This is a genomic window from Pantoea sp. X-Soil-TKNS-1207 (assembly GCF_059730485.1).
The window spans coordinates 3383270-3440940 of the sequence record NZ_AP035958.1; the positions used below are offsets into that span (position 1 = coordinate 3383270).

Genomic DNA, 57671 nt, shown 5'->3' on the forward strand with positions numbered 1-57671 from the left:
GCATCGCGACCCTTTCCAAATGGTAGCCCGCTGACAGTAATGTCTGACTGTCGCGTGCAAGTGTCGTAGGGTTACAGGAAACATAGACCACGCGTTCCGGCGCAAGTTTAACAATATGCGACATCACGCCTGCCGCCCCGGCGCGCGCCGGGTCCAGTAACACCTTATTAAATCCCTGCGCGGCCCACGATTGCCGCGCCACATCTTCCTCCAGGTTGTGCTGGAAAAAGTGGACATTTTTAAGATTATTCAGGTCTGCATTATACGCTGCCTGCCGTACTAAAGCTGCAACACCCTCCACACCAACGGCATTTTGTACGAATTTTCCTACAGGAAGCGTGAAGTTTCCCATGCCGCAAAACAGATCCAGCACCCGGTCTTCGGGTTGCAGGTCGAGCCAGTCGATGGCTTTCGCCACCATTTGCTGATTCACCTGGTCGTTCACCTGGATAAAATCCTGCGGGCTGAAGCTGAGTTGCAGCTGGAACGACTGATAAAACGGCGTTTTATCGCTCAGAGCCGTCAAAGTGTCGCTGCCGTCGGCGAGGAACAGCATCAAATCATGCTCATGCGAAAAACGTTCCAGTTTTGCGTAATCCTCCCCGGACAATGCATCAAGATGGCGCAACACCATCAGCGGGCCGTTATCCGCCAGCACCAGTTCAACATGCCCCAGACGCTTCGCCGCTTTCAATTCGCTGAGGCAGTGGTGCAACGGCAGCAGCAACGCTTCAAGGTCGGGCGCCAGAATGGGGCATTGCGTCATCTCCACCAGATCGTTGCTGGCCGCTTTGCGAAAACCCATCTGCAAACGCTGCTGTTTCGGTTGCCACTGCAAGCCTAAACGCGCACGACGACGATAGCCCCAGCTCTGGCCGCTAATGATCTCATCAACCCGCACCGGCAATGGCGCGTCGCGGCTGAGCATCCGTCCGAGCGCTTTGGCTTTACTCTGCTCCTGCAACGCCACGGAGACATGCTGTTGCTGGCATCCGCCGCAAACGCCAAAGTGCGGACAGCGCGGCTTAACCCGCTCCGCGCTGGGATTGGCAATGCGCGTCGCCTTCGCCCGCGTGAACTGGCGCTTATCTTCCAGCACGGTGACGTCGGCCTGTTCGCCGGGCAGCGCACCGCTAACGAACATCGCTTTGCCATTATGACGCGCAACACCCTGTCCAAAGGGATCAAGGTCTTCAATGGTGACGGTAATGCGCTGCTTTGTCGTCACACGCTGTTTTGCGGAGTAAAATTGCGCCATAGTGTTGTGAATTCTCTATTCTGATTGGGTTGTGCAGCGATAACTCGCCATTTGCACAGGGATAAACTTGCCAGGAGTCGTATGACCAAATACAGCCTGCGGGCGCGCATGATGATTTTAATACTGGCGCCAACGCTTATGATTGGCCTGTTGCTCAGCACTTTCTTCGTGGTCCACCGCTATAACGAGTTGCAGCATCAGGTGCGCGATGCGGGTGCGAATATTATCGAACCGCTGGCGGTCTCCGCTGAATATGGCATGACGTGGCACAACCGCGATGCGATTCGCGAACTGGTCAGCCTGCTGCATCGTCGGCATTCCGATATTGTCCGTGCGATTACGGTTTTCGACAACAATAATCACATCTACGTCACCTCGAATAGCAACCAGAACCTCAGCCTGCTGCAAAAGGAAGATATCTCCACGCTGGAGGATGGCGTCTCGGTGGAGCGCCGCGACAACCTGATGGTGCTGCGCACCCCAATCGTCGCGGAACGCTACTCGGTGGATGAACTGCCGGGGGAAGATGCCAAACCGGCGGGCAATCCGCTGGGTTACGTGGCGATTGAGCTGGATCTGCAATCCGTGCGGCTGGAGCAGTACAAAGAGGTATTTGTCGCCACCCTGCTGCTGCTGTTCTGCCTGTGCATCGCCATGCTGTTTGCCTATCGTCTGATGCGTGACGTCACCGGTCCGATTCGCAATATGGTCTCCACCGTGGACCGTATCCGCCGCGGCCAGCTCGATAGCCGTGTGGAAGGTTACATGCTGGGCGAGCTGAGCATTCTGAAGAACGGCATCAACGCGATGGCGATGTCGCTGACCGCCTACCATGAAGAGATGCAGCAGAATATCGACCAGGCGACCTACGATCTGCGTGAAACGCTGGAGCAGCTGGAGATCCAGAACGTGGAGCTGGATCTGGCGAAGAAGCGCGCCCAGGAAGCGGCGCGCATCAAATCCGAGTTCCTCGCCAATATGTCGCACGAGCTGCGTACGCCGCTGAACGGCGTAATTGGCTTTACCCGCCAGATGCTGAAAACCGGGCTGAGCACCAACCAGCGCGACTATATGAGCACCATCGAACGTTCCGCGGCCAACCTGCTGAGCATCATCAATGACGTGCTCGACTTCTCCAAGCTGGAAGCGGGCAAACTGGTGCTGGAGTCGATTCCGTTTCCGCTGCGCGCCACGCTGGATGAAACGCTGGTGCTGCTGGCTCCGTCGGCGCATGAGAAAGGTCTGGAGATTACCGTCTGTCTGGAGAAACGCGTGCCGGACAACGTCATCGGCGATCCGCTGCGCCTGCAACAGATCCTGATTAACCTGATCGGCAATGCCATCAAATTTACCGAGCAGGGCCATATCGATCTGCGCGTGGAAATGCGCAATATCAACGCCACCCGCGTGGGCCTGGAAATTCAGGTGCATGACACCGGGATTGGCATCTCCGAACAGCAGCAAACCCAGCTGTTCCAGGCATTTCGTCAGGCAGATGCCAGCATTTCACGCCGCCATGGCGGCACCGGGCTGGGGCTGGTGATTACTCAGAAGCTGGTGGGTGAGATGGGGGGAGAAATTGCCTTCCACAGCCGTCATGGTCAGGGCTCCACCTTTTGGGTGCATATCCATCTCGATCTCAATCCGAATGCGCCCCCCCTGCCGCGCGCGCTGGACGATTTGCGCCAGTCGCAGCTGGCCTATGTCGAACCCCATCCGGCGGTAGCGAAAGCGGTGCTGGAGATGCTGAGCGGCACGCCGTTGCAGGTCCATCATGTCGATAGCCTGCAAGCGCTGGGAGATGAACACTACCCGCTGTTGCTGATGGGGCTGCCGGTAGCGGGCCATGAAACCCCGTGTCTGTCAGATGAGATGATCGCCCGGTTGCTGAGCCGTGCCGATTCGGTGCTGCTGGCGCTGCCCAGCGAAATGATGCTCCATGCCGATGAGCTGCGCGCCCGCGGCATTGCCGGTTGTCTGGCGAAACCGGTGTCGCTGACGCGACTGTTGCCGATGCTGCTCGATTTTCACAGCCGCCAGCGCGAGGCCCTGCCGCGCGGCGCACGCCAGCCGCTGACGGTGATGGCCGTCGATGACAATCCGGCGAACCTGAAGCTGATCGGCGCGCTGCTGGAGGAACAGGTTGAACATATCATTCTGTGCGACAACGCGGAGCAGGCCATTCGCCAGGCGCGTTTGCATCAGCTGGATGTGATCCTGATGGATATTCAGATGCCGGAGATTGACGGTATCCGCGCCAGCGAAATTATCCGTGGCCTGCCGTTACATGCGGCCACGCCGATTGTGGCGGTCACCGCCCATGCGCTGGATGGCGAACGTGAACAGTTGATCAATGCCGGGATGAACGACTATCTGGCGAAGCCGATTGATGAGGACAAACTCAATCAATTGCTGCAACGTTACACGCCGAGCCGCGTGGCGTCCGGCCCGCCGACGCCAAACGTCGCGCCGTCGCTCGACTGGGTGCTGGCGTTACGTCAGGCGGCGAATAAGGAAGATCTGGCGCGCGATCTGTTGCAGATGCTGCTGGATTTCCTGCCCGAGGTGACAGCACGCGTGAACGCCTGCATGGAGAGTAATGATGTCACCGGCCTGCGCGAGATTATTCATAAGCTGCACGGCAGCGCCAGCTACAGCGGCGTGCCGCGCCTGAAGGAGTTGTGTCAGCAGCTGGAGAAGAGTTTGCATCAGGAAAGCGATATCGCCGCGCTGGAGCCGGAGCTGCTGGAGCTGAGCGATGAAATGGAGAATGTGGCGCGTGAGGCGCGTGAGGTGTTACAGACAACGTAGGGTGCGCATAAATGCGCACCTTATTGATATTACGTTATTTTTCATCAAGGTCGGCATCACTGCCGACCCTACAGGTGTTGCCCGGCTTTGAGCGTCGCGGCCACATTCCTCGCCGTCAGGCGCACGTTCTGCGCGGCATTCTCCAGCGCTTCCTCCAGCGAGCAGACAGTGAACAGCACGCTGAACACCGCATCCAGCCCATGCTCATGAACCACGCCGACATCCGCCGTCAGGCTGCCGGCAATGCCAATCACCGGCTTGTTAAACTGCTTCGCCACCTGCGCCACGCCAATCGGCACTTTGCCGTTGATGGTCTGGCTATCGATGCGCCCCTCCCCGGTAATCACCAGATCGGCATCTTTAACCTGCTCCGCTAAACCCAGCGCTTCGGTGACAATCTCAATGCCGCGTCGCAGCTCCGCCTGACAAAACGCATGTAGCGCCGCGCCCATGCCGCCCGCCGCGCCGCCGCCCGCGATATGCAGCACATCAATATCCAGATCGCGGTGAATAATGTCGGCATAGTGCGCCAGCGCCTGATCCAGCTGCTGCACCCGTTCCGGCGTCGCCCCTTTCTGCGGGCCAAAAATCGCGGAGGCCCCCTCTTCACCGGTAAGGGGATTGCTGACATCACAGGCCACTTCAAAACGACACTGCCTGATGCGCGCATCTAAAGCATCGATCTCAATCCGCGCCAGCTGCGGTAACGCACCGCCGCCGTAAGCAATCTCATTGCCCTGTCGATCCAGCAAACGTGCGCCAAGCGCCTGCATCATGCCGGAGCCGCCGTCATTGGTGGCGCTGCCGCCAATACCGATGATGATATGGTCAACGCCCTGATCCAGCGCGTGTTTAATCAGCTCGCCGGTACCATAGGAGGTGGTGATTAGCGGGTCGCGTCGCGCGGCGGGCACCCGTTCAAGACCACTGGCGGCGGCCATCTCAATAAAGGCGGTGCGCGTGTCACCTGACAAACCGTAAAACGCATCAACAGGCTCTCCCAGCGGTCCGGTGACCGTCAGCCTGACAATGCTTCCCTGCGTTGCCGCCACCATCGCTTCTACCGTGCCTTCACCACCGTCGGCGACCGGTATTTTCACGTAGTCGGCTTCAGGGAAGATGTCGCGGAATCCCGCTTCAATCGCTGAAGCCACCTCCAGGGCGGATAAACTCTCTTTATATGAATCCGGTGCGATAACGATTTTCATAGGCAATCCGAGCGCGGTTGATGACGGAGATCCGTCCAGCTAAGGCAACCTGGCCGTCCGGCATCTTCAGATACCGGACGCGCGAGCTACCGGGTAATCTCAACTTTCGCTAACTTCTCATAATAGCAGGCCAGCGCGCTGTGGTCGGCGGTGCCCAGACCGTCTACCTTCAGCGCCTGCATCATCTCCATCACCGCAGCGGTGAGCGGCAGATGCGCGCCAATCCCATGCGAGGTATCCAGCGCATTCGCCAGATCTTTGATATGCAGATCGATGCGGAAGCCCGGCTTGAAGTTACGATCCAGCACCATCGGCGCTTTGGCATCCAGCACCGTGCTGCCCGCCAGACCGCCGCGAATCGCCTGATACACCAGCTCCGGATTCACCCCGGCTTTGGTCGCCAGCGACAGCGCTTCCGACATCGCCGCAATGTTCAGCGCCACAATCACCTGGTTCGCCAGCTTGGTGACGTTGCCCGCGCCGATCTCACCGGTGTGCACCACCGAACCCGCCATCGCTTTCATGATGTCGTAGCAGTGATCGAACACCGCTTTATCGCCGCCCACCATCACCGACAGCGTGCCTTCAATCGCTTTCGGCTCGCCGCCGCTAACCGGCGCATCGAGCATTTTGATGCCTTTTTCCGCCAGCGCATCATGCACTTCACGGCTGGCCAGCGGAGCGATGGAACTCATGTCGATAACGATCAGGCCCGGTTTCGCGCCATCAATGATGCCGTTCTCACCCAGACACACCTCTTTCACCTGCGGCGAGTTCGGCACCATGGTGATCACCACGTCAACCTGCTGCGCCACCTCTTTGGCGGTTTTCGCCACCGTGGCGCCCAGCTCCACCAGCTCCGCTTCGTTAACCGCGTTGTTGTCACGCACCACCAGCGAATATCCGGCTTTCACCAGGTTTTTACACATCGGTTTGCCCATGATACCCAGGCCGATAAATCCAATTTTCATTGCGTTGCCCCTTGGTCTGTCACTGCTTAAATTTGTCACACAGCGCCTGTGTGGCGTGGCGGAAAACACCCAGATCGCTGCCGACGGCAACAAAGCTGGCTCCCCATTCCAGATAACGACGCGCATCGGCTTCCACCGGAGCCAGAATGCCGCTCGGCTTACCTGCCGCTTTGGCGCGCTCAAAAATATGTTTGATAACTTTCAGCACTTCGGGATGGGCTGGCTGACCGAGATAACCCAGCGCTGCCGACAGATCGCCCGGTCCGACAAAGATGCCGTCGACACCCGCAACCGCTGCGATGGCGTCAATGTTGTCGACCGCCTGCTGGGTTTCGATTTGCACCAGCACGGTGATGTTGTCGTTGATGGTGGCGTTGTAATCCGGCAGCGTGCCGTACATGTTGCTGCGGTGCGAAACCGACACGCCGCGAATACCGGCAGACGGGTAACGGGTGGAGGCCACCGCGCGTTCCGCCTCTGCGGCGGTTTCCACAAACGGAACCAGGAAGTTGTAGAAACCAATATCCAGCAGGCGCTTAATAATGATCGGTTCATTGCATGGCGGGCGCACCACCGGCGCGCTGTGGCTGCCTTTCAGCGCCATCAGTTGCGGGATAAAGGTGGTGATATCGTTCGGCGCGTGCTCACCATCCAGCACCAGCCAGTCAAAACCGGCCAGGCCCAGCACTTCGGTGGTGATCGGATTGGCCAGTGCGCACCAGCTACCAATCAGGGTCTCCCCTGCCAGCAAACGGCGACGAAAAGCATTCGGCCAGGCTGCATTGCTCATTGTGTTCACTCCTGTAGAAAAAGTTAGCGCACCAGGCACGGACGTTTGTTATCAAAGGTCCAGTTCGGCACAAGGAATTGCATCGCCTGAGCGTCATCGCGCGCGCCCAGCCCGTGTTTCTGATACAGCGCATTGGCCTGCATCACCTGATCCATATCCAGCTCAACACCCAGTCCCGGTTTCTGCGGCACCTGCACCATGCCGCCTTTAATTTGCAGCGGTTCTCTGGTCAGGCGCTGATTGCCTTCCTGCCAAATCCAGTGGGTATCGATGGCGGTAATGGCGCCCGGCGCAGCGGCGGCCACATGGGTGAACATCGCCAGGGAGATGTCAAAATGGTTGTTGGAGTGGGAACCCCAGGTGAGGCCGAAGTCGTGGCACATCTGCGCCACGCGCACTGAACCCTGCATGGTCCAGAAGTGGGGATCGGCCAGCGGAATGTCCACCGACTGCAACGACAGGGTATGGCCCATCTGACGCCAGTCGGTGGCGATCATATTGGTGGCGGTAGGCATACCGGTGGCGCGGCGGAATTCCGCCATCACTTCGCGGCCGGAGTAGCCCTGCTCCGCCCCGCAGGGATCTTCCGCATAGGCCAGCACGCCTTTCAGCTGCTTACCGAGCAGGATCGCCTCATTCAGCGACCAGGCCCCGTTGGGATCGAGGGTGATACGGGCCTGCGGGAAACGCTTCGCCAGCGCCGTTACCGCCTCGGCCTCTTCTCCGCCGCGCAGCACGCCGCCTTTCAGTTTGAAATCATTGAAGCCATATTTTTCATAGGCCGCTTCCGCCAGACGCACCACGGTTTCCGGCGTCAGCGCCTCTTCATGGCGCAGACGATACCAGTCGCATTTCTCATCCGGCTGACTCTGGTACGGCAGCGCGGTTTTCCTGCGGTCGCCGACGTAGAACAGATAACCGAGCATTTCGACGCGATCGCGTTGCTGTCCATCGCCCAGCAGCGACGCCACATTGACGCCCAGATGCTGGCCCAGCAGGTCGAGCAGCGCTGCTTCAATGCCAGTGACCACATGGATGGTCGTGCGCAGGTCAAACGTCTGCGCGCCGCGCCCGCTGGAATCACGATCGGCAAAGGTGCTGCGTACCAGGTTAAGAATGTTTTTGTATTCGCCGACCGTTTTCTGCACCACCAGCGCCGCCGCGTCTTCCAGCGTCTGGCGAATCTTCTCGCCGCCCGGAATCTCGCCAACGCCGGTATGGCCGGCATTGTCCCTGATGATGACGATATTACGGGTGAAGAAAGGCGCATGTGCCCCGCTCAGGTTGAGCAACATGCTGTCGTAACCGGCCACCGGAATGACCTGCATTGACGTGATTTTCGGTGTCTGACTCATTTCCTGCTCCTTATGCTTTGCTGCGACCGAAGGCCGGACGCTTACGGTCGAACGACCAACCGGGAACCAGATACTGCATTGCCGCGGCGTCATTACGCGCGCCAGCCGGCAGGGATTGATACAGCGCATTGGCCTGATGCAGACGATCCCAGTCCAGCTCAATGCCGAGGCCAGGCTTGTCCGGCACGGCGATTTTGCCGTTGCGGATTTGCAGCGGTTCTTTGGTCAGGCGCTGATCGCCCTCCTGCCAGATCCAGTGGGTATCAATGGCGGTCGGTTTACCCGGTGCCGCCGCCCCCACATGGGTGAACATCGCCAGCGAAATGTCGAAGTGGTTGTTGGAGTGACAGCCCCAGGTCAGGCCCCAGTCGTCACAGAGTTGCGCCACACGTACCGCGCCGCTCAGCGTCCAGAAATGTGGATCGGCGAGCGGAATATCGACGGCGTTGAGCATCACCGCATGGTTCATCTCGCGCCAGTTGGTGGCAATCATATTGGTGGCGACCGGCAACCCGGTGGCGCGGCGAAACTCCGCCATCACTTCACGCCCGGAGTAGCCCTGTTCGGCGCCGCAGGGATCTTCGGCGTAACTCAGCACGTCACCCATGCCTTTACACAGGCCTATCGCCTCATCGAGCAGCCAGGCGCCGTTGGGATCGACGGTGATGCGCGCATCCGGGAAGCGTTTTTTCAGCGCTACCGCCGCATCAATCTCCTGTTCGCCCGGCAGCACGCCGCCCTTCAGTTTGAAATCTTTGAAGCCGTATTTGTCCTGCGCCGCTTCCGCCAGGCGTACCACGGCCTCCGGCGTCAGCGCCTGCTGGTGGCGCAGGTGATACCAGTCGTGATCGGCCCCTTCGCCGCTCAGATACGGCAAATCGGTTTTACGCCGGTCGCCGATATAAAACAGATAACCGAGTACCCTCACCTCATCGCGCTGCTGGCCAGGACCGAGCAGTTCCGCCACCGGCACGCCAAGGCACTGGCCGAGCAGATCGAGCAGCGCCGCCTCCAGCGCCGCCACCGCATTGACGCGCAGCTCAAAGGTCCAGGCCCCTTTACCGAAGGTATCGAAATCCGCCGTCTGGTTCCCTTTGTGCACCTGCTGCACCAGACGGTTCATGCGCGCCACCTGCTGGCCTTTTACCTGCGGAATGGCCTCCACCAGCGTCTGATAGATGATTTCGCCGCCCGGCGCCTCTCCGACCCCAGTGTGCCCGGCGCTGTCTGTCAGCACCACGATATTGCGGGTGAAGCAGGCGCTGTGCGCGCCACCGATGTTGAGCAACATGCTGTCGTAACCGGCAACCGGAATCACCTGCATATCAGTAATCACCGGCGTACTTTGCGTATTCATGCTCTGTCCTTATGCCAGATGTTTCAGTTCGATACGTTTGATATCCCCGGCGATAACCAGGAAGCTGAAGGCGGCGACGAAAGCGTGGATACCGACAAAGACCAGCGCGCCAGCAAAAGATCCGGTGGTAGCGATGATGTAGCCAATGGCAATCGGCGTCACAATGCCGGAGAAGTTACCGAACATATTGAACAGCCCGCCGCTCAGGCCACTGATCTCTTTCGGCGCGGTATCGGCCATCACCGCCCAGCCGAGCGCGCCAATGCCTTTACCAAAGAACGCCAGCGCCATCACGAACACCACCACCCATTCGGTATCGACGTAGTTACACATCACCATGCTGATGGACATCAACATGCCGAGCACAATCGGCGTTTTACGCGCGATATTCAGCGAGCCGGTCTTACGCATCAGGTAATCGGAAATCACCCCGCCCAATACGCCGCCGAGGAAACCGCACACCGCCGGAATCGACGCGACAAAACCCGCTTTCAGAATCGACATGCCGCGCGCCTGCACCAGATAGACCGGGAACCAGGTGATAAAAAAGTAGGTTAAGGCGTTAACACAATACTGGCCGAGGTAGATACCAAGCATCATGCGCGAGGAAAGCAGCTGTCTGATTTGAAAGAATTTCTCGTTCCAGCTGACTTTGCGCTCGGACTTTTTGGCATCCATATTGATCAGCGCGCCACCCTGCTCCATATACTCCAGTTCGGCTTTGTTAACGCCGGGATGGTCATTGGGATCGTGGATCACTTTGCGCCAGATAAAGCTGAGAATGATGCCGAGTCCGCCCATAAACCAGAATACGTGCGCCCAGCCTACTGCCGACGTCAGCCAGCCCATGATCGGGGCGAAAATCACCGTGGCGAAGTACTGCGCTGAGTTAAAGATAGCGACGGCGGTGCCACGCTCCTGCGCTGGAAACCAGGCCGCAACAATGCGGCTGTTGCCAGGGAAAGAGGGCGCTTCCGCCAGCCCCACCAGGAAACGCAGCATAAACAGCGAGGCGATAATGCCGAAGCCGCTGAACAGGTCAACGAAGCCTTGCAGGAAGGTAAACAGTGACCAGGTGAAGATGCTCCAGAAGTAAACGCGTTTCGAACCGAAGCGGTCGAGCAGCCAGCCGCCTGGGATTTGGCCGATAACATAAGCCCATGAGAACGCAGAGAAGATATATCCCAGCCCGACCGAATCCAGGCCGATATCCTTAGACATGGCGGAGCCGGCAATTGAAATCGTTGCACGGTCACCATAGTTGAATGAGGTGACGATAAATAACATCACCACAATCCAGTAACGGGCGTTGGTGCGTTTTTGCACCGCTTCCGCTGTCTGGCTAAAACTATTCATGATGCACTCCTGAAATATAGCGGGCGCTACATTCACTCTGACTGCATACACATCGCGTTGGGTATCAGAATGATGTTGGGTTAAACACGGCGATTTTTTATTGGCAATACGATGATGCGTCGTGACGAATAACCTAACGTCGGATAACGAGAGTCAGTATAGGAACAGCCAGAAGGCGAGACACTGGGAGAAAGCCCGAGGATTTATCGCCATCAGCAGGCATTTTATGGCATCTGCACATAACGCTGCGGCGTGGCTCACGGAACGGGGAAATAGCGTACCGGCCTGGCTAATAAACCGGCAGCTTTATAGCGCTTTGTGAGTTCCTTCACTTGTATTTGGAAAAACGACCCAAACCAGCACGATAAAACCGTCTAAAGCCAGTCAGTTGCACAATGTGCTGCGCAATACCCCTGCATATACTAAGGCTGGCAAAAATGATGACGTGACGGAAGCAATCAATGACACCGCGCTGCCATGTACAGCGCGACGAAATGGAAGGTGAGCAATGAACCGACCTCTGAGCGAGAAGCCGCTGTATATCAAGGTCCACCCGGACGACAATGTCGCCATTGTGGTCAACAACCAGGGACTGCCGGCCGGCACCCAATTCGCTGATGGCCTGCAACTGACGGAACATGTGCCGCAGGGCCATAAAGTGGCGCTGTCGGCGATCCCCGAACAGGGCGCGATAGTGCGCTATGGCGAAGTGATCGGCTATGCCCTGCGCGCCATTGCCCAGGGCAGCTGGATTGAAGAGTCGCTGGTGGCGCTGCCCGAAGCGCCCCCGCTGGCCAGCCTGCCGCTGGCGAATAACGTGCCGCCCGATCTGCCGCCGCTGGCGGGATATACCTTCGAAGGCTATCGCAATGCCGATGGCAGCGTCGGCACACGCAACCTGCTCGGCATCACCACCAGCGTCCACTGCGTGGCGGGCGTGGTGGATTATGTGGTGCAGATTATCGAGCGCGACCTGCTGCCGCGTTATCCCAACGTCGATGGCGTGGTGGCGCTGAATCATCTTTACGGCTGCGGCGTGGCAATCAATGCACCTGCGGCGGTCGTACCGATTCGCACCATCCATAATCTGGCGCTCAACCCCAACTTTGGCGGTGAAGTGATGATCGTCAGCCTTGGCTGTGAAAAGCTCCAGCCAGAGCGCCTGTTGACCGGTACACCCGATGTACAGGCGATTTCGCTCGACGATAACGACATTGTGCGTTTGCAGGATGAACGCCTGGTGGGCTTTGGCGCGATGGTGGATGAGATTTTGCAGGTCGCCGAGCGCCATCTGCGTCGGCTCAATCAGCGCCAGCGCGAAACCTGTCCGGCTTCTGAGCTGGTCGTGGGGATGCAGTGCGGCGGCAGCGATGCCTTCTCCGGCGTGACCGCCAACCCGGCGGTGGGCTTTGCCTCGGATCTGCTGGTGCGCTGCGGTGCCACGGTGATGTTCTCCGAAGTCACCGAAGTGCGCGACGCCATTCATCTGCTGACGCCACGGGTGGTTGACGAAGCGGTGGGCAAACGTCTGCTGGAGGAGATGGCGTGGTATGACAACTATCTCAGCCTCGGGCAAACTGACCGCAGCGCCAACCCTTCGCCCGGTAATAAAAAAGGCGGTCTGGCGAATGTGGTGGAGAAGGCGCTGGGGTCCATCGCCAAATCCGGTCGCAGTCCGATTGTTGAAGTTCTGTCGCCCGGTCAGCGCCCCACCCGACGCGGGTTAATTTATGCCGCGACGCCAGCCAGCGATTTTGTCTGCGGCACGCAACAGATGGCATCGGGCATTACGTTGCAGGTATTTACCACCGGACGCGGCACCCCTTATGGTCTGGCGGCGATTCCGGTGATCAAGATGGCTACCCGTAGCGCCCTGGCCGAACGCTGGCATGATTTGATGGATATTAATGCCGGAACGATTGCCACCGGAGAAGAAAGTATCGAACAGGTTGGCTGGCGGTTGTTTGAGTTGATTCTGGAGATTGCCAGCGGGCGGAAGCAAACGTGGTCCGATCGCTGGGGGATTCGCAATCAGCTGGCGGTGTTTAATCCGGCGCCAGTGACCTGACGGCGGTGATAACCCGGTGCGCAGGGATGCGCACCCTGCTCGGTATAGGGTCGGCATTGATGCCGACCTTATCAATTACAATGACTTACCCCAGCTCTCGACCCACGGTGTGGTCACGGATTCCGGCTCCGGATCTTCCGTCGCATCGACCGTTAATACCTCGCCCACACGTTTGGCGCTCTGCTCCTGCAACAAGGCATCGAAGGTCTTACCCGCGCCGCAGAAGTTGTCGTAGCTGCTGTCGCCCAGCGCAATCACGCCGTAGCGTAATTCAGGCTGGTAGCCGAGCTGATCTTTTACCGCGTGGTAAAGCCCGGCGATGCTGTCGGGAAAATCACCCTGCCCGGTGGTGGAGGTGATAACCAGCACCACATCCTGTTGATAATCCTGCCACTGCGCCAGCGACGGGTCTTCAAATACCTTGACGTCATGGCCCTGAGCCTGCAACACCGGTTCTGCTTCTTCCGCCACCAGCAACGCATTGCCGTAAACCGTACCTACAAAAATGCCAATCTTTGCCATCATGCCGCTCCTTATTCTGTTGGCTTATCCTGGACTGCCTCGTCGGCAAACTCAACCCTGGGAACATCAGGGATCTGCGCCTGCCAGCCGAACTGTTGCAGCATCTGCTGCCAGACACGATCCAGCCCGGCGCGGATCACCAGCGGCTCACCCGTTACCGGATGATTCAGGCTCAGCGCGCTGGCATGGAGCATCAGACGATCGAGACCAAAATTCGTCGCCGCGCCACGATTCTGGCGCAGATCGCCGTGGGTCGTGTCGCCGATCATCGGGTGACGCAGATGGGCCATATGACGACGTAATTGATGTTTGCGCCCGGTGCGGGGTTGCATCTCAACCAGGCTATAGCGCGAGGTGGCATAACGGCCAATCGCCACCGGCATCTCGACGTGAGCCAGCACCTGATAATCGGTTACCGCCGGTTGCGGGCCGCGCGGTTCGGTGGCGAATTTATCGGCGATTTTATCGAGTTCTTCCACCAGCGGATAATCGAGCGTGCCGCTTTCGGTCAGCCAGCCACGCAGCACCGCATGGTAGGTTTTGCGGATTTGATGCTGCTCGAATTGCTGTGCCAGCAGACGGCCAACCTCACTCGATAGCCCCATCAGCAACACGCCGGACGTCGGGCGATCCAGTCGGTGGGCGGTAAAGACGTGCTGACCAATCTGGTCACGCACCGTTTGCATCACCACCACTTTTTCTTTGCGATCGAGCCAGCTGCGGTGCACCAGCCACCCTGCCGGTTTATTCACGGCAACCAGCCATTCGTCCTGGTAAATAATGTCCAGCATCAGGCGGAGGGTTCCGTAAATAAGGCATCAAGCTGGCTTAGCGTCAGCAACAGCATCGGATGGCCGGGCGTGGTGGGCGGCAGCGCCATTTCATAATAATGCGCAATCGCGAAGTTCTGCGGCAGCGGCGCATCGGCAGCAATCAACGCCTGCATACGGGGGATCAGCACCCACTGCAACCATTCGAGCGGAGCAAGCGAATCAAGGCAAAAGGGTTGCGTGCTGGCTAAAGCTGCCGCATCAGGGGATTGCGTCTGCCAGTGGTCGTGTTCGCGCATCACCGCTTCGACCTGCTGCAACCGCTGCAAAATTAGTTGTTGCGACGACATGCGCCACCTCCGGAGAAAAATCGGGCGGCAAGCATATCACTTGTCGGGCAATGCTCAAAAAGCGCATAAAAAAAGGGAGCACTGTAATTACAGTGCTCCCGGTTCGTTTGCAGCATTCCCGCCACCGCAGTGCTCCCTGCTCATCCATGACAACTTTTCCTGTGCTTTCCATCGCTTGTCATCATGACGTTGGTCCTTAGCATCCTGGCCCGCCACATCCCACGTGGCTCTCATTCTCCATCCTGGAGGTGTCCCTGACTCAATCCTGAGTGTCCTGCTTCATCCTGAAACCTTCCCTGTGCCGTAAGCTCCGTTACGTTCCTGCCATCCTGGCTGATGTTCTCCTGAACATCTCTTTATCCGTAGCTTCCTGCCAGCGGTGACCATTCTGGCAGAAACTATCGCGTTCACAAGGTACTAAAAGCCGTTACATCAGTCAGTTATGGCCTGAGTTTAGGACTGATGCTATAAACTCATGATTCACAATATTTTTACATGCCGGACTTCCGTAAGTCTTCAGAACAATTTGCCGATCTCTCACACGCCATGTGAGATATCTCTTACACAAATGTGAGCTGAAGTCTGCAAATCACTCACTAACCGGTTGTAAGTTATTAAGAAACATCTGAATTTCTGGGGATAATACTTCCCGCTTTTTACTACCAGGATGCTCAAGAATCACTTCACCGGTAAGATTACATAAGGAAATGACATCCTGCTCGGAATCGGTGGTGGCGATAAATAAGGTCGGGCTTTGCTTCAGCCGACGTTTCATCACCAGATGACCGATTAAATTCTGCTGCAAACGCGTAAAATCCTCTTCACTCCACACCTGCAACAACGTAATGCCCTGCTGCTGAAAACGGGCTGCCATATCGCCCGCAAACTGCGTGGTGTAAAACGCGGTAATTTCGGGCCTGAGTTCAATCTCCAGCCCCTGCTCAATCGCAGCCAGCGACGCAGGTAAGGTAAAGGGTTGCGGCTGCCACAGGATACGGTCATCTAACGTGGTCTGGATGCAGGGCGAAGGAATGCCAAACAGCTCGCTGCTCGCAGGTAAATGGCCGGTGCTCTGTCGCCATTCGGCACAATAACGGTCGGTAAAATCGCGCAGAGCATCTACGGTTTGCTGCATCATTCATCTTCTCGCTTCTGATGGGTTACACTTAGCCACTTTGATGGATTTTAGTGGTAACCGTTATGTCTACTGAACAACAGGATCAGGCGTTAAGCGGCCTGACCTTAGGTAAACCCACGGCCTATGTCGAGCATTACGACAACTCGCTGCTGCAGGCGGTGCCGCGCAGTCTGAATCGCGAGCCGCTGGGGTTGTTTCCCGATAACCTGCCTTTTCATGGCGCAGATATCTGGACGCTGTACGAACTCTCCTGGCTCAACAGCAAAGGTGTGCCGCAGGTGGCGGTTGGCGAAGTGGTGCTGAACGCCGCGAGCCGCAATCTTATCGAGTCAAAGAGCTTTAAGCTCTATCTTAACAGTTTTAATCAGACGGTTTTCGCCGACTGGGGTGACGTGCGCCAGACGCTGGAGCGCGATCTCAGCGCCTGTGCCGAGGGTGAAGTCAGTGTGGCGTTATTTCGTCTCAGCGAAATCGAAGGCCAGCCGATTGGTCATTTCAGCGGCGACCTGATTGACGAGCAGGATATCGAAATCCGTGATTACGCGTTTAACGCCGAGCACCTCGCGCAGGCCGCCGGTCATGAGATGGTTGAAGAAACGCTGGTCAGCCATGTGCTGAAATCCAACTGTCTGATCACCCATCAGCCAGACTGGGGTTCCGTGATGATTCGCTATAAAGGCCCACGCATTGATCGGGAAGCCCTGTTGCGATATCTGGTCTCTTTCCGCCAGCACAATGAGTTCCACGAGCAGTGCGTTGAGCGAATTTTCAATGATATCCAACGCTTTTGCCAGCCAGAAGCCTTAACCGTGTATGCCCGCTACACCCGACGCGGCGGTCTGGATATCAACCCGTGGCGCAGCAACGTGCCTTTCTCTCCAGGGTTTTCCCGCCTGGTCCGCCAGTAACAGATTGCGAGACGCCTCGCAGGCCGCAGCATGGATGCGCGGTTCCACTTGAGCATTCACTGCAGACAAGGCTACTCTGTCAAAGGCGCGGGCGGAAACCGTGCGCGACCAGGGATATTCGTCACTGTGCTCAGACAGTTAGCAGCACAGCGTCATCAGTCACGCGCTTGCGTGTAAAGGAGTTCTCTTGATTACTCACATTAGCCCTCTTGGCTCCATGGATCTGCTTTCCCAGCTGGAAGTCGATATGCTGAAGCAAACCGCCAGCAGCGACCTGTACCAGCTGTTTCGCAACTGTTCACTCGCGGTGCTCAATTCAGGTAGTCAGACCGACAGTAGTCATGAACTGCTTTCCCGCTTTCAGAGCTTTGATATCAACGTGTTGCGCCGCGAACGTGGCGTGAAACTTGAACTGATTAACCCGCCGGAAGACGCCTTTGTCGATGGGCGCATTATTCGCTCGTTGCAGGCCAACCTGTTTGCCGTACTGCGCGACATCCTGTTTGTTAACGGTCAGCTCTCTGCTGCCGAACGTTTTCAGGATCTGGATGCCGAGGATTCCGCGCAAATCACTAATCTGGTCTTTTCGATCCTGCGCAACGCCCGCGCGCTGCACGTCGGCGAATATCCGAATACCGTGGTGTGCTGGGGCGGCCACTCCATCAACGCCGTGGAATACCAATACTGCCGTAACGTCGGGACGCAGCTGGGTCTGCGTGAGCTGAACATCTGTACCGGTTGTGGACCGGGAGTGATGGAAGCCCCGATGAAGGGGGCAGCCGTCGGACACGCGCAGCAGCGCTATCGTGACAGCCGCTTTATTGGCCTGACTGAACCGTCCATCATTGCCGCCGAGCCGCCGAATCCACTGGTGAATGAATTGATCATCATGCCGGATATCGAAAAGCGCCTCGAAGCCTTTGTGCGTATCGCCCACGGTATCATTATTTTCCCTGGCGGCGTCGGTACCGCTGAAGAGTTGTTGTATCTGCTCGGCATTCTGATGAACCCGCATAACAGCGATCAGGTGTTGCCGCTGATCCTGACCGGGCCAAAGGAAAGCGCAGACTATTTCCGCGTTCTGGATGATTTTATTGTCAGCACGCTGGGCGAGGATGCACGCAAACACTACAAAATCATCATTGATGATGCTGCCGAAGTCGCACGTCTGATGAGGAAAGCGATGCCGCAGGTGAAAGAATATCGTCGTGAAACTGGCGATGCCTACAGCTTTAACTGGTCGATTCGTATTGTGCCGGACCTGCAACTGCCGTTCCTGCCCACACACGAAAACATGGCTAACCTGAATCTGTACACCAACCAGCCAGCGGAAAAACTGGCCGCGGATTTGCGTCGTGCCTTCTCTGGCATTGTCGCGGGCAACGTGAAAGAAGTGGGTATTCGCGAAATCCGCGAGAAGGGTCCGTATAAGCTGCACGGCGATCCGGACATTATGCATCGCATGGATGAACTGCTACAGGGCTTTGTGGCCCAGCACCGCATGAAGCTGCCGGGCACCGCATACATCCCCTGCTACGAAATCATCAAATAACTCAGGAAGGCAGCCTGCGGGCTGCCGCTATCATCATGTCTTTTCATCTTCTTATTGTTGATGCCCTGAACCTGATCCGTCGTTTGCATGCCGTTCAGGGCACGCCGTGCCGCGACGCCTGTGTTGCTGCACTCCATCAACTGCTGGGCCATACCCGCCCGACCCATGCGGTGGCGGTGTTTGATAGCGCCACACGTCAGCCCGGCTGGCGTCATCAGTTACTGCCGGACTATAAAGCCGGTCGCCCACCGATGCCCGACGATTTGCAGCAGGAAATGCCCGCCATCCAGCAGGCGTTTCAGGCGGCAGGCGTGAATTGCTGGATTGCCGATCAGGATGAAGCCGACGATCTGGCTGCCACGCTGGCGGTAAAAATGGCGGATGCCGGGCATCAGGCAACCATTGTCTCCACCGACAAAGGTTACTGCCAGCTGCTGGCGCCCAATATCCAGATTCGTGATTATTTCCAGAAACGCTGGCTGGATATGCCGTTTATTGAACAGGAGTTTGGCGTAGCGCCTGCGCAGCTCGTGGATTACTGGGGATTGTGCGGCATCAGCAGCAGCAAAATTCCGGGCGTCGCGGGCATCGGGCCGAAAAGTGCGCGGGAACTGCTGTTGCAGTTTGGCTCACTGGAAGCGATTTATCAGCAGTGGGATCAGGTGCCGCCGAAGTGGCAGGGGAAATTGCAGGCGAATCGGCAAATGGCGGAAATATGTCGTCAGGTTGCCACGCTGAAGCAGGATTTAACGTTACAGGGGAATCTGAACACGCTGAGATATAAGCCCTGAGCGCCTGCCCAGCCATCCAGCAAAGTTAACCAGGCGCGCGACTAACGCGCCTGCAATACCAACGTTGAAGGAGGATTTAGCGCTCGTCGCGACGACCACCTACCGCGGCCCAGATACGGCGCACATGCACGGTGATCTCTTCACGATCGTGATACAGCTGACGTGCCTGAATCTGCGCATTAATGCCGTGCTCTTTCAGGGTGGCATCGATCATCGCCAGATTCTGCGTCACTTCTTCATAGCGCTTTTTCATCGGCAGCTTAAGGTTGAAAATCGCTTCCCGACACCAGCCATTCACCAGCCATTCGCTCATCAGGCTGGCTACGCGCACCGGTTTCTCCACCATGTCGCAAACCACCCAACTGATGTTGCTACGCGGTGGACGGAATCTGAAGCCATCTTCACGGCAGTGCGTCACCTGGCCGGTATCCATCAGGCTCGGCGCCATCGGGCCGTTATCCACCGCATAAACCATCATGCTGCGTTTCACCAGCTGATAGGTCCAGCCGCCGGGACAGGCGCCGAGATCCACAGCCCACATTCCGCTGCCCAGGCGTTCATCCCATTCATCCGCCGGGATAAAGACGTGAAACGCCTCTTCCAGCTTCAGGGTGGAGCGGCTTGGCGCATCTGACGGGAATTTCAGACGCGGAATGCCCATATAGAACGGGGAATTATTCTGCGGCAACGAATAGCCGACATAACAGGTGCCCGGCGCGATAAAGAACACATGCACCACCGGACGTTTCGGGCTTTCGTAATTCAGCAGAATCCCGCTTTCACGCAGGCTGGCACGCAGTGGCACGGTAAACTTACGGCAGAATTTAGTCAGCTCTTTGGCTTCGTTAGTATCCGGCACTTCAACACGCAGTTCGCCGCCCTTCTCCACCACACCGGTCAGCATACCGGCAATCGGTGAGATACGATCTTCCGACGGCAGGTCGCGCAGCAGTTCACCCACCACCACCATCTGGCGGGCAAAAATCAGCTCCGCAAACGGCAGCTGGCTGATCAGCTTCTCCGCATCTTCCTGCTGATAGCATTCAAACAACACATAGCCCGCGTCGTCTTTCACGCGCGGGAAACCGTAGATTTCACGCTCTGCGGCTTTAGCACTGATCTCTGCCGCACACTCTTTCTCAAATCCCGGACGGCAATAGAGTAAAACTTTATTCATGGCGATCTGCCTTTCGTTTCAGACGCAGTGCGCCAATCAACATCAAGAACCAGCCAATCAGGAAGCCGAAGCCGCCGACTGGCGTGACAAAAACCCAAAACTTCAGATGCGACAGCGCCAGACAATAAAGGCTGCCACTGAACAACACCGTTCCCAGCGCCAGCGCGGCGCTGCTCCAGTAAAACCAGATATTGGCGCGGCGCAGCATGGCTGACGCGAGGCCAATAATCGCCAGCGTATGGTATGCCTGATACTCAAGGCCGGTATGAATCCACGCCATCTCGGCCGGGCCGAGAGATTTGCTCAGCACATGAGCACCAAAAGCACCAAAGGCCACCAGCGTGAAGCCGCTGATGGCCGCAAATATAAACATGGCACGACTGGACATCTAACAATCCTCAAGGTGAATACGCACGTCACTGTGCAACAATCAACGCGTTAGTGATCGTAACGAAAACGAAATTTTTCTTGTTCGCTTGCGGCTTTGGCCAGGATCCACTGTCGAAAGGCGGCTATTTTACCCAGTTCTGCCTGGCTGTCATGACAAACCAAATAAAAAGCATTTTTACTGACCAGTACGTCATTAAAAGGACAGACCAGACGACCAGCCTCGATTTCGCTCTGCGCCATCACATTATTAGCCAGCGCAACGCCCTGGCCGTGGATCGCCGCCTGCAACACCATGGCGCTGTGGCTGAAAATCGGACCCTGCTGCACGTTAATGTGCTGCAAGCCTAGCTGACGAGTGTAGGATTGCCAGTCACGCCGCGAGGCATCATGTAGCAGCGTAAAGTGCCCCAAATCAGCCTGTGATTTCAGCGGATGGTCGCCGGTTAACAGCAACGGTGAACAGACGGGCAATAAATATTCGGCGTAGAGTTTTTCCACCCGCAGCCCCGGCCAGTTGCCACGACCATAGAAAATCGCCACATCGACATCATCCGCCAGTTTCTCTTCATCACGGTCGACCGCCTGGATACGCACATCGATGCCCGGATAAGCTGTATTAAAGCTGGAAAGGCGCGGCACCAGCCACTGAATGGCGAAGCTCGGCAGCAGACTGACGGTGAGTGCGCCTTTGGCGCTGCGTGCCTGCAATTTGCGTGTAGCGTCGTTGAGCGCGGAGAAAATCTCCTTAATATCCAGATAGTAGCTTTGTCCTTCTTCCGTCAGCAAAAGCGAACGATTCCTCCGGCGAAAGAGCTTAAGACCGAGAAAATCTTCCAGAGATTTAATCTGATGGCTGACAGCTGCCTGGGTAACAAACAGTTCTTCAGCGGCTTTGGTGAAGCTCAGATGACGCGCAGCGGCATCAAAGACGCGTAAAGCATTCAGCGGGGGAAGGCGTTTTGACATGGTTTTCCGTATCCGGATCTACAGAGCAATACTGCAACTTATAAAAAGTCGTCACGTATTAGTTTTTTTAATCCGAGACATTATAAATTGTCCGTTGAGGAAGCTCCAGCAAATACCTATAGTTGCCGCACTTCCTAAGCCGGAACGAAAAGTTTTCTGAAATGTGCGCTAGTTCGCAGACTTTTGGGGAGCTTTTGGCTTGTGGTCGTGATGTTGTGTTTGCATTTTGATCTGACGATTGCAGATCAAGCTTTTAATTCCTGTAGATTTACCCTGTCTGTCCATAGTGATTTTAAATAGCACCGCAATTTGCGGTGCTTTTTTTTATCTTTCGCTTACTGCCCCATCTCAACCATCTCTTTGACATCCGAGCGGTTAATCTGCTGCATGTTGCCATTGGCATCTTTATAGCTGATCATACCGGTATCATCGTCAACTTTAGGTTTGCCAGCAGCAACAATCGTGCGGCCATCATTGGTATGCATCACATAATTGCTTGAACAGGCAGCCAGGGTAAAGGCCATGGTACACACGGCCAGCACTGCGGCGAGTTTTTTCATCTTCTATCTCCTTGCAGATTGATTGCATCAAACCACCCGCGGACGCTGACCAGAGGCAGCTGAAAAAAGTGAAATCGACTGGTAAAGGTCGATTCATAATGCGGGTTTTGGTTTAAACCTTGCATTAATTAGCATAACGCGCTTTTCCAGCTTTGCCAGGCAATTGACCGGCTTTCAGTCTGGTCCTAAATTCATCACAACAGGCCGGGTATGACCATTTTTACTCCTACCGCTTTCCGCCAGCAGTTTCCTGCGCTGGCCGATGCCGGTGTCTATCTCGACAGCGCCGCCACCGCCCTGAAGCCGCTGGCGGTGATTGAAGCCACGCAGCAGTTCTATTCGCTCAGCGCCGGTACTGTGCATCGCAGCCAGTTTGCCGCCGCCCGCGCGCTGACTGAGCAGTACGAGCAGGCACGCGGCCTGGTGGCGCGCTGGCTGAATGCTGCGGACGACCGACAGATTGTCTGGACGCGCGGCACCACCGAAGCCATCAATCTGGTGGCGCACAGCTGGCTGGCCCCGCGTTTACAGGCGGGGGATGAGATCCTGGTCAGCGAGGCGGAACATCATGCCAACCTGGTGCCCTGGCTGATGGTGGCAGAGGCCACAGGCGCGAAAGTGGTGAAATGGCCGCTGGGCGCCGATCGCCTGCCCGATATCCAGCTGCTGCCAGGCTTACTCAACCCACGCACCCGGCTGCTGGCGATCGGCCAAATGTCGAATGTCACGGGCGGTTGCCCGGATCTGGCGCAGGCCATTCAGCTGGCACATGCGGTGGGCGCCAAAGTGATGGTCGATGGCGCGCAGGGCGTGGTGCATTGCGCCCCGGATGTACAGGCGCAGGATATCGATTTTTACGCGTTCTCCGGCCATAAATTATATGGCCCCATGGGCATCGGCGTGTTGTATGGCAAAGCTGAGCTGCTGGAAGCTATGTCACCCTGGCAGGGGGGCGGCAAAATGCTGACGCAGGTGGATTTCAGCGGTTTCACGCCGCAGCCGGTGCCGTGGCGATTTGAAGCTGGCACGCCGAACGTGGCGGGGGTAATTGGTCTGAGCGCCGCGCTCCAGTGGCTTAGCCAGCATCACGCAGAAAAGATGGAGATGTGGAGCCAGCAGCTGGCCAGCCTGGCGGAAGAACAGCTGAGCGAGCTACCCGGCTTTCGCAGTTTTCGCTGCGGCAACAGCAGCCTGCTGGCGTTTGATATGGCCGGTATCCACCACAGTGATATCGTCACGCTGCTGGCGGAGCATGGCATCGCGCTGCGCGCCGGTCAGCATTGCGCGCAGCCGCTGATGGCGGCATTGGGCGTCACTGGCACGCTGCGTGTCTCCTTCGCCCCCTATAATAACCTGCAGGACGTGGACGCGCTGGTGCGCGCCATGCACAGCGCCGTGGATTTACTGAGTGAGTAACGCTATGAGCACACCCCTTCTCGCCCCTCACCCGTTTGGCGACCTGATCACTGAAGCCAGCCTGACGGAAAAGTTTGCCCATTTTCATCAGTGGGAAGATCGTTATCGCCAGCTGATCCAGCTGAGCCGTCAACTGCCAGCGTTAGCCGAGGATCTGAAAACTGCGGAGATCGAGCTGAGCGGCTGTGAAAACCGCGTCTGGCTGAGCAGCCAGCTACAAAACAACGGCACGCTGCATTTCTATGGCGACAGTGAAGGACGTATCGTGCGCGGTCTGCTGGCGGTGCTGCTCACCGCTGTAGAAGGGAAAACGCCAGCGGCCCTGCTGCAACAGGACCCACTGGCGTTATTTGATACGCTTGGGCTGCGCGCGCAGCTCAGTGCCTCACGCAGCAGCGGTTTGCAGGCGCTGGCGGACGCGGTTCAACGCGCCGCACGTCAGCACGCTTAAGCCGCCTGACGCGTCGCGCGGGCGAGAAACTTTTTCAGCGCGTGCGACACGGCGATAAAGCCAAAGGTCGCAGTCACCATGGTGGCTGCGCCAAAACCCGCCGCGCAATCCATCCGTTTCGGGCCTTCTGCGGTACTGCGTGAGGCACAGACGCTGCCATCCGGTTGCGGATAAACCAGTGCCTCGGTGGAAAACACGCAGTCGATGCCCAGTTTTCCTTTACTGTTTTTCTTCACGCCGAAATCACTTTTCAGGCGCTCGCGCAATTTCGCTGCCAGCGGATCCTGAATGGTTTTGGCCAGATCGCTGACCTGGATCTGCGTCGGATCGATCTGTCCACCCGCGCCACCGGTGGTGATCAATGGAATCTTGTTACGACGACACCAGGCAATCAGCGCCGCTTTTGGCCGCACGCTATCAATCGCGTCGATCACATAATCGAAGCCGACCGGCAACAGCTCGGCGGTATTCTCCGGCGTGATGAAATCATCAATGCAGATCACGGTGCATTCCGGGTTGATGGCACGGATACGTTCGGCCATCACCTCGGTTTTCGCCTGCCCCACTTTGCCCTGCAACGCGTGAATTTGTCGGTTGGTGTTGGTGATACAGACATCGTCCATATCGATCAGGGTAATTTTTCCAATGCCGGTGCGCGCCAGCGCTTCAGCAGCCCAGGAGCCGACACCACCAATGCCAATCACACAAAAATGGGCGTCAGCAAAACGCTGTAACGCATCCTGCCCATACAGACGCGCCGTGCCGCCAAAGCGTTGCCGCCAGGCGTCGCTAACCACTGTCATAACAAACCTTATTGGTCGTGCGGGCCGCGTGGCCCGCAGAGAAGAATCAGTTAGAACCTAACAACATCGAACCATTATTGCCGTTTTGCGGATTGCTGAACAGCGGCTGACCGGCTCCCGGTGCGGATTTCAGCACCCAGACGCGGCCATAATGGTTGTAGAAACCGGCCAGATGCGCGGCATCGGGACCCACACCCTGATAGATGTCGAAATGCTGGCCTTTAATCGCGCCACCAACATCCAGCGCCACCATCAGGCGCATTTCATATTTACCGTTAAACTTGCCCTTCTCATTCAGCTGCGGCACTTCCGCCAGCAGCGCCGTTCCGGCGGGAATCAGCGATCTGTCGGATGCTACCGAGGCTTTGGCAATCAGCGGCACCGCGCTGGCACCCCGTACCGGCACATACTCCTCCGGTTTAAAGAATACGAAGGATTGGTTAGTTTCCAGCAGCGCGCGGACTTCCTGGGTCGAATGTTCCTGCGCCCACTGACGAATCGCCTGCATCGACATATCTTCACGCTTCACTTCACCACGGTCGATCAGTTCTTTACCGATGCTGTGGTATGCCCAGCCGTTTTTACCGCCGTAGCCGAAGAAACGCAGTGGCCGGCCATCGCCAAAATCAACGTAGCCGCTACCCTGGACGTCCATCATAAAGTTGTCGATTAACGAGTTGCTGTACGCAATAACATAGCGGTCATCGAGACCGCCGCTATAGATAGAAGCGCGGCTCGGTAATTTCTGCCCACTTCGGCGCGGTGGCATCCGGTAAATCGGGTACTGGAATTCACCCTGACGGGTATAACGCGCTTCGACAACCGGCGTGTAGTAGCCGGTGAACTGCACGTTGCCGTAATTATCGGTGCCTTCCATCTGATACGCATTAAGGCCGAACTGGCGCAGCTGACGGGTATCCCCGCCGGAGATCAGCCAGTTCTCAATGGCGCTGTAGGTACCGGTGTTACGGCCATACAGCGCGCCAGACGCCGACTGAATCTGGCGAACCTGATCGCCGAAGTCCTTACCATTGACCGGACGCCCTTTGGCATTCGGCTGGTTTACCAGCCCCAGCGGCTGATCCAGTTTGCCGTCAATATATTGCTGACCACGGTCGGTGGGCTTGGAACTACAACCCGCCAGAAGCGCGAGAAATGCGCCAGTAAGTGCATACTTCACACGATTTGCTTTCATGACCTTCTCTTTTTATCGATTGTTTGCACGGCGACGATAGCAAAGGGACAGACAGAATGAAATCCACTACCGAGCGCTGCGATCATATCTGTACATAAAATAACCGTAGCGTGGTTTTGTTCACCAACTGGCTGTAAATTTTGTGCTTTCTGTCAAAAAGAGGTTGCATCACAGCGCGCGCAGAGTATAGTGCGCATCCACGGACGCGGGGTGGAGCAGCCTGGTAGCTCGTCGGGCTCATAACCCGAAGGTCGTCGGTTCAAATCCGGCCCCCGCAACCAACTCTTCTTCCGTGAAGAGAGACAACGTGAAAAGTCGCACAGCGGCATCGGACGCGGGGTGGAGCAGCCTGGTAGCTCGTCGGGCTCATAACCCGAAGGTCGTCGGTTCAAATCCGGCCCCCGCAACCAACTCTTCTTTAGTGAAGAGCGAAAATGTGAAAAGTCGCACAGCGACAGACGGACGCGGGGTGGAGCAGCCTGGTAGCTCGTCGGGCTCATAACCCGAAGGTCGTCGGTTCAAATCCGGCCCCCGCAACCAATACAATAAACACCTTAACGGGTGTTTTTTTGTTTCTGGCGTCCGGCACTGGGCGGCCTCCCTGCCGCCATCCCTTAGCGATGCGCCAGCACCGCCCCCTTCTCAACATACGCCTTGATGCCATGCAGAATGGCTTCCGCCACCTGATGCTGATAGCGCGGCGTGCGCAGCTTGCGTTCTTCTTCCACATTACTGATAAACGCCGTCTCGACCAGAATCGACGGGATATCCGGCGCTTTCAGCACCGCAAAACCCGCCTGATCCACCGTACGTTTATGCAGATGATTGATGCGCCCCATACGCGACAGCACCTCTTTGCCAAACTTCAGGCTGTCGTGAATGGTCTGGCGCTGCACCATGTCAAACATGGTGTGGTCGAGATAGCGGTCGCCGCTCATGCTGACGCCGCCAATCAAATCCGACTCATTCTGGGTTTGCGCCAGAAAACGTGCCGCCGCCGAGGTTGCACCGCTGGTGGATAACGCGAACACCGAAGAACCGCGCGCGGCCCGGCTGGTAAAGGCATCGGCGTGAATCGACACGAACAAATCCGCGCGCTGCTTGCGGGCTTTCGCCACCCGTACCCGCAGCGGAATAAACACATCCTCGTTGCGCGTCATATAGGCTTTCATATTGGGTTCTTTGTCGATCAGCGCCTTCAGATAACGCCCCATCTTCAGCACGATATCTTTTTCGCGGGTTTTAAGTTTGCCGTGCGCGCCCGGATCTTCCCCGCCGTGCCCCGGATCGATCATGATAATAATCGGTCGATCGCGCCCGGCTTTACCCGGCAACGGGGCCTGCGCAGGCTGATCGCGATCCAGTTCGCCCTGATTGTAATCCTGGAGTAACGCCAGTAGCGGATCCTCTTCCGGCTGCTGCTGGCTGGGATAGAGATCCACCACCAGCCGGTGTTTGATGCCTGCCACCGGTGCTAAGGTGAAGGTACGGGGGGCGACGCTGCGCTTCAGCTCCAGCACGATACGTACCGTGTTGGGATCAAACTGGCCGACGCGCGCGGTTTTGATATAGGGATCGTCAACGCGCACCAGTTTATCGACACCTTTCAGTACCGGATTGATATGCAGATTTTTGATGTCGATGACCAGGCGATCGGGGTTGCTCAGGGTGAATTGCTTATATTGCAGCGGAACCGTAGATTCCAGCGTAACGCGCGAGTAGGTCGATGATGGCCAGATACGTACGGCAACGATATGGTGGCTGGCCGCCAGCCCGCTGCGGCTCACGCTCAGCAGCCATAAAGCGCCAGCGCCCTGTAACAATCGTCGTCGTGAAAAATAGGGATTTACTTCGGACATGCCGCTCCAGCTACTGTGTAATGTCTAAAATATCGCCAGTTAAGTAAAAGAAGATGAAAACTTTAGCCACTCCCTGGTGCCTTTTCACTTCGGAAAAGCCAGATAATGCAGTCTGTTAGCGCAGCTTGCATCAGGAAAATCGTAAAGTAACGTCAGGTCCGAGGCTTGCATTACGGCGCAATAAAGAATAAAAATACAAAAATTTCGAATAACCATTCACAGAGGGTTTGCCGTGAAGGAACGTAGTACTGAACTGGTTCAGGGTTTTCGCCATACCGTTCCCTATATAAATGCCCACCGTGGCAAGACCTTTGTCATCATGCTGGGTGGCGAGGCCATCGAGCATGACAACTTCTCCAGCATCGTTAACGATATCGGCCTGTTGCATAGTCTCGGCATACGCCTGGTGGTGGTTTACGGCGCCCGCCCGCAGATTGATGCCAGCATGGCGCAGCAGCAGCTGGAACCGATTTATCACAAACACACGCGCGTCACCGATGCCCAATCGCTGGAGCTGGTGAAGCAGGCGGCGGGTCGTCTGCAACTGGATATCACCGCGCGTCTGTCGATGAGCCTGAACAACACCCCGTTGCAGGGTGCGCATATTAATGTGGTGAGCGGCAACTTTATTATTGCCCAGCCGCTCGGCGTGGATGACGGTGTGGATTACTGCCACAGCGGACGTATCCGTCGTATTGACGAAGAAGCCATCCATCGTCAGCTGGATAATGGCGCGATCGTGCTGCTCGGCCCGGTTGCGGTTTCCGTTACTGGCGAGAGCTTCAACCTGACGTCAGAAGAAGTGGCTACCCAGCTGGCAATCAAACTCAAAGCGGAAAAAATGATTGGTTTCTGCTCCGAACAGGGTGTGACCAATCGCGACGGCGATATCATCTCCGAGCTGTTCCCCAACGATGCGCAGGCGCGTATCGACGAAATGGAAAGCGAAGGTGATTTTCTCTCCGGCACCGTACGTTTCCTGCGTGGTGCGGTGAAAGCCTGCCGCAGCGGCGTGCGTCGCAGCCATTTGATCAGCTATCAGGAAGATGGCGCGCTGTTGCAGGAGCTGTTCTCGCGTGACGGTATCGGTACGCAGATTGTTATGGAGTCCGCCGAGCAGATTCGTCGCGCCACCATCAACGATCTTGGCGGCATTCTGGAGCTGATTCGCCCGCTGGAACAGCAGGGGATCCTGGTACGCCGCTCACGAGAGCAGCTGGAGATGGAGATCGATAAATTCACCATTATCGAACGCGATAACCTGACCATTGCCTGTGCGGCGCTCTATCCATTCCCGGAAGAGCAGATTGGCGAAATGGCTTGCGTGGCGGTACATCCGGATTATCGCAGCTCGTCGCGGGGCGAAGCGCTGTTGCAGCGCGTCGCATTGCAGGCGCGGCAGATGGGTCTGAAAAAGCTGTTCGTGCTGACCACGCGCAGCATTCACTGGTTCCAGGAGCGCGGCTTTACGCCAGTGGATATTGAGTCGCTGCCGGAAAGCAAGAAGAAGATGTATAACTATCAGCGCCGTTCGAAGGTGTTGATGGCGGATTTGCGTTAGTTCGCAGCCAGGTCGCCATCAATGGCGGCCCTGCGCGTCTGATCTTTATCTCATTTCTGTAGGGTCGGCATTTATGCCGACCTGTTCAATGTCTCACCCTGCCCCAACCTTTCTAACAACCCACTTCTGCGCTGAGTGCGTAGCTGCACCGCGCGGCGAAACACGCTGTCATCGCTATATACCGTCAGCTGGCTGCGGGCGCGGGTAATAGCGGTATAAATCAGCTCGCGCGTCAGCACCGGCAAAAACTGCGCGGGCAGTACCAGCGCGGTGTGATCGAATTCCGACCCCTGGGATTTATGCACCGTCATCGCCCAGGCAGTATCGTGTGCCGGTAACCGGCTCGGCTGTACCGCTTTGATGGTGCCATCCGGCAGCGGGAAAAACACCTTGAGCAGGCCTTCCTCGTCCCACAACGTAATGCCAATGTCGCCATTAAACAGCCCGAGCGCACTGTCGTTGCGGGTCACCATCACCGGTCGCCCCTGATACCAGCGGCTACCGCCGGTTGGGCGCCGGAGAAGCTGTAGCTGCATCAGTTTCTGTTCAATACGCTGATTCAGTCCCTGAACGCCAAACGGCCCTTCGCGCAGCGCGCAGAGCAGCTGATAACGCCCAAAAGCATTAATAATTGCAGCGGGTTCGGCCCGCTCAGCGATCAGCCGCAGATAGGGGCGATAACCCTCAGCAACCTGGCTCAGCATCGCCTGATAGGCATCAACATCATTCAGGGGCTGACGGGAGATATCGCTAAAGCCCGCGCCGAACGCCTTCTCAACTGCCGCCGCATCGCCGTGATTAACGGCAGTCGCCAGCTGACCGATTCCGGATTGCGCATCGAAGCGATAACTTTTACGCAGCAGACAAATGGCATCACGCACCAGCGGCGCAGCGGCATCCTCCCTGCCCGGCACGTCACAGCCGGTTAGCGCGCTCAGCTGTGCCGCGCGTGACGGGCTGTAACCGGCCTCGGCGCAGCGGCAGATATCGCCCAGCACCGCGCCCGCTTCCACGGACGCCAGCTGATCGCGATCGCCGAGAAAGATCACCCGCGCCTGCGGTGGCAGCGCGGCGATCAGATTAGCCATCATGCTGAGGTCAACCATCGAGGCTTCATCCACCACCAGCACATCCAGATGCAGCAGATTGCCGGCGTGATAACGCAGACGCTGAGTTTCCGGCTGCGCCCCGAGCAGGCGGTGCAGGGTCGTTGCTTCAGCGGGAAAGCATTGCCGTTCGTCGTCGCTGACCGCAAGCTGGCGCAGCGCCTTACCGAGTGATTCGGTCAGGCGCGCTGCGGCCTTCCCGGTGGGCGCCGCCAGCTGGATACGCAGCGCGCCATCGCTGAGACGAATCAGCGCCGCCAGCAGTTTCGCCACCGTGGTGGTTTTGCCGGTGCCGGGACCGCCGGAAATCACCGCCGTTTTCTGGGTCAGCGCCACGGCAGCGGCGATCTTCTGCCAGTCTTCCGGCTGCGTGCCAAACAGCTGGTCCAGCACCTCGCGTACCCTCGCCGGTGCGAACTGTTGCGGTGCCGAACCAGCCTGAAAGAAACGCGCCACCTGGCCTTCGTTCTGCCACAAACGGTGCAGATAAAGCCGCTGCTGAGCCAGCACGATGGGCGTGGCTTGCGCGTTATCGTTCAGCGCAGGCCAGTCGTGAAACACCGCCAGCCAGTCCTGTGGTTCGCCTGCCGCCTGCCAGATGGCCTCAGCCAGCTCGGGATGGCGGCCGTTAAACAGCCCCTCGCGGGTCAGCTGGGTTAACGGCAGGCAGACATGCCCCTCGCCCGCTTCCGCGCTGAGGCAAGCCGCAGCCAGTAAACGTGCGGGCTGGCTGTCATCGGCCAGCAGGCGGGCGAACTGAATATCCAGCGGACGCAGCAGGTGCAGCTCCATCGCCTGGGTCAGCAACGTCGTCATGCTGCTCATGATGTCACGTCCTCCCCGCGAAACAGGCTGTCCAGCTGGTCAATAAATTCAATTGATGGACGGGTGTGGAACACCCCGTTATCCGGCGAGCTGCCATCCATACCGCGTAAAAACAGATAGAACACCCCGCCGAAATGCTGTTGGTAGTCGTAATCCGCCAGACGATGGCGCAGATAACGGTGCAGCGCCAGACTGTACAGCTGATACTGCAAATCGTAGCGGTGGTCGATCATCGCCTGGGCCATCGCCTGTGGCGTATAGGCGGTGTGGCTGTCACCCAGCCAGTTGGATTTGTAATCCAGCAGATAATATTTGCCCTGCCAGCGAAATACTAAATCGATAAAACCTTTCAACATACCCTGCACCTGACGGAAATCGAGTGCCGGTGCCGCCTGTGACAGCACATCGTGTTGCCGCAGCAGCGCATCCAGCGCATCAGGCCGCAGCAGGCCATCAATCGGCAGGTAAAACGCCATCTCCACCAGCCGATCCTGGGGCTGAATCCCCGCCAGATGAATGCCCTGTGCGTTGAGTGGCGTACTCACCACTCTGGCAATCCAGTCACTCAGCATCGGCTGCCAGTGCAGTGGGTAGCCATTTTGTTGCAGATGCTGTTCCAGCACTTCCCCGCCAGGCGGTTGGGTGAAATCCAGCGATTCAAACAGTTCGTGCAGGAAGGTGCCGGGTGCCGCGCCGCGCGGGAAATGGTGTGGCGTCAGTGCGGATAGTTGCGGCTCGCCCTGCTCTTCACCGGCGGCCTCCACATCAAACCCCGGCATTACGTCCAGCAAACGGCTGCTGCCGTGTTGTTGCAGGCCGGAATAGCTGGTGACGCGCCAGGGATCGGCCAGCGCCCGCGTCACTTCGCGCGCACTCAGAGCAAGGTCGCTGGCGGCCTGAGACTGCCAGCGCGTGGCGACAGAGGCCCCGGCCAGCACCACGTCAGTGCCCTCGCCGTTCATCTCAGCCAGCAGCGTTGCCAGTTGCCCGGCGCTGGCAGGTTCGCCGCGCTGGAGCAGAAAACCCAGCGCGCTTTTATGCAGATCGCTGGCGCCCTCTTTCTTGCGGGTGCCGCGGAACAACGGAGCAACGCCGACGCTACAGTGATAAATAGAGCGAGTCAGCGCCACATACAGCAGGCGCAGATCCTCCGCCAGCCTTTCCTGCTCCGCCAGTTCCAGGCTCGCCTCATCATTTTGTAAATCGAGCACTGCCGTGAAGTTTTCGCGGTCGTGATACAGCGCGGTATCGGCTTCACGAAAACCGGCAGCAAACGGCAGCCATACCAGCGGATATTGCAGCCCTTTCGACTTATGGATGGTGACGATTTGCACCAGATGGCGATCGCTCTCCAGGCGCAGTTGCTGGCTGGCAGACTGGCTATCCGGGCGGGCAATTTGCTGCGCCAGATAGCGCACCAGCGCATGTGGACTGTCGAGCTGAGATGCCGCTTCCTGCATCAGTTCGCCAAGGTGCAGCAGATCGGTCAGACGACGTTCGCCGTTTTCCGAGGCCAGCAGGTTTTCCGCCAGATGACGCTCCAGCATCATTTCGCGCAGCATCGGCAGAACGCCGCGCTGCTGCCAGATCTGCTGCCAGCGGGCAAAGGTATCAACCAGTTGATCCCAGCCGCGCGCATCCTGATCGAGCGCATCGAGCTGGGCGGCATCAAAGGCAAACAGCGACGTTGCCAGCGCCGTGCGCAGCATCCGCTCCTGCTCCGGCGCCAGAACCGCCTGCAATAGCCACAGCAGCTCGCGCGCTTCCGGCGTGGTATAGACGCTGTCGCGGTTCGACAGGTACACCGACGGGATCGCCAGCTGGTTGAGCGCTTCACGGATAAGATTGGCTTCATTGCGGCTACGCACCAGCACGGTGATATCCGATGCCTGCACCGGGCGCAACGCCGCCGCTTTCCCCAGCAGGGCGCGTTGTTCCTGCCCTGCCTGCAACCAGTTGCTGATATCTGCCGCGCACTGCTGCGCCATCAGCTGCTGATAATCTCCCACGCTGCACCCTTCACCGGGTTGCAGCCAGAAGCGCAGTGCGGCCTGCGGTTGCTGATCAAGATTCAGGGTTAACGCCTGGTTCGGCGGGGCAAATTTCACCGGCAGAAACGGAATGTCGGCAAACAGGAAAGGGGCCGCAAGGCGGGAAAAAAGACGGTTTACGCTCTCGACCATCGGCGGTGACGAGCGCCAATTGGTGTCGAGCGTGTAGTGGGCGCTGACATCGTTACGCGCGCGGATATAGGTAAAAATATCGGCGCCGCGAAAAGCGTAGATCGCCTGTTTGGGATCGCCAATCAGCAGCAACGCGTGCGCCGGTTGCCTGACGTAAAGCGTGCTGAAAATACGGTATTGCAGCGGATCGGTATCCTGAAACTCATCAATCAGCGCCACCGGATAACGCTGGCGGATCGCCTGCGCCAGCTGCGGGCCACCTGGTTGTTGCAGCGCTTCATCCAGCCGACTCAGCAGATCATCAAACCCCAGCAACGCATGCAGCCGTTTCTCCTTGCGCACGGCGCTGCGAACTTCAGTCAACGCCCGGGCAATCACCAAATCACGCAGGGAAATCGGCTGAGCCAGGAAGTGGTCGATAGCGGCAAACAGCGCATGATGCGGAGCCTCCCCTTTTTTGGTCTTGTCGAACAGGACCTGCTGTCCAAAGCGAACCAGCTCCGGCGGCACCTGATAATCACGCGTCTCACTTTGCGCCCACAGCGAAATTTTGCTGACCCACAGCGGCAGGTTTTTACTGCTGTAGCTGCGTTTATCAACCCCGGACTCGCTAATCAGACGGGTAATCTCTTCGCCCACCGCCGCCCAGCGTGCTTTGATGTCGGCAATGCGCGCCAGGTTTTGCGCATGACGCGCCGCCAGCGTTTCATCCGCCGCCGGGGGTGACTGCAACGTCGGGGATTCACCCTGTAACCAGGGTTTCAGGGTGGACAGCAGCTGCTCCGGGCCACTCCACTCGGCAACAATGGCACGCGCCACATCCAGCGTCAGGGGATAACAATGGCGTCGCCAGAAATCGGCAGTGGCCTGTTTCAGCAACAGCTGTTCATCTTCAATCAGCTGCTGTTCAAACAACATGCCGGATTCGAACGCGTTCAGGTTGAGCATACGCTGGCAGAAACCGTGAATGGTGAAGATCGCCGCTTCATCCATCTGCCGTTCTGCCGCCAGCAACAGCGAGGCGGCATCCGCGGGTTGCGGCATTTCCGTCAGCAGCTGCGCCAGCATCGGATTGCTACTGCTACCACGAATACATGCCAGCCGCAGTTCGTGAATGTTTGCGCGGATGCGCCCGCGCAGCTCGGCGGTGGCGGCCTCGGTAAAGGTCACCACCAGGATCTCCTCCACCGAGAGCGGCCGCGTATAAGCCCGCTCCCCACCCAGCCCCAGCAACAAACGGAGGTACAGCAGGCCGATGGTGAAGGTTTTACCGGTCCCTGCTGAGGCCTCAATCAGCCGTTCACCGCGTAACGGCAGCGTCAGCGGATTGAGCGATTCAGGCTGCTGACTCATTTGCCGTCACTCTTCACCGGCAGCGACTGCTGCAACTGCGATACTTCCTGCCAGGTAGTCCAGCCCGGCAGCTGCGCATAATCATCTTTCACGGCGCCATCGTGGCTGCCGCCGATCTGCGAAATCATCGCCATGCCCTGCTGCGCCAGCACCGCCTGATGGAAGAAATCCGCCAGGCCAGTCGGCGTCAGCTGCTGAAGCTGCGCAATCACTTTCTCACGCGTATCAAAGGCAAAATTCTGGCGGTTGAAGTCGCGCTCGTAGCGATTGGCTTCCTCATCCAGCGTTTGCGGACGCTGCTTCAGGTCATTGATCATTGCCTGTTGATACTGCGCGAACTCATCCGGCTTCATGCTGCGCAGGCGCTGTTCAGCCTGCGGATAAAAGGCCTGGAAGCGCTGCCACAGGAATGCGGGCTGTTTGCTGTTACTCTGCAACAGGAAGCCGATGCCCCACTGGCGGCCAACAGGCATCTGGAAGGCAAACACCGCATAGCCCAGTTGTTCCACCGTACGCAGCTGGTTGTAGAACCACGGCTGCACGATTTGGCTCAGCATCGAGCTGTTGGCCATGCTCTGATATTCGCTATAGCCGGTTGGCACATAGAGCGCACCCAGCGCTGAATCGGTGCTGCTGCCCGCCTTCTGCAAATTGGCTTTCAACGGCTTATCTATCGCCACGTAGTTGCTGTGCCAGTAGCCATGACCGTCACTTTGCAGCTGCTGCTTCAGATCTTCACCCAGTTGCTTAACCCGGTCGGCAGGCAGATTTCCGACCACCATCATTTCCGGCGTACTGTGGTGAATCAGCGCATCACGGTAGTCCATCACCTGTTTCAGGGTGATGTCTTTCACCAGTTTGCGACGGGCTTCGCGCTGGGTATACGGCAGCTGCGACAGCATCTGCATCGGCTGAATCGCCAGCTCAAAGGCTTTGCCTTTGTCCGCCGATTCCAGCTGGTCGAGATACCAGGACTTGGCCTGTTCCAGCTGCTGATCCGTTGGCGTGAAGGTGGCATAACCTTCCACCAGCTTTTTCAGCAGTTCCGGCAGACGTTGGGTAAAGCCGCTGGCATTAAACACCAGGCCATCATCTTCACCGGTGGAGAAGCTGATCCCCCCCACCGAGGCCTGCGAGTTCAGCTGATCCAGCGCCAGGCTGGAAAGGTAGTCATTCAGACCAAACAGCACCTGATTCTGCGCATCGCTGATGGCGGCTTTGTTGCGTAACGCCAGGGTAATCGCCGCTTTCGGCTCACTGGTGTAGAACTGGCTCGGCATCCAGAAGATACGCATACTGTCACCCGTGGTAAGCGCTACCGGGTGGGTATAGGTTTTGCCATCGGACGGCATGATGGTGAAATCCGACGGGATGTAAGGGTTAAGGGTCGGCAGTGACAGCTGGATGCTGCCTGCGCGCTGCTGCCAGTCACTGAACTGCGCCGCGCTGATTTTATCGACCTGATAAGGCGCATTAACAAAGTACGCCTCCTTGTTGTGCGGCTCCTGCGGGCTGATGTACCAGATACGCGCATTTTGCGGCGTCATCTCCGCCAGACGCGCCTTGATAGCGGCCGGATCATAATCATCGGCCAGATACGGGGCATCCAGCGCATGGTCGACCGGTACGCGCAGCATGGTATCGACCAGCCATTCGATGTAATCCATATCGCGGGTTATCGACGGATAGCGGAAATCCAGCGCCAGCACATGGGAGACTTCATCGAAATAGCCTTTGTCGATACCTTTGTCGCGCAGCATATCGAGATAGCTGAATATCGCCGCCACCACTTCATCACGCTGTGCCAGACCTTTGTCCGTCAGTGAAACGGTAATGGCAAACACACCGCTGGTGCGCTCGGTCATTGGATCAGCACCGGCGTTAACACCGTCCGCCAGTCCCTGCCGTTGCAGCCAGTCATTGAGGGTGTTTTTGCTGCGATTGCCCAGCAGATAGCTGATCAGAGTGTCCGTTTTGCTGCGGAAGCGATCGCTGTTGTTCGCGATGCGGAATTCAATTTTCAGCTGCTTGCGCGGCTGAGCAGGCACGTAATGAATGATGATGCCTTTCTGCGCGTCGGTGACCACCGGCACGGTAATGTCCGGCACGCTGGCCTGATGATTTTCCACGCGGCCAAAGGTTTGGGCGGCAATATCTGCCATCTCCGGCAGCGGCTTGTTGCTGTAAATCACCGCCTTCATCAGGTTGGCCGAGTAGTGGCTATGGTAAAAATCGAGCAGCGCCTGGTGCAGCTGGCTGCCGGGTTTATCCCGCAGCGTGTCGAGATTTCCGCCGGAATAACGCGAACCGGGATGTTGCGGGTTGAGGGTTTCAGCCCCAACCTGTGCCATACGTAAACCGTCACGCGAGCGCGCCATAGTCAGTTCCGCATTCACGGCATGACGTTCACGATCGGCATTCACCGGATCGAGCAACGGCTCGGCAATGGCATCCGCCAGACGATCGACCGCCGGTTGCAGCGCGTCATTCTCCACTTCGAGGTAGAAGGCAGTGCGGTAAGACGCGGTGCTGGCATTATGGCTGCCACCGTGTTTTTTCAGGAATTCGGCAAGGTTATCCGGCTGTGGATAGCGTTTCGATCCCATCAGCACCATATGTTCGAGATAGTGCGCCAGCCCCAGCTGCTGATCAGGATCATCAAGCGATCCAATCGGTAATGTCAGCGCCGCCAGTGATTTAGGCGCGGCGGGATCGGAGACCAGCAAGACGGTCATACCGTTTGCCAGCGTTATCGCCTGGTAGGCGCGTGGATCGTGATCGCTCTTACGAATGGTTTCATTGACTGGCTGCCAGCCACGTTGTTCATCAGCAACGGCACTCAGTGCCGTGATGCTCAGCAGCAGCGCCGCTATCCAGCGTGCGTAAATCCGCATTTAAACCCCTTACGTTACCCTTTACCGCTGGCTGTGCACCCGGCGGTCAAAAAAAACTTTTTTATTGTGGTGAGGACGACATCCTGTAACACCGTCACCCGATTGCTATTCATCATCGTGATGCGCAAGACGTACCGGCAAATACCAGCGTCGTGCAGCATCAGTGATTGCTTCTACCGCCGCGTCATCAAGCACGCGGCTCAGGCGCTGCAGGTAAGGATCGCTGCCCTCGCCCTCCAGCTGAAAACCACCCTGCCAGGCCTGTAACAGCCGACTGCGGGCTTTATTCTGTGTTGCTTCGTCATCAAGTAACTGACGGGTTTTCGCATCGAAACTGGCTTCCAGCCAGGCGCCGCCGGATTTATTCAGCAACATCAGCGGCTGCGCTAATCCGGCCTGATACCCGTCCATATACGCCTGCAACAGACTCAGAGCCTGTTCACGCGCCACCGCCGCAAAACGCCAGCGGCTCTGTTTGCGACCATACATGCGGCTCTCACCGCTGCCACCCAGCGCGCAATAAACCAGATGTTCCAGCCACAACAGCAGACCATCGTTCATATTCAACACACCGGGACGCCAGCGCAGCAGTCCATCAGCTTGCACCTGAGTCAGCCAGCCGGTCAACTGCACATCCCCGAGGGGGAGATCCACTTCCCAGCTTTCTGCGGCCAGGCGCTGACCGCTCACTTCCGCAGCAACGTCCTGCATCTCTTCGGTCTGGCTTTGCCAGAAAAGTTCCCCAAATGCGCCATAAGGTAAATTCCCTGCCGCGCGATGGCGTGCATATAACTGCGCCGGATCGTCACCCGCCACCAGGGTATTCAGCAATTGCGCGTTGATTTGATAGCGTTCCAGGCTGTCTGGCGCGAATGGCTCGCTGTCCGGCAATTCGCTCTCTTCCATCCAGAATGCAACGCCCAGCCGTTGCTGGAACCAGGCGCGTACCGGATGACGCCAGAAACGCAGCAGTTGCTCCAGTGACACCGTGGTTTGCGGCGTCGCGGCCAGCGGCTGGACAAAATCGGGCTGCGCCTCGCCACGACCGGCGGCAGCTGGCAACCATTCCGCCGCAAAACTCTGACCATAACGATTCGGCTGGAAGTTTTCCGCAGCAAACGGCATACGGCTGTGCAGCGTCTGTAAATGTTCCCGCACCCGCTGCTCGCTGAGATCCGGCTCGCAGGCTTCGTCGCCCGGCAGACAGAAGCTCTGGCCAAGATAATCGACCAGCTCCGTTACCAGCACCGACGGGTAGCGTTCGGTATTGTCCTGAATGGCGCGCCCGATGTAGCTGATATACAGCTGCTGCTGCGCGGAGATTAACGCTTCAAGAAACAGATAGCGGTCATCGTCACGGCGGCTGCGATCGCCTTTACGCATTTGCTGCTGCATCAGGTCGAAGCCAAGCGGCGCCAGGGTGCGCGGATAAACGCCGTCGTTCATGCCGAGCAGGCACACCACTTTGAAAGGAATCGAGCGCATTGGCATCAGCGTACAGAAGTTGACCGGCCCGGCGAGAAAACGCTGGCTGATGCGTTGCTGATCAAGGCGTGAGCGCAGTTCATCGCGCAGCAACGTTACCGGAATGGGCTGCGCATAGGCAGCCTGCATCCCCTGCTCAATAATCTGTTTCCACTGCGTTTCCACCAGCAGCAGTGCCGCCTCGCTTTCGCTATCGCCGCTGAAGAAGCTGTCAATCAGTTCACGGCATAACGGCAGCCAGTCACTCAGGGGGCGTTCCTGCGCCAGCCGCGTGCGCCAGGCCTCCAGCCTTGCAAGCAGCTCCGCCAGATGCCCCGCCAGTTCGGCAATCAAACCGGTGGATTCGTCATAAGGCAGAATGCCCTGCCAGTCGCCATTCTGGCTTTCCAGCGCATAGCCCAGCAACATGCGTTGCAGGCCGAAACGCCAGGTATGCTGCCCGGTAACCGGTAACGCCAGCGCTTCCACACTGGCATCGTCCAGCCCCCAGCGAATGCCGGATTCCATCACCCAACGACGCAGCAGGCGTAAGCCGCTCTCGTCCACCGAGAAACGCTGCGCCAGCGCCGGGACTTCCAGCAACGCCAGCACCTCTTCAGAAGCAAAGCGACTCTCCGGCAGGCTGAGTAAGCTGAGCAGTGCCAGAATCGCCGGATGTGCCTGGCTGGCCCGGCGATCCGAAATGGCGAAAGGTAAATAGCGGGGGGCCGGTGCGCTGGCGAATACCGCCTGGATAAAGGGGGCGTAGCTGTCGATATCCGCCACCATTACGATGATATCGCGCGGTTTAAGCTGGGGATCGGCTTCCATCAGCGCCAGCAAATGATCCTGCAACACCTCCACTTCGCGCTGCGCGCTGTGGCAAACCTGAATGGTCAGCGACCGGTCCTGCGGGTCCAGCGGACGTTTGTCCTGGCTGCCAGCCAGCTCGCCCGCGTTGACGCCGATGACCGCTTTATCATCCAGATTCAGCAAATCCGCCTGCAGGGCATGGAGCAGATTATCGGGCGGCATCTCGACAAAGGCATCAATATCGTTGGCGGCGGCGTCCATCTGACTGAGCAGAAACAGGTTGTCGCGCCCCAGTTTGCCCCAGGACGCCAGCAGCGGATTGGTGAGCTGCTGTTCCCCTGCCGCATTAAACAGCGCCGGGGCCGCAGCGGGGTCGCGGAACAGCGCCTGCTGCTCATCCGAATGCAGGCGACGGCGCTGGCGGCTTTGCAATTTAGCCAGAAACGCATAATCCTGGATGTCGCCCCAGTAATGACGGCAGGGATTGGTGAACAGCAGATGAATATCAATGTGGCGGCCCAGCGCTTCCAGTGCCTGTAAATAGACCGGCGGCAGCGCGGAAATACCGCAGATAAAGACGCGTGGCGGCAGACCCGGCGGCGGGCTGCTTGCCTGTTCCAGCGTCTGGATGAAGCGTGCATAGAGATTGGCGCGGTGCCACAGTGGCTGACCAAGGCTGGCGGTAAAGCTCACCAGATCGCACCACAATGCCGCCTGCCACTGCTGCGATTCGGCTAAGCCTTCGATCAGTTCGCCACGTTCCCAGCTGTTCAGCCAGTCAGCGCGATAGACCAGATATTGGTCAAACAGGTCAGCCACGCGGGCGCTGAGCTGGTAAAGTTTGCGTTTATCGTCGTCGTCATGCAGGTAATGACGCAGCGACTGAAAGGCGTCCTGCTCCAGCAGCGCAGGCAGGCGATGCATCAGTTTCCAGCTCATGCTGGCTTTGGTAAAGGCGCTCTCCTGCGGAATATCCGGCAGCACCTGCACAAACATGTTCCAGATAAAGGTGGCGGGCAGCGGAAAGTCGATGTTCGCCGCAATACCAAAGCTGTGCGCCAGTTCCATCTGTAGCCATTGCGCCATACCGGGGCTTTGTACCAGCACCTGCTCAGCAGCGAGCGGGTCGGCAAGGGGTTGGCTTTCAATCAGAATTCCTGCCAGATTTTTTAACAGGTCAAGCTGATTGGAGTGGTAAACCCGGAACATGGAGTCTCCTGTGTGAAAGAAAAACTGCGCAGCCTGGTCACTCTACCCTGTATCGACGGGGATGCCTACCGTAAGGGCAGATTCACGGCGATGAACAGTTCAGTCGTGCCAGCGAGGCTTGCCGCTGCTGCGGTCCTCTAACCGTTACGCGTTCCAGTATGCAGCCGCCCGGCAACGTTTGCTGCTGACGATCGATCTGCCAGCCGGGCGCATCACGCCCCAGCACTGCCTGCCCGGCAACCAGCCACGCCTGACGTTGCTGCCATTGCTGGCTAAAACCCAGCGCTAGCGCCCGGTGATAGTGCAGCAGCGCGTTGAGGCTCATCGCCAGCAGCAACATCGCCACCAGGGTTTCCGTCAGGCTGAACCCCTGTTGTCTGGCACAGCGTGGCATTTGCCAGCGGACAGTAATCAATCCAGCCGTGAGCCTGCGCCGTGGCCTGATGGCCGCGCAGCGAGACCCAGCGATACAACGCCAGCGCACGCCCCACACCGCTTCCCTGCAATAACCCATGGTCATCCTCCATGCGCAGCAGACAACTTTGCCACTGCTCAGCCGTCCATAACTGACATTGCCAGCCTTGCACCTGCGGCCAGCTTTGAGTCGCGCCCCATTGCAATGCCCCCTGTGCCAGCCAGAAATCCTGTTGATGATGTTGTTCATCCGCCACCAGCACCATGCTTTGAGCCAGCTGGGTACGGGTGACATGCAATGTTAGCCCGCCCATCAGCAACACCAGCACCACCATGCCGAGCGAACTGTTGCCTGCCTGTTTCACAGGTTTTCTCCGACCACCCAGTTCTCCAGCGCCACTGACTGACCGCCCGCCTGTCCCGTCAGTTGCAGGCGCAGACGCTCCCCCTGACGCTCAACATTAAATTGCACCACGCTGAGAAAACCGGGATCGGTCAGGCGCTCCCAGCCGCTGCTGCTGCATTCATCCACGCCACGCTGCATCTCAATCTGCCCATTGCTGAGCCGATAGCCATATAAATCGCTGTCGCTATGACCGACGCCTTCCCAGCGGCCATTGCTGTTTTCATCCCAGCGCAGCAGCATGCAGCTGCCATTCGCGTTGAGGGTGAGTGCCGCGCCGCTGCACTCCCCGTGGCAGTAGCCCGCACGTCGCAGCGCTTTTTGCAGCGTCTGCATAATCTGCTGAAGCTCCTGTTGCAGCTGGACCCGCTGTTGCAGGCGCAGATTTTCTGCCAGCAGCAGTGGCAAAAAACGCCCCACGCTGAGCATCAGCACTGCTCCCACGGCCATCGCAATCAGCATTTCCAACAGGCTGAAGCCCGCCTGTTTCATTCGCATCCTTTCTCCCCCATCAGGCAGGCACGAATGCGTGCACGCGCCGAGATGATCACCCGCCAGCGCCCGGCGTTGTTTTCAATGTCGATACTGCCTGCCCGCGCCACATCCCGACGTCCGTAAAAACCGGGTTCGCCAGTCATTCCCACCAACCGTACGCCGTCATAGGGCGGCACAAATACCCAGCGTGACGTCGCCTGACACCCTGCCGCCGGACGCGTTCCACTGCCCAGGCAGCCCGCCTCACCCGCTTGCAGCCATAGGGTGGTGTCGGCATTGTGCCAGCTGGCATAGGCGCGCAGCCGCAGTAAATAACCGTGCAATTGCAGCACGCTGTCCCGCAGTTGCTGGTGCTGCTGCCAGCGCTGCCAGCCCTGTAAAGTGCCGAGGCTGAGTACGCCCGCAATTACCATCACCAGCAGCAGTTCCGGCAGAGTGAATCCGTGTTCGTCGTTTCTGTTCATGGCCGCCAGACTGCGCCGATGCAGGTCCGGTCACAAGGCGGAGAAATGGATGCTGGAAAGGGTTACGCAGGAAAAGTGGCGAAGTCGGTAAGCGGGTACAGAATGTTGCGAGGCACATAACAAAAAAGCCCTGCACAGGCAGGGCTTTTAATTGCAGGGCAGAGGTTTACACCGCAACAGGCGCTTTGATGGCCGGATGCGGATCGTAACCTTCAATTTCGAAATCTTCGAACTGGTAGTCAAAGATCGAAGCCGGTTTACGTTTGATAATCAGCTTCGGCAGCGGACGCGGCTCACGCGTCAGTTGCAGCCGTGCCTGTTCCAGATGGTTGCTGTACAAATGGGTATCACCACCGGTCCAGACAAAATCGCCCACCTCAAGATCGCACTGCTGCGCCACCATATGCACCAGCAGCGCATAGCTGGCGATATTGAACGGCAGGCCGAGGAAGATATCGCACGAACGCTGGTACAGCTGGCATGAGAGCTTACCGTTCGCCACGTAGAACTGGAAGAACGCGTGGCAAGGCGCCAGCGCCATCTGATCCAGTTCACCCACGTTCCACGCCGATACAATGATGCGGCGCGAATCCGGGTCGCGTTTCAGCTGCTCGATGACGCGGGAAATCTGGTCGATCTCTTCACCACTGGCGCTGCCCCAGCTGCGCCACTGTTTGCCGTACACCGGGCCGAGATCGCCGTTTTCATCCGCCCACTCGTCCCAGATAGTGACCTTGTTGTCTTTCAGATAGCCGATGTTGGTTTCACCTTTCAGGAACCACAGCAGCTCATGAACGATGGAGCGTAAGTGGCACTTCTTGGTGGTAACCAGCGGAAAACCGTCCTGCAAATTGAAACGCATCTGGTGGCCAAAAATGGAGAGCGTGCCGGTGCCGGTACGGTCAGCCTTTTCTGCGCCTGCATTCAGCACATGTTGCATCAGGTCCAGATACTGTTTCATTTTACCTCTCGGGGTTGTTGCTGCGGGCGACGACGATACGCCCAGATCATCATAATCACGCCTGCCAGAATCATTGGGGTAGAGAGAATCTGTCCCATGCTGATGCCGCCGTCGAACAGGCCCAGCTGCGCATCCGGCTGACGGAAGAATTCAACGATGATACGGAACGCGCCGTAGCCAATCAGGAACAGGCCAGAGACGCTGCCCATCGGACGCGGCTTGCGAATAAACAGGTTGAGAATGATGAACAGCACCACACCTTCCAGCATCAGCTCATACAGCTGCGACGGGTGACGCGGCAACACGCCATAGGTGTTCAGCAGCGACTGATACTGCGGATTATTGGCTGCCAGCGCCACGTCTTCGCTGCGCGAACCGGGGAACAGCATGGCAAATTTGAAGTCCGGCGCGACGCGGCCCCACAGTTCGCCATTGATAAAGTTGCCGAGACGGCCAGCACCCAGACCAAACGGGATCAGCGGCGCAATAAAATCAGACACCTGGAAGAAAGTGCGTTTGGTACGACGGGCAAACACCAGCATCACCACAATCACACCGATCAGACCGCCGTGGAACGACATACCGCCATCCCAGACTTTAAACAGATACAGCGGGTTTTCGAGGAATAACGGCAGGTTGTAGAACAACACATAGCCAATACGGCCACCGAGGAACACGCCGAGGAAACCTGCATACAGCAGATTTTCCACTTCCTCTTTTTTCCAGCCGCTGCCGGGCTTATTGGCGCGACGCACCGCCAGCCACATAGCAAATATAAAGCCCACCAGATACATCAAACCGTACCAGTGGAGCGAAATCGGCCCGATGGAGAAAATCACCGGATCGAATTGGGGAAAAGCGATATAGCCGTTAGTCATCTTTCACCATGGAATTTTCTGCCCTGAAAACGGGTGTGGCCATTGGGCAATACAATAAAGGCTGCGCATGATAGCACAGCAAGATTTCACAAATGCCGCAGAAATGTAAACCTTCCTGCGGCGTCCTGCCGCGGTACGGCATCGCCTACCGTCCGCCGCGAATCAGGCCGCCAAGGCCGCGTCGTTCCATAAACGCCGAGACCTGGTGGCGCACTTCTGAGGCGGTGTGTGCCGCTAAGCCCTGCTCGCTCAGCTTCTGCGTCTCCTCTTTATCCAGATGACGCAGCAGATATTTCACGCGCGGGATGTTTTTCCCGTTCATGCTGAGGTGGTGATAACCCAGCCCCACCAGCAACGCGACACACATCGGATCGCCGGCCATTTCACCACACAGGCACAGCTCAAGCCTGGCCTTTTGCGCTTCCTGCGCAATAGTTTGCAACGCGCGCAACATCGCCGGATGCAGCGGATCGTAGAGATTCGCCACGCGTGTATTGTTGCGATCCACCGCCAGCAGATACTGGGTGAGATCGTTGGTGCCAACAGAGACAAAATCGACGCGATCCGCCAGATGCGGGATCAGAAACAGCATCGACGGCACTTCGATCATCACGCCAATCCGCGGCTTCGGAATCACGTAGCCAATCATCTCCTCCACTTCCCGACCGGCACGATCGATCAGGCGACGCGCATCGTCGATCTCGTCGATATGGCTGATCATCGGCAGCAGAATACTCAGATTGCCAGACGCGGCGTTGGCACGCAGCATGGCGCGCACCTGCACCAGAAAGATCTCCGGCTGGTCGAGCGTCAGACGGATACCGCGCCAGCCGAGGCATGGATTCTCTTCGCTGATTGGCATATACGGCAGCTGCTTATCCGCGCCGATATCCAGCGTGCGCAGCGTCACCGGCTTGTTGTGGAACAGCTGCAACATGCCCTGATACTGCGCCACCTGTTCCTCTTCCGACGGGAAGCCGCTTTGCAGCATAAAAGGAATTTCGGTGCGGTACAGGCCAATGCCATCCACCCAGCTGTCGAGCGCCTGCTCATGTTCGGGGCTGAGACCGGCATTCAGCATCACCTGCACCCGTTCGCCGCTTTTCAGCTCGCCGGGTTGCTCAACCACATCTTCGGCCATTTTGCTCAGCGCGTTTTCTTCGCTGATCAGCCGCTGATACTCCTGCACCAGCACCGGTTCGGGATCGATCAGCAACTCGCCGCGGTAGCCATCGACGATCAGCAAACGCTTGTTAAGCTGGGCAGGCAGAATATCCGCGCCCATCACCGTCGGAATGCCCATCGCACGCGTCAGGATCGCCGCGTGTGAGTTAGCGGCGCCGTCGCGTACCACGACGCCCGCCAGCCGCTCCTGCGGCAGTTCCGCCAGCGTGGTGGCGGTCAGCTCATCGGCCACCAGAACGAAGCGTTCCGGCCAGGCGTTGGTGCCCACCAGACTGTCGTCGAGATGAAATAACAGACGCTGGCCCAGCACGCGCAGATCGCCAGCGCGCTCGCGCAGATATTGATCCTGCAAACTGGCAAACTGGTCGGCGAACTTTTCGATCACCGTTTTGACTGCCCATTCCGCCACCGATCCGCGCTCGATCTCAGCAAACAGATCTTTTTTCAGCCGGGCATCCGTCAGCAGGTGTGAATAGAGATCGAAGATCGCCGCGCTCTCTTTCTGCACGCTGGCGGTAAAGCGTTTGCTGAAGCGACGAAATTCATTGGCAGCTTCGCCCATGGCGACAGCCAGACGATCGCGCTCACGTTGTATATCCAGCGTTGAGGCGGCGGAAACCTGATCGAGCAACGGCTGGGTTTCATCCACCCAACCCGGTGCCACCGCCACGCCAGGCGCAGCGGCAATAGCTTTGACCCGTGACTGACGGAACTGACCGAATAGCTGACCAAGCTGCGATTGCGACAGCAACGCCGCCATCTGCGTGGCCAGCGTCACCAGGAAAGATTCTTCGCTTTCGTCGAACTGACGATGTTCCCGCTGCTGCACCACCAGCACGCCAAGCAGCTGGCGACGGCTGATAATCGGCACGCCGAGGAAGGAGCGATAACGCTCTTCTTTAACGGAAGGAATATATTTGAAGCTGGGATGGCTCTGCGCGTCGGCGAGGTTGATCGGTTCCGCCAGACGCCCTACGAGGCCGACAATGCCCTCGTCAAACGCCAGCGTTACCGTGCGGCCGCGCGGCTTTTTCAGCCCGCGCGTTGCCATCAGGTAATAGCAACGGCGGTCATGATCAGCGAGATAGACCGAGCAAACCTCGGTCTCCATCGCAAGGCATATCTCGTTTACAAGAAGGTCGAGTGCTTCATTCAGACGCGGTGCACTCGCCACTTTTTCAACTATTTCGCGCAACTGAGTGAGCATAAAGGGCGTGGCCTATCCTCTTTTACGTCGATGGGCTGCGGCATTGCGCGGCCCCGCACTCTCCTGCATAGACATCACCACGCCAGCGAATTCCTTCATTACGCGGCGGTAAACGTCACGCTTGAAGGAGACAACCTGACGCACCGGATACCAGAAGCTGACCCAGCGCCAGCCGTCAAACTCTGGCGTGCTGCTGTGTTGCACATTGATATCCGCGTCACTACACATCAACTGCAGAAGAAACCACTTTTGTTTCTGGCCGATACATACCGGCTTCGTGTCCCAACGCACCAAACGTTTTGGCAATTTGTAACGTAACCAGTTACGGGTTGAAGCAAGTATTCGAACATCTTTGCGGTGTAAACCCACTTCTTCAAACAGTTCGCGATACATCGCCTGTTCTGCGGTTTCACCGGGATTGATGCCTCCCTGAGGAAATTGCCAGGAGTGCTGTCCAAAGCGCCTGGCCCATAACACTTGTCCTTGCCTGTTACAGATTACGATACCAACATTCGGGCGGTAGCCATCATCATCGATCACCGGACTACCTCAAAGCTAAATTTGAATAGCCTGATTGTTTCACACTACTTACAGGCGGTAAACCACTGGATATAAGGGGAGATGACAGAATAATTACAGGATAACTCACAGAGTTTAGCCAGGTTATAAACAGGGAAGCCGATTTCAGGGCAATTTTATTCACCTTTTCTGTGGATAGCTTTGTGCAGAACACGGGAATTAATTGAATAACCGCTTCGGAAAACTCTTATCCAGCCAGTACCAGACAATAATAAAAATCAATAATTTCATACAAATAAAAGATAATTACTCAGATTTTCACCCAAAAATATTGGCTTTGCATCCCCTTGCCTTAGCGTGCTGGTTAAAGATCAACCGACGTTGTTTTTATCCACAGAGAATGCCCTAAACCTGGTCAGAAATGGGAAAAAAAGCCAGCAAATCGCTAAAGTCAAGGCTGTAAATGGAAACAGGGGTCGCCGGAAGTGGGGGTTATCCCAGCTTTCTGTGGATAACCCGGTCGAAGATCCTGTTTATTGTCGATAACAAACCGGGATAACCATCGCCTGCCTCGCCAGGCGGTGAATGGCAGCAAATAAAAAAGCACGCTGAATCATGCTATTATCAGCGTTATTCCCGGCAGCGAATTGTGGACAACCGCCACCGCTGGCTGCTGGTCATCCTTTAATCAATATGAGTTATGCCATGCACGTCCCAGCCCCATTGCCCACGCCACCGCAAAACGAAGCGGAATTACTGCAACGCGCCCAGCAGCTGGCTGGACAGACGTTTGCGGCGCTGGCGGCCCAGCTCGGGCTGCCGATGCCCGCCAATCTGAAACGCGATAAAGGCTGGGTGGGAATGTTGCTGGAGCTGCATCTCGGTGCCAGCGCTGGCAGTAAGGCGGAGCAGGATTTTGCCCATCTCGGCATCGAGTTGAAAACCATCCCGGTCGATGCGGCGGGAAAACCGCTGGAAACCACGTTTGTCTGCGTGGCACCGCTCACCGGCAATAGCGGCGTCACCTGGCAGACCAGCCATGTGCGGCACAAGCTGACGCGCGTATTATGGATTCCGGTTGAAGGCGATCGTGCGCTGCCGCTGGCTGAACGCCGCGTGGGCGCGCCTTTGCTGTGGCATCCGAGCGCAGAAGAGGAGCAGCAGCTGCGCCAGGATTGGGAAGAACTGATGGATATGATTGTGCTCGGTCAGGTGGAGCGCATCACCGCCCGTCACGGCGCCTGGTTGCAGATCCGCCCGAAAGCCGCCAACAGCAAAGCGCTGACCGAAGCCATCGGCGAGCACGGGGAGCCTATAATGACTTTGCCGCGTGGCTTCTATTTGAAAAAGAGCTTCACCGGACCTCTCCTGGCGCGCCATTTTTTGCTGTAGCCGCGCGATTTATCGCACCGTTACGGGAAGCTGGAATATGATGTGTATAATGGCCGTTTAACTTTCGTTTAGGATTGAATGTAAACATGTTTGACTGGATTGCTGACCCCAATGCCTGGCTGGCGCTGGGGACATTAACCATTCTGGAAGTGGTTCTGGGTATAGATAATATTATTTTCCTGTCGCTGGTGGTCGCTAAACTTCCCAAACATCAACAAAATAGCGCCCGTCGTCTGGGGCTGCTGGCCGCGATGGCGATGCGTCTGGCGTTGCTGGCCTCGATAGCCTGGGTGGTGCGTTTAACGCATCCACTGTTCTCGATCATGGATCACGCCTTCTCCGCGCGTGATTTGATTCTGCTGTTTGGTGGCCTGTTCCTGCTGTGGAAATCGAGCATGGAAATCCATGAAACCATCGAAGGTGGCGAAGAGGAGCATAAAACCAACGTCCATTCGTTTCTCGGCGCGATCGTGCAAATCATGCTGCTCGACATCATCTTCAGCCTGGATTCGGTGATTACCGCCGTCGGCCTGTCTGACCATCTGATTATCATGATGATGGCGGTGGTGATTGCCGTGCTGATGATGATGTTTGCCGCACGCGCCATCGGCGAGTTTGTTGATCGCCATCCATCGGTAAAAATGCTGGCGCTGGCCTTTCTGATTCTGGTCGGCTTTACCCTGATTCTGGAGAGTTTTGGCGTCCATGTACCAAAAGGTTACATTTATTTTGCCATGTTCTTCTCCATGGCGGTGGAGTGCCTGAACCTGATGCGCCGCAGGAAAAGCGCGCACTGAGAAAGTCAAGGGCGGGCGCTGCTCGCCCCCTGATTTTAAGAATCTTGCGATTAACCCGAACACCAAAACCATTTATTACTACACTTTTGCTGTTGAAGTTGTGTGAGGGAGTGGCGAATGAAAGGGTTGGTAAGCGCAGTGGGGTTGATGCTGGCGGCGTTGGTGTTGAGCGGTTGCAGCAGTGATTACGTGATGGCGACCAAAGATGGACGTATGCTCATGACGGAAGGAAAGCCGTCGATTGATAAAGAAACCGGCCTGGTGCAATACACCGATGAACAGGGCCATGTAATGCAGATCAATGGTGACGAGGTTTCCACCATCATTGAGCGTTAAGTGCCAAATTTTATCGCCTGCGTGATTTTTTCCCGCTGTGCAGGCGATTTCCCGAACTTTCCCCCCTTCCTTCCGCGCCGTTTCACGCGCTATAGTCCCACATGACACAACATTCCATTCCATAATGAAAAAAGGAAGCCGGCAATGCACTATCACCGTATCCCCCATAGCACGCTGGAAGTGAGTCAGCTGGGATTGGGCACCATGACGTTTGGTGAGCAGAACAGCGAAGCCGACGCCCATGCGCAACTGGATTATGCTGTAAACCAGGGCATTAACCTGATTGATACCGCTGAAATGTACCCGGTGCCGCCGCGCCCGGAAACCCAGGGGTTAACCGAACAGTATATTGGCAGCTGGCTGAAGAAGCGTGGCAGCCGCGACAAGATCATCCTGGCGAGCAAAGTGGCTGGCCCGGTACGTGGTGCTGATGCGTCGATTCGTCCGAACCAGGCGCTGGACCGCAAAAATATCCGCGAAGCGCTGGAAGCCAGCCTGAAGCGTCTGAACACCGACTATCTCGACCTGTATCAGCTGCACTGGCCGCAGCGCCAGACCAACTATTTTGGCAAGCTGGGCTATCAATACAGCGAATCCACCGCGGCGGTAACGCTGCTGGAGACGCTGGAAGCGCTGACCGAGCAGGTACGCGCGGGCAAGATTCGCTATATCGGCGTATCCAATGAAACCGCGTGGGGCGTGATGCGTTATCTGCAACTGGCGGAGAAACATGAGCTGCCGCGCATCGTGACGATTCAGAACCCGTACAGCCTGCTGAACCGCAGCTTTGAGGTCGGTCTGGCGGAGATCAGCCAGCATGAAGGCGTGGAGCTGCTGGCTTATTCCAGCCTGGCGTTCGGCACCTTGAGCGGCAAATACCTGAACGGCGCGAAACCCGCCGGTGCGCGCAATACGCTGTTCAGCCGCTTTACCCGCTACAGCGGCGACCAGTCGCAGCAGGCGGTTGCTGCCTACGTTGAACTGGCGAAGAAGCACAATCTCGATCCGTCGCAGATGGCGCTGGCATACGTACGACAGCAGCCGTTCGTTGCCAGCACCCTGCTGGGCGCGACCACCATGGAACAGCTGAAGATTAATGTGGAGAGTTTTAATCTGACGTTGAATGCGGATGTGCTGGAAGGCATTGAGGCGATTCACCGCCAGTTTACTTATCCGGCACCGTAACGCACACAGTAGCGGCGCGGTCATTTGTAGCGGCGCGATTTATCGCGCGCCTTTAATGTCCCCGACCAAAAGACGCGCGATAAATCGCGCCGCTACGATTACTAACGTCGTCCTTTCCACCATAAAACCGCAATCGCCACGGCAAAGATCGCGCCGAAGCCCACGCCGGTAGCCACGGCCGGTGCACCCAGCTTAATCGCCAGCGTATACAGCCCCAGCATCAGCAGCATCGCGGTGTTTTCGCCGAGGTTCTGCACCGCAATCGCGTTACCGGAACCAACGGTTTCCCTGCCCCGCTCCTGCAACAGCGCATTCAGCGGGACGACAAAGAAACCGCCCAGCGCGCCAATCAGCATCAGAATCAGGTAGGCATTCAGCAAACTGTGCTGCAACGCGAACACCACTACCATCACGCCGATCAGCACCCCGGCAGGCATACAGCGGCGTACCGTTTGCAGCGTCACCAGTTTTGCCGCCGCCGCCGCGCCAATCACGATACCTATCGCCACCATGGCATTCAGCGTGGTCGGGGTTTTGTTATCACTGATCCCCAGCGCCACCGGCACCCACAGCACCAGCAGAAAACGCAGCGTCACCCCTGCGCCCCAGAACAGGCTGGTGCCGAGCAGTGAGAAGCGGGTTTCGCCGTTGCGCCACAGCAACACGCTGGCAGCAATAAAGCTGCGCAGCATGGCGCCAAAGTGCCAGCTCTGGCCGGGACGCGCCGCCAGCAGGCGCGGGATAAACAGGTTCGCGACCACCGCCAGCGCGTAAGTAAGTGCACACACTGCCAGCGCGGCCAGCAGGTTCCAGTCCGCGAGAATCCCCCCCGCCACCGAACCGAGCAGAATGGCGGCGATGGTCGATCCCTCCATCAGCCCGTTTGCCTTCACTAACTTCTCGCCACGGGTGATTTCGCCAAGGATGCCATACTTCGCGGGCGAGTAAGCCGCAGCCCCCACTCCAACCAGCGTGTAGCCGAGGAACGGGTTAAAGCCGAAGCAGATAATCAGCGCGCCAAGCAGCTTGAGACTGTTGGCGAACATCATTACGCGACCTTTGGCAAAGCTGTCGGCCATCTGCCCGACAAAAGGGGCCAGCAGGATGTAAGTGGCCACAAACAACATTTGCAGGATCGGCTGGCTCCAGTCGGGGTAGAACTGATTTTTCAGCACCGCCAGCGTGGCGAACAACAGTGCGTTGTCGCCAAACGCCGAGAGAAACTGCGCCACAATCACCGCCAGCATATTACGCGACATCAGGGGTGCATCCGGGTTGGCTGCCTGGCTCATGCCGGTTCCTCTTCTGCCTGTTTTTTCAGGCTGACATAGTCAGGTTTGCCGCTGCCGAGCATCGGCAACTGTTGCAGCACGCGGATATCGCGCGGCACCGCCAGCTCGCTCACGCCCAGCTCGCGCGCGGCGTCGACCAGTTGCGCGCGGCTAAGCGCGCTGTCGGTGGTAAACAGCACCAGCGCTTCGCCCCGGTTGCTATCCGGGCGCAGCGATGCCGCATGTTGTTTCTGCGGCGAGGCTTTCAGCGCGATCTGCTCGACACTCTCCAGTGACACCATCTCACCGGCAATTTTGGCAAAGCGTTTAGCGCGCCCCTGAATCTGGCAGAAACCGCCGTCATCAAAGCTGACGATATCGCCCGTGTCGTACCAGCCTGGCTCCATCTCCCCTTCGCCGTTATCCGCCACCGGAGGTTCCAGCACGCCAGGATTCTCCACGCGCAGATAGCCGTTCATGATGTTGGGACCACGCAGTTGCAGGCGACCGCCGTGTTCAATACCCGGCACCGAAATCAGGCGCGAATCCATCCCCGGCAGAATGCGGCCCACGGTATGCGACCTCGCGGCCATCGGCACGTTGATCGCCACCACCGGCGCACATTCGGTCACACCGTAACCCTCAAGGATACGGATACCGTATTTTTCTATGTAAGCCTGACGCGTGCCTTCCTGCAATTTCTCCGCCCCCGCTACCACGTAGCGCAGTCGGGCAAAATCGTACGGGCTGGCAAAGCGCGCATAGTTGCCAAGGAAGGTGGAGGTGCCAAACAGCACGGTGCAGTTCCGGTCATACACCAGCTCCGGCACCACGCGATAGTGTAGCGGGCTGGGATAGAGGAACACCTGCGCGCCGGTCAGCAGCGGCGTAAACAGGCCCACGGTAAGGCCGAAGGCATGAAACAGCGGCAGCGCCGACATAAAACGGTCGCGCGGGGTGAAATCAGCCACGGTACGAATCTGTTCAACGTTCGCCAGCAGGCTTTTATGCGAATGCACCACCCCTTTAGGATTGCCTTCCGAGCCGGAGGTAAACAGCACCATCGCGGCATCTTCCGGTTTCTGCGCCACCTGCGCGCGACGCGGCAACAGCAGATGGGTGAGGATCCACAGCTTATCCCGCGTGGTCACGGTATCGCGCAGATCTTCGAGGAAGATCCACTGCACCTCGGTCAGCCCCTGCGGCAGATGCCACAGATTGCCTTTTTCGAGGAACTGTCGTGAGGTGAACACGGTTTTCACCTGCGATGCGGTCAGCGCCGCGCGCATACCGTTGACCCCGGCGGTGTAGTTCAGCATGGCCGGAATACGCCCGCGCAGCGATGCGCCAAGAATCGCCGCCGCCGTCACGGTGGCGTTTGGCAGCAGCAGGCCGACGTATTCCCCCTGCTGGCTGTAGCGTTCCAGAATGCGCCCGACGCCAAGCGCTTTTTTCAGCAGCCCGGTATAGCTGTCGGTTTTAAAGTTGATGTCTTCGATGCAGGGCTTAAACAGGCCGTAGCGGGTACGTGCATTCAGGAACGCCTCAAACAGTGTCTCACGCGGACGCACCGCCATACGCGCTTCCATCATCACATGATGTAAGTGCTCGCCAGCCAGAATGCGGCGATCGCGCGCGCGTTTGGCTTCCGGCATCGGGATAAAGGTGGCAGGCAATAAACTGAGGGTGATACGCGGGAACAGGCGACGTTTAAACACCCCGGCGAGGCGGCCAAACGGGGTATATTCCGCGCCTTCAATCCGCATCGGCACCACGGTCGCCCCCGATTTCGCCGCGACAAACCCGGCCCCGCTGTAGATCTTCATCAGCGAGCCGGTCACGGTGATCCGCCCTTCCGGGAAGATCACCACCGGGCGGCCTTCGTTGATCAGACGCACCAGATGTTTGATCGACATCGGTTTGGTGGGATCGAGCGGCACGAAGTCGATAAGCGGCTTCAGAATTCGCATAAACCATTGATCGCTGATCGACGAGTAGACGGCGAACACCGGTTTAATCGGCAGGAATAACGCTACCAGCACCCCATCCAGAAATGACATATGGTTAGGGGTGATAAGCACTTTGGATTTGTGCAGCGCCGTCAGGTCACCGCGCAGCTCCACGCGCCACAGCAGGCGGCAGAGGAAACGCAAACAGGTGAATAACATGCCAGCTCCTTAGCAGTCATGAAAAATGGCCCCTACGATGCAGGATTCGGGGATTTTCGACAAGTAAGAATATGGCGTTATTGAGAAGCCGTGCGGGGGTTTGACCAGGTGCGTATAAATACGCACCCTACGGCCCGTAGGGCCAGCATTTATGCCGACCGTATCAGCAGCCGTGCGGGGGTTTGGCCAGGTGCGTATAAATACGCACCCTACAGCCCGTAGGGTCGGCATTTATGCCGACCGTATTAATGACCGCACGTTTTGCATGACGGCATTTATGCCGACCCTATCAGCAGCCGTACGGGGTTTGACCAGGGGCGTATAAATACGCACCCTACGGCTTCATCTCACCCTGCCAGCCGCCGCCGAGCGCGGCGATCAACTCGACGCTGCTAACCCATTGGGTGCCCTGCAACGACAATAAACTCTGCTGCTCGCTCAGGCTGGTATTTTCGGTGGTGGCGACGTCGAGATAATCGATCATCCCGGCCTCGTACTGATTACGCGTCACCCGTGCCGATTCCTGCGCGGCGCTGGTCGCCAGCTGCTGCGAGACGATCTCGCCTTGCAGGGTGTTCAGCTCCACCAGGTAATCTTCCACTTCCTGCATCCCGGTCAGCACCGCCTGGCGATAGGTGGCGACGCTGGCATCGTAGGACGCCCGTGCCTGCTCAACCTTCGCTGAAGTCGCACCAAAATCGAGCAGCGTACCGCTCAGCTCCGGCCCCAGCGACCAGACGCGGTTTGGCAGCGAGAACAGGTTATGGAACGTCGACGAACTGACGCCGCCGCTGGCGCTTAGCGTCAGGTCCGGATAGTAACCGGCAATCGCCACGCCCACCGCCGCATTGGCGGCAGCCACGTTACGTTCGGCATAGGCGATATCCGGGCGGCGTTGCAGCAGCTGCGACGGCAGGCTGTGCGGGATGGCGGGCAGCGTGGCATCCAGTTTCGCCACCGGCAGTGAGAAGTCCGCCGGCGCACGGCCCAGCAGCAAGGCAATCGCGTGCTCCAGCTGGGCGCGCTGCCATTGGTAATCCTGCGCGGAGGCGCGAGCGCTCTCCAGCTGCATCTGGGCCTGCGCCAGGGTGGCGCGCGATTCACTGCCCGCCTGATATTTGTTCTGGATCACCGTCAGATAACGCTGGTAGGCATCGACGCTACGCTGGTACAGGGCGATTTTTTCGTCCATAACGCGCAGCTGGAAATAATCCTGCGCCAGTTCCGACTGCGCGCTCAGGGTGATATTCGCCAGCTCGGCGGCACTGGCCTGGGCGCTGGCTTTGTTCTCTTCCAGCGTGCGGCGCAGTTTGCCCCACAGGTCCAGCTCCCAGCTGGCGCTCAGCTCAGCCTGATGGCTGTTGCTGACGGTACGCTGACTGGCACCGGTGGTGGTGGTGTGGCTGCCGCTGCGCGTGCTGCTGGCGTCATAATCGACGGACGGAAACAGCTCGGCGCGTGACTGCCCCGCCAGCGCCTGGGCCTCGCGATATTGCGCCGCATAGGTCGCCACGTTCTGGTTGGAGATGCTGACCTGGCGCAGCAGGCTGTCGAGCGTGGCATCGTGGTACACGGCCCACCATTCGCCCTTGTTCTGATCATCCTGCGGCGTGGCCTGGGTCCAGCCTTTTGCCTCTTTAAACTGAGTCGGCATTGCCATCGTCGGGCGCTGATAATCAGGGCCAACGGTACAGCCTGCCAGCAGCAGCGCCATAAAGATCGGGGTAATTCGTAACGACATTTTCATGAATCAGGATTCCGCATGACGCAACCGCCGCCACTGACGTTTGGTGGCGCGGCTCAGACGATCGAGCCAGAGATAAACAACCGGCGTGGTAAATAAAGTGAGTAGCTGGCTCAGCGCCAGGCCACCGGCAATCGCCAGCCCAAGCGGGCTGCGCAAATCGGCATCGCCGCCGCTGCCCAGCGCCAGCGGCAGTGCGCCGAAGAAGGCGGCCAGCGTGGTCATCATGATCGGACGGAAGCGCATCAGACAGGCCTGAGTGATCGCCTGCTGCGGCGACATCCCCTGGTTGCGTTCAGCGTGGATGGCAAAGTCGATCATCATAATGGCGTTCTTTTTCACGATACCAATCAACAGGATAATGCCGATCAGCGCGATCACCGTTAGCTGGGTATTGGTCAGCAGCAGCAGCAGCAACGCGCCGACGCCCGCCGATGGCAGCGTGGAAAGAATGGTCAGCGGGTGGATATAGCTTTCATACAGCACGCCCAGCACGATATACACCGCCGCCAGCGCCGCCAGAATCAGCCACGGCATGGTGGCGGTCAGCTGGGTAAAGGCGGCAGCGGTACCGGCAAAACCGGCCTGAATATTGGACGGCAGCCCGAGCTTCGCCATCGCCTGTTTGATCAGCGCCTGCGCCTGCTCCAGCGACACGCCATCATTCAGGTTAAAGGCGATGGTGCTGGTGGCCGACTGGCCCTGATGCGCCACCGACAACGGCGCGTTGCCGCCCTTAAAGGTGGCAAATGCGGAGAGCGGTACGCGATCGCCGCTGTCATTGACGACAAACAACTCTTTCAGGATCGCCGGGTCGCGGGT

The 57671-nt window shown here is 57.8% G+C and carries 46 protein-coding genes and 3 tRNA genes (2 of these 49 running past the window's edge); 15 read left to right on the forward strand and 34 right to left on the reverse strand.

The features are described from left to right. Positions 1-1258: the 5' portion of a 23S rRNA (uracil(1939)-C(5))-methyltransferase RlmD gene (gene rlmD, locus AC6I8V_RS15825; RefSeq protein WP_497843179.1), read on the reverse strand. It extends 59 nt beyond the left edge of the window; the window shows 1258 of its 1317 coding nt (coding positions 1-1258); the start codon lies at positions 1256-1258; its stop codon lies beyond the left edge, outside the window. Between the two features lie 81 nt (positions 1259-1339). Between rlmD and barA the strand changes: the two genes are divergently transcribed. Then, on the forward strand, positions 1340-4069 hold the full coding sequence (gene barA / locus AC6I8V_RS15830) for a two-component sensor histidine kinase BarA (protein WP_497843180.1): 2730 nt from the start codon (positions 1340-1342) through the stop codon (positions 4067-4069). Positions 4070-4137: 68 nt separating this feature from the next. Here the strand turns inward: barA and AC6I8V_RS15835 are convergent, their stop codons facing one another. The 6 genes from AC6I8V_RS15835 to AC6I8V_RS15860 form a co-directional block, all read right to left on the reverse strand. Next, a complete protein-coding gene (locus tag AC6I8V_RS15835) occupies positions 4138-5277 on the reverse strand; it encodes a glycerate kinase (protein WP_497843181.1) in 1140 nt (379 codons plus the stop codon). Between the two features lie 86 nt (positions 5278-5363). Beyond that, positions 5364-6248: a 2-hydroxy-3-oxopropionate reductase gene (garR, locus tag AC6I8V_RS15840; RefSeq protein WP_497843182.1), complete on the reverse strand. Its 885-nt coding sequence runs from the start codon at positions 6246-6248 to the stop codon at positions 5364-5366. 19 nt (positions 6249-6267) lie between these two features. Further along, positions 6268-7038 carry a 2-dehydro-3-deoxyglucarate aldolase gene (garL, locus tag AC6I8V_RS15845; protein WP_497843183.1) on the reverse strand — a complete coding sequence of 257 codons (771 nt, stop codon included), beginning with the start codon at positions 7036-7038 and terminating at the stop codon, positions 6268-6270. A gap of 23 nt (positions 7039-7061) precedes the next feature. Continuing rightward, positions 7062-8393 carry a glucarate dehydratase gene (gene gudD, locus AC6I8V_RS15850; protein WP_497843184.1) on the reverse strand — a complete coding sequence of 444 codons (1332 nt, stop codon included), beginning with the start codon at positions 8391-8393 and terminating at the stop codon, positions 7062-7064. Positions 8394-8403: 10 nt separating this feature from the next. Continuing rightward, positions 8404-9750 (reverse strand): enolase C-terminal domain-like protein, encoded by a 1347-nt coding sequence (locus AC6I8V_RS15855; RefSeq protein ID WP_497843185.1) that lies wholly within the window; start codon positions 9748-9750, stop codon positions 8404-8406. Positions 9751-9759: 9 nt separating this feature from the next. Continuing rightward, positions 9760-11106 (reverse strand): MFS transporter, encoded by a 1347-nt coding sequence (locus AC6I8V_RS15860; RefSeq protein WP_497843186.1) that lies wholly within the window; start codon positions 11104-11106, stop codon positions 9760-9762. Between the two features lie 508 nt (positions 11107-11614). On the opposite strand from AC6I8V_RS15860, the gene garD reads away from it, so the two are divergent. Beyond that, on the forward strand, positions 11615-13174 hold the full coding sequence (gene garD / locus AC6I8V_RS15865) for a galactarate dehydratase (protein ID WP_497843187.1): 1560 nt from the start codon (positions 11615-11617) through the stop codon (positions 13172-13174). A gap of 75 nt (positions 13175-13249) precedes the next feature. Here garD and AC6I8V_RS15870 read toward each other — a convergent pair whose 3' ends face one another. The 4 genes from AC6I8V_RS15870 to syd form a co-directional block, all read right to left on the reverse strand. Continuing rightward, on the reverse strand, positions 13250-13696 hold the full coding sequence (locus AC6I8V_RS15870) for a flavodoxin (RefSeq protein ID WP_497845855.1): 447 nt from the start codon (positions 13694-13696) through the stop codon (positions 13250-13252). Between the two features lie 11 nt (positions 13697-13707). Continuing rightward, entirely contained in the window at positions 13708-14487 is a 780-nt protein-coding gene (gene truC, locus AC6I8V_RS15875) for a tRNA pseudouridine(65) synthase TruC (protein WP_497843188.1), read from the reverse strand. Continuing rightward, positions 14487-14816, reverse strand: coding sequence for a YqcC family protein (locus AC6I8V_RS15880; protein ID WP_497843189.1), 330 nt, complete (start codon positions 14814-14816; stop codon positions 14487-14489). The genes truC and AC6I8V_RS15880 overlap by 1 nt, the downstream gene beginning before the upstream one ends. A 589-nt stretch (positions 14817-15405) precedes the next feature. Continuing rightward, entirely contained in the window at positions 15406-15954 is a 549-nt protein-coding gene (gene syd / locus AC6I8V_RS15885; RefSeq protein ID WP_497843190.1) for a SecY-interacting protein, read from the reverse strand. 62 nt (positions 15955-16016) lie between these two features. Here syd and queF point away from each other — a divergent pair, with 62 nt between their 5' ends. The 3 genes from queF (at position 16017) to xni (ending at position 19205) form a co-directional block, all read left to right on the forward strand. Continuing rightward, entirely contained in the window at positions 16017-16862 is an 846-nt protein-coding gene (gene queF / locus AC6I8V_RS15890) for an NADPH-dependent 7-cyano-7-deazaguanine reductase QueF (protein ID WP_497843191.1), read from the forward strand. Between the two features lie 187 nt (positions 16863-17049). Beyond that, on the forward strand, positions 17050-18414 hold the full coding sequence (gene ppnN / locus AC6I8V_RS15895; protein ID WP_497843192.1) for a nucleotide 5'-monophosphate nucleosidase PpnN: 1365 nt from the start codon (positions 17050-17052) through the stop codon (positions 18412-18414). Between the two features lie 35 nt (positions 18415-18449). Continuing rightward, a complete protein-coding gene (xni, locus tag AC6I8V_RS15900) occupies positions 18450-19205 on the forward strand; it encodes a flap endonuclease Xni (protein ID WP_497843193.1) in 756 nt (251 codons plus the stop codon). A 76-nt stretch (positions 19206-19281) separates the two neighbouring features. On the opposite strand, the gene rlmM is transcribed toward xni, so the two are convergent. The 4 genes from rlmM to AC6I8V_RS15920 form a co-directional block, all read right to left on the reverse strand. Further along, positions 19282-20382 carry a 23S rRNA (cytidine(2498)-2'-O)-methyltransferase RlmM gene (gene rlmM / locus AC6I8V_RS15905; RefSeq protein ID WP_497843194.1) on the reverse strand — a complete coding sequence of 367 codons (1101 nt, stop codon included), beginning with the start codon at positions 20380-20382 and terminating at the stop codon, positions 19282-19284. Then, positions 20375-20770 (reverse strand): DUF423 domain-containing protein, encoded by a 396-nt coding sequence (locus AC6I8V_RS15910; protein WP_497843195.1) that lies wholly within the window; start codon positions 20768-20770, stop codon positions 20375-20377. The genes rlmM and AC6I8V_RS15910 overlap by 8 nt, the downstream gene beginning before the upstream one ends. Positions 20771-20820: 50 nt before the next feature. Further along, positions 20821-21738 carry a transcriptional regulator GcvA gene (locus tag AC6I8V_RS15915; RefSeq protein WP_497843196.1) on the reverse strand — a complete coding sequence of 306 codons (918 nt, stop codon included), beginning with the start codon at positions 21736-21738 and terminating at the stop codon, positions 20821-20823. 335 nt (positions 21739-22073) lie between these two features. Beyond that, positions 22074-22298 (reverse strand): YgdI/YgdR family lipoprotein, encoded by a 225-nt coding sequence (locus AC6I8V_RS15920; protein ID WP_497843197.1) that lies wholly within the window; start codon positions 22296-22298, stop codon positions 22074-22076. Between the two features lie 210 nt (positions 22299-22508). Here AC6I8V_RS15920 and csdA point away from each other — a divergent pair, with 210 nt between their 5' ends. Both csdA and csdE read left to right on the forward strand, forming a co-directional pair. Next, positions 22509-23714, forward strand: a complete 1206-nt coding sequence (csdA, locus tag AC6I8V_RS15925) for a cysteine desulfurase CsdA (protein ID WP_497843198.1) — start codon at positions 22509-22511, stop codon at positions 23712-23714. A 4-nt stretch (positions 23715-23718) separates the two neighbouring features. Then, the gene (csdE, locus tag AC6I8V_RS15930; protein ID WP_497843199.1) at positions 23719-24165 is read left to right on the forward strand and encodes a cysteine desulfurase sulfur acceptor subunit CsdE; all 447 of its coding nucleotides are present in this window, start codon (positions 23719-23721) and stop codon (positions 24163-24165) included. On the opposite strand, the gene tcdA is transcribed toward csdE, so the two are convergent. Both tcdA and mltA read right to left on the reverse strand, forming a co-directional pair. Continuing rightward, the gene (gene tcdA, locus AC6I8V_RS15935; protein ID WP_497843200.1) at positions 24162-24968 is read right to left on the reverse strand and encodes a tRNA cyclic N6-threonylcarbamoyladenosine(37) synthase TcdA; all 807 of its coding nucleotides are present in this window, start codon (positions 24966-24968) and stop codon (positions 24162-24164) included. The two genes, csdE and tcdA, sit on opposite strands and share 4 nt — an antisense overlap. Positions 24969-25014: 46 nt before the next feature. After that, the gene (gene mltA / locus AC6I8V_RS15940) at positions 25015-26163 is read right to left on the reverse strand and encodes a murein transglycosylase A (protein ID WP_497843201.1); all 1149 of its coding nucleotides are present in this window, start codon (positions 26161-26163) and stop codon (positions 25015-25017) included. Between the two features lie 204 nt (positions 26164-26367). Between mltA and AC6I8V_RS15945 the strand changes: the two genes are divergently transcribed. The 3 genes from AC6I8V_RS15945 (at position 26368) to AC6I8V_RS15955 (ending at position 26703) form a co-directional block, all read left to right on the forward strand. Beyond that, positions 26368-26444: transfer RNA gene (locus tag AC6I8V_RS15945), tRNA-Met, on the forward strand. A 52-nt stretch (positions 26445-26496) separates the two neighbouring features. Beyond that, positions 26497-26573, forward strand: a tRNA-Met gene (locus tag AC6I8V_RS15950). 53 nt (positions 26574-26626) lie between these two features. Then, positions 26627-26703, forward strand: a tRNA-Met gene (locus AC6I8V_RS15955). A gap of 74 nt (positions 26704-26777) precedes the next feature. Here the strand turns inward: AC6I8V_RS15955 and amiC are convergent. Then, positions 26778-28022, reverse strand: a complete 1245-nt coding sequence (gene amiC / locus AC6I8V_RS15960; RefSeq protein WP_497843202.1) for an N-acetylmuramoyl-L-alanine amidase AmiC — start codon at positions 28020-28022, stop codon at positions 26778-26780. A gap of 232 nt (positions 28023-28254) precedes the next feature. Between amiC and argA the strand changes: the two genes are divergently transcribed. Then, entirely contained in the window at positions 28255-29583 is a 1329-nt protein-coding gene (gene argA, locus AC6I8V_RS15965; RefSeq protein ID WP_497843203.1) for an amino-acid N-acetyltransferase, read from the forward strand. Between the two features lie 71 nt (positions 29584-29654). Here argA and recD read toward each other — a convergent pair whose 3' ends face one another. The 12 genes from recD to rppH form a co-directional block, all read right to left on the reverse strand. Beyond that, positions 29655-31514: an exodeoxyribonuclease V subunit alpha gene (gene recD / locus AC6I8V_RS15970; protein ID WP_497843204.1), complete on the reverse strand. Its 1860-nt coding sequence runs from the start codon at positions 31512-31514 to the stop codon at positions 29655-29657. Continuing rightward, positions 31511-35050 carry an exodeoxyribonuclease V subunit beta gene (gene recB, locus AC6I8V_RS15975; protein ID WP_497843205.1) on the reverse strand — a complete coding sequence of 1180 codons (3540 nt, stop codon included), beginning with the start codon at positions 35048-35050 and terminating at the stop codon, positions 31511-31513. The genes recD and recB overlap by 4 nt, the downstream gene beginning before the upstream one ends. Then, positions 35047-37944 (reverse strand): pitrilysin, encoded by a 2898-nt coding sequence (gene ptrA, locus AC6I8V_RS15980; RefSeq protein ID WP_497843206.1) that lies wholly within the window; start codon positions 37942-37944, stop codon positions 35047-35049. Before ptrA ends, recB begins: the two co-directional genes overlap by 4 nt. Positions 37945-38049: 105 nt before the next feature. Then, a complete protein-coding gene (gene recC / locus AC6I8V_RS15985; protein ID WP_497843207.1) occupies positions 38050-41430 on the reverse strand; it encodes an exodeoxyribonuclease V subunit gamma in 3381 nt (1126 codons plus the stop codon). A gap of 82 nt (positions 41431-41512) precedes the next feature. Further along, positions 41513-41791, reverse strand: coding sequence for a prepilin-type N-terminal cleavage/methylation domain-containing protein (locus tag AC6I8V_RS15990; RefSeq protein WP_497845856.1), 279 nt, complete (start codon positions 41789-41791; stop codon positions 41513-41515). Continuing rightward, a complete protein-coding gene (locus AC6I8V_RS15995) occupies positions 41703-42209 on the reverse strand; it encodes a DUF2509 family protein (protein ID WP_497843208.1) in 507 nt (168 codons plus the stop codon). The genes AC6I8V_RS15990 and AC6I8V_RS15995 overlap by 89 nt, the downstream gene beginning before the upstream one ends. Beyond that, positions 42206-42745, reverse strand: a complete 540-nt coding sequence (locus AC6I8V_RS16000) for a prepilin peptidase-dependent protein (RefSeq protein WP_497843209.1) — start codon at positions 42743-42745, stop codon at positions 42206-42208. The genes AC6I8V_RS15995 and AC6I8V_RS16000 overlap by 4 nt, the downstream gene beginning before the upstream one ends. Then, the gene (locus AC6I8V_RS16005; protein WP_497843210.1) at positions 42736-43206 is read right to left on the reverse strand and encodes a prepilin-type N-terminal cleavage/methylation domain-containing protein; all 471 of its coding nucleotides are present in this window, start codon (positions 43204-43206) and stop codon (positions 42736-42738) included. Before AC6I8V_RS16005 ends, AC6I8V_RS16000 begins: the two co-directional genes overlap by 10 nt. Before the next feature lie 166 nt (positions 43207-43372). Then, complete coding sequence (gene thyA, locus AC6I8V_RS16010) at positions 43373-44167, reverse strand: thymidylate synthase (protein WP_497843211.1); 795 nt, start codon at positions 44165-44167, stop codon at positions 43373-43375. Further along, the gene (gene lgt, locus AC6I8V_RS16015) at positions 44164-45045 is read right to left on the reverse strand and encodes a prolipoprotein diacylglyceryl transferase (RefSeq protein ID WP_497843212.1); all 882 of its coding nucleotides are present in this window, start codon (positions 45043-45045) and stop codon (positions 44164-44166) included. The genes thyA and lgt overlap by 4 nt, the downstream gene beginning before the upstream one ends. 145 nt (positions 45046-45190) lie before the next feature. Beyond that, a complete protein-coding gene (ptsP, locus tag AC6I8V_RS16020) occupies positions 45191-47437 on the reverse strand; it encodes a phosphoenolpyruvate--protein phosphotransferase (RefSeq protein ID WP_497843213.1) in 2247 nt (748 codons plus the stop codon). Positions 47438-47449: 12 nt separating this feature from the next. After that, positions 47450-47977, reverse strand: coding sequence for an RNA pyrophosphohydrolase (rppH, locus tag AC6I8V_RS16025; protein WP_497843214.1), 528 nt, complete (start codon positions 47975-47977; stop codon positions 47450-47452). A gap of 684 nt (positions 47978-48661) precedes the next feature. Here rppH and mutH point away from each other — a divergent pair. The 4 genes from mutH to AC6I8V_RS16045 all read left to right on the forward strand — a co-directional run bounded on the left by mutH (position 48662) and on the right by AC6I8V_RS16045 (position 51666). After that, on the forward strand, positions 48662-49348 hold the full coding sequence (gene mutH, locus AC6I8V_RS16030; protein ID WP_497843215.1) for a DNA mismatch repair endonuclease MutH: 687 nt from the start codon (positions 48662-48664) through the stop codon (positions 49346-49348). An 86-nt stretch (positions 49349-49434) separates the two neighbouring features. Beyond that, positions 49435-50145 (forward strand): TerC family protein, encoded by a 711-nt coding sequence (locus tag AC6I8V_RS16035; RefSeq protein WP_497843216.1) that lies wholly within the window; start codon positions 49435-49437, stop codon positions 50143-50145. Between the two features lie 117 nt (positions 50146-50262). Beyond that, positions 50263-50481, forward strand: coding sequence for a YgdI/YgdR family lipoprotein (locus AC6I8V_RS16040; protein ID WP_497843217.1), 219 nt, complete (start codon positions 50263-50265; stop codon positions 50479-50481). Positions 50482-50625: 144 nt separating this feature from the next. Then, complete coding sequence (locus tag AC6I8V_RS16045) at positions 50626-51666, forward strand: NADP(H)-dependent aldo-keto reductase (protein WP_497843218.1); 1041 nt, start codon at positions 50626-50628, stop codon at positions 51664-51666. Between the two features lie 101 nt (positions 51667-51767). On the opposite strand, the gene lplT is transcribed toward AC6I8V_RS16045, so the two are convergent. The 4 genes from lplT to AC6I8V_RS16065 all read right to left on the reverse strand — a co-directional run. Further along, entirely contained in the window at positions 51768-52958 is a 1191-nt protein-coding gene (gene lplT, locus AC6I8V_RS16050; protein WP_497843219.1) for a lysophospholipid transporter LplT, read from the reverse strand. Beyond that, a complete protein-coding gene (gene aas / locus AC6I8V_RS16055) occupies positions 52955-55105 on the reverse strand; it encodes a bifunctional acyl-ACP--phospholipid O-acyltransferase/long-chain-fatty-acid--ACP ligase (RefSeq protein WP_497843220.1) in 2151 nt (716 codons plus the stop codon). Before aas ends, lplT begins: the two co-directional genes overlap by 4 nt. Positions 55106-55439: 334 nt before the next feature. Next, positions 55440-56852 (reverse strand): efflux transporter outer membrane subunit, encoded by a 1413-nt coding sequence (locus AC6I8V_RS16060; protein ID WP_497843221.1) that lies wholly within the window; start codon positions 56850-56852, stop codon positions 55440-55442. A 3-nt stretch (positions 56853-56855) separates the two neighbouring features. Then, on the reverse strand, positions 56856-57671 hold the end of the coding sequence (locus AC6I8V_RS16065) for an efflux RND transporter permease subunit (protein WP_497843222.1). Its footprint extends 2286 nt past the window's final position; the window shows 816 of its 3102 coding nt (coding positions 2287-3102); its start codon lies beyond the right edge, outside the window — the gene reads right to left on this strand; it ends in the stop codon at positions 56856-56858.

Bases quoted from the DNA above. Each gene is read 5' to 3' on its own strand.
- barA (WP_497843180.1), top strand. From the start codon at position 1,340: ATGACCAAATACAGCCTGCGGGCGCGCATGATGATTTTAATACTGGCG.
- AC6I8V_RS15835 (WP_497843181.1), bottom strand. From the start codon at position 5,277: ATGAAAATCGTTATCGCACCGGATTCATATAAAGAGAGTTTATCCGCC.
- garR (WP_497843182.1), bottom strand. From the start codon at position 6,248: ATGAAAATTGGATTTATCGGCCTGGGTATCATGGGCAAACCGATGTGT.
- garL (WP_497843183.1), bottom strand. From the start codon at position 7,038: ATGAGCAATGCAGCCTGGCCGAATGCTTTTCGTCGCCGTTTGCTGGCA.
- gudD (WP_497843184.1), bottom strand. From the start codon at position 8,393: ATGAGTCAGACACCGAAAATCACGTCAATGCAGGTCATTCCGGTGGCC.
- AC6I8V_RS15855 (WP_497843185.1), bottom strand. From the start codon at position 9,750: ATGAATACGCAAAGTACGCCGGTGATTACTGATATGCAGGTGATTCCG.
- AC6I8V_RS15860 (WP_497843186.1), bottom strand. From the start codon at position 11,106: ATGAATAGTTTTAGCCAGACAGCGGAAGCGGTGCAAAAACGCACCAAC.
- garD (WP_497843187.1), top strand. From the start codon at position 11,615: ATGAACCGACCTCTGAGCGAGAAGCCGCTGTATATCAAGGTCCACCCG.
- AC6I8V_RS15870 (WP_497845855.1), bottom strand. From the start codon at position 13,696: ATGGCAAAGATTGGCATTTTTGTAGGTACGGTTTACGGCAATGCGTTG.
- truC (WP_497843188.1), bottom strand. From the start codon at position 14,487: ATGCTGGACATTATTTACCAGGACGAATGGCTGGTTGCCGTGAATAAA.
- AC6I8V_RS15880 (WP_497843189.1), bottom strand. From the start codon at position 14,816: ATGTCGTCGCAACAACTAATTTTGCAGCGGTTGCAGCAGGTCGAAGCG.
- syd (WP_497843190.1), bottom strand. From the start codon at position 15,954: ATGATGCAGCAAACCGTAGATGCTCTGCGCGATTTTACCGACCGTTAT.
- queF (WP_497843191.1), top strand. From the start codon at position 16,017: ATGTCTACTGAACAACAGGATCAGGCGTTAAGCGGCCTGACCTTAGGT.
- xni (WP_497843193.1), top strand. From the start codon at position 18,450: ATGTCTTTTCATCTTCTTATTGTTGATGCCCTGAACCTGATCCGTCGT.
- rlmM (WP_497843194.1), bottom strand. From the start codon at position 20,382: ATGAATAAAGTTTTACTCTATTGCCGTCCGGGATTTGAGAAAGAGTGT.
- AC6I8V_RS15910 (WP_497843195.1), bottom strand. From the start codon at position 20,770: ATGTCCAGTCGTGCCATGTTTATATTTGCGGCCATCAGCGGCTTCACG.
- AC6I8V_RS15915 (WP_497843196.1), bottom strand. From the start codon at position 21,738: ATGTCAAAACGCCTTCCCCCGCTGAATGCTTTACGCGTCTTTGATGCC.
- AC6I8V_RS15920 (WP_497843197.1), bottom strand. From the start codon at position 22,298: ATGAAAAAACTCGCCGCAGTGCTGGCCGTGTGTACCATGGCCTTTACC.
- csdA (WP_497843198.1), top strand. From the start codon at position 22,509: ATGACCATTTTTACTCCTACCGCTTTCCGCCAGCAGTTTCCTGCGCTG.
- csdE (WP_497843199.1), top strand. From the start codon at position 23,719: ATGAGCACACCCCTTCTCGCCCCTCACCCGTTTGGCGACCTGATCACT.
- tcdA (WP_497843200.1), bottom strand. From the start codon at position 24,968: ATGACAGTGGTTAGCGACGCCTGGCGGCAACGCTTTGGCGGCACGGCG.
- mltA (WP_497843201.1), bottom strand. From the start codon at position 26,163: ATGAAAGCAAATCGTGTGAAGTATGCACTTACTGGCGCATTTCTCGCG.
- amiC (WP_497843202.1), bottom strand. From the start codon at position 28,022: ATGTCCGAAGTAAATCCCTATTTTTCACGACGACGATTGTTACAGGGC.
- recD (WP_497843204.1), bottom strand. From the start codon at position 31,514: ATGAGCAGCATGACGACGTTGCTGACCCAGGCGATGGAGCTGCACCTG.
- recB (WP_497843205.1), bottom strand. From the start codon at position 35,050: ATGAGTCAGCAGCCTGAATCGCTCAATCCGCTGACGCTGCCGTTACGC.
- ptrA (WP_497843206.1), bottom strand. From the start codon at position 37,944: ATGCGGATTTACGCACGCTGGATAGCGGCGCTGCTGCTGAGCATCACG.
- recC (WP_497843207.1), bottom strand. From the start codon at position 41,430: ATGTTCCGGGTTTACCACTCCAATCAGCTTGACCTGTTAAAAAATCTG.
- AC6I8V_RS16000 (WP_497843209.1), bottom strand. From the start codon at position 42,745: ATGCGAATGAAACAGGCGGGCTTCAGCCTGTTGGAAATGCTGATTGCG.
- AC6I8V_RS16005 (WP_497843210.1), bottom strand. From the start codon at position 43,206: ATGAACAGAAACGACGAACACGGATTCACTCTGCCGGAACTGCTGCTG.
- thyA (WP_497843211.1), bottom strand. From the start codon at position 44,167: ATGAAACAGTATCTGGACCTGATGCAACATGTGCTGAATGCAGGCGCA.
- lgt (WP_497843212.1), bottom strand. From the start codon at position 45,045: ATGACTAACGGCTATATCGCTTTTCCCCAATTCGATCCGGTGATTTTC.
- ptsP (WP_497843213.1), bottom strand. From the start codon at position 47,437: ATGCTCACTCAGTTGCGCGAAATAGTTGAAAAAGTGGCGAGTGCACCG.
- mutH (WP_497843215.1), top strand. From the start codon at position 48,662: ATGCACGTCCCAGCCCCATTGCCCACGCCACCGCAAAACGAAGCGGAA.
- AC6I8V_RS16035 (WP_497843216.1), top strand. From the start codon at position 49,435: ATGTTTGACTGGATTGCTGACCCCAATGCCTGGCTGGCGCTGGGGACA.
- AC6I8V_RS16040 (WP_497843217.1), top strand. From the start codon at position 50,263: ATGAAAGGGTTGGTAAGCGCAGTGGGGTTGATGCTGGCGGCGTTGGTG.
- AC6I8V_RS16045 (WP_497843218.1), top strand. From the start codon at position 50,626: ATGCACTATCACCGTATCCCCCATAGCACGCTGGAAGTGAGTCAGCTG.
- lplT (WP_497843219.1), bottom strand. From the start codon at position 52,958: ATGAGCCAGGCAGCCAACCCGGATGCACCCCTGATGTCGCGTAATATG.
- aas (WP_497843220.1), bottom strand. From the start codon at position 55,105: ATGTTATTCACCTGTTTGCGTTTCCTCTGCCGCCTGCTGTGGCGCGTG.
- AC6I8V_RS16060 (WP_497843221.1), bottom strand. From the start codon at position 56,852: ATGAAAATGTCGTTACGAATTACCCCGATCTTTATGGCGCTGCTGCTG.